We start from the raw sequence: 55,829 nt of genomic DNA, 5'->3' as shown, positions 1-55,829 counted from the left end.
GAACAGCGACACCCGCAGCTCTTCCAGGTCCCAGCGCAGTGCCTGCCATTGCGGGCGATCGCGCAGGCCCTGCTGCTCTGCCGTTTCCAGCGCTTCCAGGAACGGATGCAGTTCCAGCATGCGTGCCTGGTCACGTGGCGGATCACGCTTGGCGCGTTCGGTGCGCAGGATCATCGCCTTCAGGTAACGCGGATACTGCGCCAGCGCGTCGGCCGGCGTATCGCGCAGGAAACCGGGGTGGATCAGCCCGGACAGCTGCGCTTCCATGTCGTCCAGGTTGCCGCGCGCCCAACCCATCAACGGTGCTTCCAGCATCGGCTTCAGTTCCGCCACCAGCGCCAGGATGGTTTCGGCCAGTTTCAGCCGCGACATGGCCTCGCCGAACAGGGCCTTGGCCGCATGCTCACGGCGCTGTTCGAAGGCCGCCGCATCGCGGATGTCTTCCAGGCCCTCCGCCAACACCGCGTTCATTGCCGCATCCACCAGGTCACCACGCAGGCGCTCCTGCGACTCGATCGCCGCATACAACAGGCCGGTCTTGGCGCCCACCGGCAGCTGCTTGCGCGCCTGCTTGACCTTCTCGGCCAGGGCGATCTCCAGCAGCCGGCGCACGCCCAGCGGGTGAGCCTCCTGTGCCTGCTGCCGATCGGCGAAGATGCGCAGCGCCACGCTGTCACCCTCGTCCAGCAACGCCGGATAGGCCGGAACGCCGGCTTCACCGGGTACCTGCAGCGGTATCGGCATGGCCGGGAACGTGCGCAGGCCATCGGCCGCCATCTCGCGGCCAGCGCGTGCAGCGAAGGCATCGCCGGCACGACCGCCGAATTTCGCGCGCAGTGCGTCCAGATCACGCGAAGTGGCCAGCACCTTGCCCTGCTCGTCGCGCAGCCGCAGGTTCATGTGCAGATGCGGCTCGATCGAACCGGGCTCGAAATCGAGCGCGGTCACGGTGGCACCGGTTGCACGTGACAGGAAACGCGCCAGTTCGCCGGTGATGGCATCGGCGCTGGGCTGCGGAAACGCCTCGTAGAACGCGCGGCCGAAGTCCGGCGCCGGCACGTAATTGCGGCGCATTGCCTTGGGCAGGCTGCGGATCAGTGCCGAGGCCTTGTCGGCGACGAAGCCCGGCGCCAGCCAGCCCAGCTGCACCGGGTCCAATGCATTGAGCAGGTGCAGCGGCACGTCCAGGGTCACGCCGTCATCGTCGGCACCCGGCTCGAAGCGGTAGTGCAGCGGCAACCGCGCCTGGCCCAGCGCCAGGTATTTCGGGTAGCGCTCCTGCTCACTGCCCTCTCCGGGCAGCAAGTCTGCGAGCGACCAGTGCAGCGCCTTGCGCTGTTCCGGTGCCAGTCCCTTCCACCAGGTATCCATCCCCGCCGCCGAATGGATCTGCGGCGGTACCCGGTCCAGGTACCAGCGCGCCTGCCAGTCCTCGTCGGCAACAATGCCGGCGCGGCGCAGCTTGGCTTCCTCCTCGCGGGCGACCTCCAGCACTTTCTGGTTGTCGGCCACGAAACTGGCGCGGGTGTTGATCTCGCCGGTCACCAATGCCTGGCGCACGAAGATGTCATGTGCCTCGCCCGGCGAGATGCGGCCGTAATGCACCGGCTTCTTCGGCGCCAGCACCAGGCCGAACAGGCTGATCTGCTCGGACGCCAGCACCTGCCCCTGTGCGCGCGACCAGTGCGGATCGAAGTGCTTGCGCAGCAGCAGGTGCGGCAGCTCGGCAATCACCCAGTCCGGTTCGATCGCGGCCAGGGTCATGCCCCACACCTTCTGCGTATCCAGCAGGTTGGCCACCAGCAGCCACGGCGGCGGCCGCTTGGACAGCGCCGAACCCGGGAACGGCAGGAAGCGACGCTGGCGCGGCGCCTGGAAATCGCCCTTTTCGGTGCGGTGGCCGATCTGCGTCGGCAGGCCCGCCACCAGCGCGCGGTGCAGGGTCTGGTAGGCGGCGGCGCGCATGCGTTCGCTGAAGCCGCCGCCGGCGGGCGCCTGTTCCTTCTGCGCGCGCACGGCCACCGGCGCCGGTGCGGTCTCCGCCTTGCCTTCGCGGGCCAAGCGCGCGGCGCGGTGCAGCTGGCCCCGGGTGGCTTTCACCGCCGCCGCGTCATCACGCGCCGGCGCCGGCGCACTGCTGCCGGCCAGCAACGGCGCCATCGACGCCTCGCTGGCCTCTTCCTTCCAGCCCAGTTCCTCGCACAGCAGCCGCAGCTGGCGATGCAGCTCGCGCCACTCGCGCATGCGCAGGAAGCCGAGGAAATGACGTCCGCACCAGTCGCGCAGCTTGGACTGCGTCAGGTCTTCATGGGCCTGCCGGTAGGCATCCCACAGGCGCAGCACGCCGACGAACTCGGAGCGGCCATCGGCAAACTGCGCGTGCGCGCTGTCGGCCGCACCACGCGCTTCGGGTGGGCGTTCGCGCGGGTCCTGGATGCCCAGGAACGAGGCGATCACCAGCATCGGCCGCAGGCAGCCGGCAGCCTGCGCGGCGACCAGCATGCGTGCCAGCTTCACGTCCACCGGCAGGCGTGCCATCTGCTTGCCGATGGTGGTCATGCGCCGCTCGGCGTCGATCGCGCCCAGTTCGGTCAGCTGCTGCCAGCCATCGGCTACCGCGCGCTCGTCCGGCGCTTCCAGGAACGGGAAATCCTCGATGCGGCCCAGGCCCAGCTGCAGCATGCGCAGGATCACCCCGGCCAGGCTGGAGCGGCGGATTTCCGGATCGGTGAATTCGGGCCGCGCCTGGAAATCGGCTTCGGCGTACAGGCGGTAGCAGATACCTTCGGCGATACGGCCGCAGCGGCCCTTGCGCTGGTTGGCGCTGGCCTGCGAGATCGGCTCGATGTGCAAGCGGTCCAGCTTGTTGCGCGGACTGTAGCGCTTGACGCGGGCGAAGCCCGGATCGACCACGTAACGGATGCGCGGCACCGTCAGCGAGGTTTCCGCCACGTTGGTGGCCAGCACGATGCGCCGGTTCGGCCCGGGGTTGAACACCCGGTCCTGGTCCTGGTTGGACAGGCGCGCGTACAGCGGCAGCACCTCGGTATTACGGTACTTGCGCCGTTCCAGCGACTGGTGCGCATCGCGGATCTCGCGCTCGCCCGGCAGGAAGATCAGCACGTCGCCGCGCGCATCCAGGCGGGTGATCTCGTCGATGGCCGACACGATGGCGTCGTTGACGGTGCGTTCGCCCTGGTCTTCGCCCTCGCCTTCCAGCGCGCGGTAGCGCACTTCCACCGGATAGGTCCGGCCTTCGACGCTGATCACCGGCGCATTGTCGAAATGCTGGGCGAAGCGCTCGGTGTCGATGGTGGCCGAAGTGACGATCAGCTTCAGGTCCGGGCGCTTGCGCAGCAGCTGCTTCAGGTAGCCCAGCAGGAAATCGATGTTGAGGCTGCGTTCGTGCGCCTCGTCGACGATGATCGTGTCGTAGTTCGACAGCCAGCGGTCACTGGCGATCTCCGCCAGCAGGATGCCGTCGGTCATGAACTTGATGCGGCTGTCTTCGCTGACCTTGTCATTGAAGCGCACCTGGTAGCCGACCAGCTGGCCCAGTTCACTCTGCAGTTCCTGTGCCACGCGGCTGGCCACCGCACGTGCGGCAATCCGTCGCGGCTGGGTGCAGCCGATCATGCCGGCCTGGCCACGGCCGGCGGCCAAGCACAGTTTCGGCAGCTGGGTGGTCTTGCCCGAGCCGGTTTCACCGGCGATCACCACCACCTGATGTTCGCGGATCAGCCCGATGATGGCGTCGGCTTCACGCGCAATCGGCAGCTGCGGGTCCAGAGTAATGGACGGCTGCTGTTGCGCCCGCACCTGCCGGCGCTGCACCGACGCCTGCAAGGCCTGCTCGAAGGTGGCGGCCAGTGCCGCATCCTGTGGCTTGGCCTGGCAACGCGAGAGCATCCCCAGCAAACGGCCCCGGTCGCGGCTCATGGCGCCGTCGATGGCGGCACGCTGTTGGCGCAGGCGGGGCGATGGATTTTTATCGATAGAGTTCATCAATCGGTTCGTTCAAAACTTTGAAAGCGACCAGTCATCACGACCGGTTTATTGTGAAGGCCAACGATTCCACAAGGAGGAACCCCATGGCGAAGACCAAGAGCACGACCAAGGCCAAGACCGGCAAGCAGAAGCTTGCTGCGGCGGCACCGTCGGCACCGAACATCGATATCGGGATCACCCAGGGCGACCGCAAGAAGATCGCCGACGGTCTGTCGCGCTTCCAGGCCGATGCGTTCACGCTCTACCTGAAGACGCACAACTTCCATTGGAACGTGACCGGGTCGATGTTCAACTCGCTGCACACCATGTTCGAGACGCAGTACACCGAGCAGTGGGCGGCACTGGACGACGTGGCCGAGCGCATCCGCGCGCTGGGCTTCAATGCCCCGGGCTCCTACCGGGAATTCGCTGCGCTGACCTCGATCGCCGAGGAACCGGGCCTGACCGACAGTGCGGACTGGCGTGAAATGGTACGCCAGTTGGTGGTCGCCAACGAAGCGGTCTGCCGTACGGCACGTGAAGTGCTGGAGGTGGCGGCCAAGGGGGACGACGCCCCGACCGAGGATCTGATGACCCAGCGGCTGCAGACACACGAGAAGTACGCCTGGATGCTGCGTTCCCTGCTCCAGTAAGAGTTGGGGGGCTCGGCAGGGCTGCGCCCTGCACCCGCCGAGGCCTTAAATCAAAGGCCAGAGCCAGAGCAGAAGCTGGTTTCCTGAGGGTTGGCGGGGTGGATCCGGTGGCAGGGGACGCCGTAAACCCGTCCTTGGGGGCTTGGCCGCGGCATCCATGCCGCGGACACCCCTGCCACCGGCCCCACCCCGCCTTCGACAGTTTTCCGCGATCTGCCAGCAAAGCCATTGGGGTCGGATCCGTTTTCCGCAGGAAAACGGATCCGACCCCATTTTGTTTGTCGATATCTGACAGATTTCATCCACGCATGGCGTGGATGGATCCACCGTCACCGGGAAACTGTCGGGGGTGGGGCTGTGTGGGCTTGCAGGACCGTTGGCGCCATGGATGGCGCCATCGAGCCCCCACGGACCGGTTTACGGCGTGTCCTGCAAGCCCACACCGCCCCGCCCAGCCAGAAGACACCCCAGAGCCGGCTGTTGCCTTTGACGTTGCTCTGGCTTGTAGCAGGTGCAGGGCGCAGCCCTCCCGACTCCCCCGCCGGGGTAAACTAGCCGGATGGCTTCCCGTCCCGCGCACGACCTGCTCCAACGCGTCTTTGGTTACGACGATTTCCGTGGTCCGCAGCAGGACATCGTGGAGCATGTGGCTGCCGGTCATGATGCCCTGGTACTGATGCCCACCGGCGGTGGCAAGTCGCTGTGCTACCAGGTCCCGGCCCTGCTGCGTGACGGATGTGGCATCGTCATCTCGCCGCTGATCGCGCTGATGCAGGACCAGGTCGAAGCCCTGCGCCAGCTCGGCGTGCGTGCCGAGTACCTGAATTCAACCCTGGATGCCGAGACCGCCGGCCGCGTCGAGCGCGAACTGCTCGCGGGTGAGCTGGACATGCTCTATGTCGCTCCCGAGCGGCTGCTGACCGGCCGCTTCCTGTCGCTGTTGTCGCGCAGCCAGATCGCCCTGTTCGCCATCGACGAAGCCCACTGCGTGTCGCAGTGGGGCCACGACTTCCGCCCGGAATACCGCCAGCTGACCGTACTGCACGAGCGCTGGCCGCAGATTCCGCGGATCGCGCTCACCGCCACCGCCGACCCGCCGACCCAGCGCGAGATCGCCGAGCGCCTGGATCTGCAGGAAGCACGCCACTTCGTCAGCTCCTTCGACCGCCCCAACATCCGCTACACCGTGGTGCAGAAGGACAACGCGCGCAAGCAGCTGACCGATTTCCTGCGCGGCCACCGTGGCGAGGCCGGCATCGTCTACTGCATGTCGCGGCGCAAGGTCGAGGAGACCGCTGAATTCCTCTGCGGCCAGGGCTTCAACGCCCTGCCCTACCACGCCGGCCTGCCGCCGGAAGTGCGCGCGAACAACCAGCGCCGCTTCCTGCGCGAGGACGGCATCGTCATGTGCGCCACCATCGCCTTCGGCATGGGCATCGACAAGCCGGACGTGCGCTTTGTCGCGCATACCGACCTGCCCAAGTCGATGGAAGGCTACTACCAGGAAACCGGCCGCGCTGGTCGTGATGGCGAAGCTGCCGAGGCCTGGCTGTGCTACGGCCTGGGCGACGTAGTACTGCTCAAGCAGATGATCGAACAATCCGAGGCCGGCGAAGAACGCAAGCAGCTGGAGCGGGGCAAGCTCGATCACCTGCTGGGCTACTGCGAATCCATGCAGTGCCGCCGCCAGGTGCTGCTGGCCGGTTTCGGCGAGACCTATCCCCAGCCGTGCGGCAACTGCGACAACTGCCTGACGCCACCGGCCTCGTGGGACGCGACCATTCCGGCGCAGAAGGCACTGAGCTGTGTCTACCGCACTGGCCAGCGCTTCGGCGTCGGCCACCTGATCGACGTCCTGCGTGGCAGCGAGAACGAGAAGGTGAAGCAGCAGGGCCACGACAAGCTCAGCACCTACGCCATCGGCCGCGATCTGGATGCGCGCAGCTGGCGCAGTGTGTTCCGCCAGCTGGTCGCCGCCAGCCTGCTGGAAGTGGACAGCGAGGGCCACGGTGGCCTGCGCCTGACCGATGCCAGCCGTGACGTGCTGACCGGCCGCCGCCAGATCAGCATGCGCCGCGACCCGGCCAGCAGCACCAGCGGACGCGAGCGCAGTGCGCAGCGCACCGGGTTGTCGGTACTGCCGCAGGACCTGGCACTGTTCAACGCCCTGCGCGGCCTGCGTGCCGAACTGGCGCGCGAACAGAACGTGCCTGCCTTCGTGATCTTCCACGACAGCACCCTGCGCAACATCGCCGAGCAGCGCCCGACCAGCCTGGATGAACTGGCCCGGGTCGGCGGCATCGGCGGCACCAAGCTGAGCCGCTACGGCCCGCGCCTGGTCGAGATCGTGCGCGAAGAAGGGTAACGCCCGGCTCCCTGTAGCACCGAGCCCACGCTCGGCTGCCGTGGCCGCAGAGGCAGCCGAGCGCGGGTTCGGCTCTACATTGGTGCAGGTCCAACCTTGAACCGGCCATTCAGCCGGAAGTGCATCCACGGCCGCTTGCGGCTAGATTAGCGCCATGTCCCTCGCCTCGACCCTGCTTCGTGTCGTGCTCATGCTCAGCCTGCTGCTCAACGGGCTGAACGCGGCCATGGCCAGCGGTCACGAGGAAATGGGCCGGATGGCCCACGCGGCAGCCGCCCTTGAAGGCGGTGATGCCGACTGCCACCACCACGCCGCCATGCACGCCGATCAGGCCCCGCAGGCCAAGGCCCCCGCCCACGACGCCAACTGCCAGATCAAGGACTGCGTGCGCAGCTGCGCCCAGCACCCGCTGCTGGTGGTGCAGGCGTTGCCGTTCATGGCCGGCCCGGCGTTGTCGCTGGCACCACAGCCGATGCCGGCCACCGGCCGCCCGTCGCCGCCGCTGCCGCCGATCTCACGCCCTCCCATCGGCTGATTCCACACGCACTGTGCGCCCTGCGCACCGGAGCCGGCGGCCTGCCGGCGTCTTTCCGTGTCTGGAGTCTCCACCATGAATACCCGCAATCCCCCCGGTCCGGGCGCTGTGCCCATGCCGTCGCGCCGCCTGTTCGTGCAGGGCCTGGCCGCCGGTGGCGTGGTCGCCGGCATCGCCGCTGTCGGCGTGCCGCAGCGCGCGCTCGCCGCCGCCACTGCCGCCCCACGGCTGGCCGGTGCCCCCGCCGTGCTCAGCGATACCCGCATCGAACTGGCCATCGGCGAATCGCTGGCCAATTTCACCGGCCGCACCCGCCCGGCGATCACCGTCAACGGCTCGTTGCCGGCCCCGATCCTGCGCTGGCGCGAAGGCCAGACCGTGGACCTGTTCGTGCGCAACACGCTGGAACGCCACCCGACCTCCATCCACTGGCACGGCATCCTGCTGCCGGCCAACATGGACGGCGTGCCGGGCCTGAGCTTCAACGGCATCGGCCCCGGCGAGACCTACCACTACCACTTCCAGCTGAAGCAGTCGGGCACCTACTGGTACCACAGCCACTCGATGTTCCAGGAACAGGCCGGCCTGTACGGCGCGCTGATCATCGACCCGGCCGAACCGGCGCCGTACCACCACGACCGCGAGCACGTGATCATGCTGTCCGACTGGACCGACATGGATCCGGGCGCGCTGTTCCGGCGCATGAAGAAGCTGGCCGAGCACGACAACTACTACAAGCGCACCCTGCCCGACTTCCTGCGCGACGCGAAACGCGACGGTTGGTCCGCGGCGCTGTCCGACCGTGGCATGTGGGGCCGGATGCGGATGACGCCCACCGATATCTCCGATATCAACGCGCATACCTACACCTACCTGATGAACGGCACCGCCCCGGCCGGCAACTGGACCGGCCTGTTCCGCAGTGGCGAAAAGGTGCTGCTGCGCTTCATCAACGGCGGGTCGATGACCTACTTCGACGTGCGCATCCCCGGTTTGAAGATGACCGTGGTGGCCGCTGACGGCCAGTACATCCACCCGGTCAGCATCGACGAATTCCGCATCGCTCCCGCCGAAACCTACGACGTGCTGGTCGAACCCACCGGCCAGGATGCGTTCACCATTTTCTGCCAGGACATGGGTCGCACCGGCTACGCCGCCGGCACGCTGGCGGTACGCCACGGACTGCAGGCACCGATTCCCGCGCGCGACCCACGCCCGTTGCTGACGATGAGCGACATGGGGCACGACATGGGCAGTGGTGGTCATGGTGGCCACGACATGGCCGCGATGAAGGGCACGGAAGGTAGCTGCGGCGCCAGCATGGGCCACGGTGCGCACGGCGGCGGCGGCGGTACCGCCAGCAAGGTACCGAAGCATCCGGCCAGCGAGCGCAACAACCCGCTGATGGACATGCAGAGTTCGGCCACCGAGCCGAAGCTGGACGACCCTGGCATCGGCCTGCGCGACAACGGCCGCCAGGTGCTGACCTACGGCGCGATGCGCAGCCTGTTCGAAGACCCGGATGGCCGCGAGCCGAGCCGCGAGATCGAGCTGCACCTAACCGGCCACATGGAGAAATTCTCGTGGTCGTTCGATGGCGTCCCGTTCGCCAGCGCCGAGCCGCTGCGGCTGAACTACGGCGAGCGCATGCGCATCGTGCTGGTCAACGACACCATGATGCAGCACCCGATCCACCTGCACGGCGTGTGGAGCGATCTGGAAAACGCGCAAGGTGAGTTCCAGGTCCGCAAGCACACCATCGACATGCCGCCGGGCACCCGCCGCAGCTATCGCGTGCGCGCCGATGCACTCGGCCGCTGGGCCTACCACTGCCATCTGCTGTACCACATGGAAGCGGGCATGATGCGCGAAGTGAGGATCGAAGAATGAGCCGCTCACTGCTTTCCCCCAGCCTGCTGGCCCTGGGCCTCGCCGCCGCGTTGCCGGTGTTCGCGCAGTCGCACGCCGGCCATGACATGGGCGCGATGAACGTGCCTGCGAAGAGCGCGAAGACCCCGGCCGAACCGGTCGATCATTCAAAGATGGATCATTCGGAGATGGACATGGGTGCGGCGGATCAGGCCGGCATGGACCACCCCACGATGGACCACTCGAAGATGGACCATGGCTCGATGCAGCCAGCGGCGATGGACCATTCGCAGATGGACCACGGGGCGATGGGCCACGGCACGCCTGCACCCACCGAACCGCGCGAACCGATCCCGGTCCCGACCGATGCCGACCGCGCCGCCGCCTTCCCGCCGATCGCGCACGGTGCGATGGAACACGCGCCGGAGATCAACAGCCTGCTGCTGATCGACCGGCTTGAGCATTGGGATGGCAAGAGCAGCAACGGCCAGGCATGGGAGGCCACCGGCTGGGTCGGCGGCAACATCAACCGCCTGTGGCTGCGCACCGATGGCGAACGCAGCCGCGGCCGCACCGAATCGTCGTCACTGGAAGCACTGTATGGTCGCAGCGTGTCGCCGTGGTGGGACGTGCTGGTCGGCGTGCGCCAGGACTTCCGCCCGTCCGACTCGCGCACATGGGCGGCCATCGGCATCCAGGGTCTGGCGCCGTACAAGTTCGAAAGCTCGGCCACGCTGTACATGGGCTCCGGCGGCCAGGTGCTGGCCAAGGCCGAGGTCGAGTACGACGTGCTGTTGACCAACCGATTGATCCTGCAGCCGCTGCTGGAAGCTACCGTTGCGGCCAAGGACGAGCAGGAGTACGGCATCGGCCGTGGCCTGAACAAGGTAGAGGCCGGCCTGCGCCTGCGCTACGAGTTCAGCCGTCGCTTCGCGCCGTACATCAGCATCAGCCACGAACGTACGTTTGGCGACACCGCCGACTATGCCGGTGACCACGCGCGCGACACGCGTTGGGTGGCGGGCGTGCGCATGTGGTTCTGAGCAGCGGTTCGTGAGCAATGGCCAGCCCCAGCAGCCGCCGGGGCCGGCTACACTGCGCCACGCTCCATTGCAGGCACCGCCATGTCGTTGCAGATCCGCCGCGCCACCCTTGCCGATGTCGACGCGCTGTCGGCCATCGCAATTGCCACCTACAACGAAACCTGGGGCGATTCCTATCCGCCGCAGGAGCTGCACGATTTCCTGCAGGCGCACTACAGCAGCGAACCGCAGCGCATCGAACTGTCCGACCCACGCAGCGCGATCTGGCTGCTGATGGAAGGTGATGCCGTGGTCGGCTATCTGGCCGCCGGTGCCAACACCTTGCCGCACACGGATGCACGCGAGGGCGACATCGAACTGAAGCGGTTCTACATCCTGGCTGCACACCAGAACGGCGGCCACGGCGCGCGCCTGATGGATGCGTTCATGACCTGGCTGGACCAGCCGCAGCGCCGCACCCTGTGGGTGGGCGTGTGGGAAGAGAATTTCGGCGCGCAGCGCTTCTACGCGCGCTATGGCTGCAGCAAGGTTGGCGAGTACGACTTCATCGTGGGCGATACCCACGACCGCGAGTTCATCCTGCGTCGGCCGTGATCACGCGCCCCATGTAGAGTCAAGCTTGCTCGACTGTTAGCGCCAAACGTCGAGCATGGCTCGACGCTACAAACTAGAAATCGAACAACTCCGACAGGAAGCTGTCCTTCTTCTTTTTCTTGTAGCCGTGTCCCCGGTTGTCCTCGTAGCGCTGGCCGAGGTGGCGGGTATCACGGTGCGTCACCGGTGGCGGCGCGGACGCCGGCTGAGCCTGCACGGGCGCTGGCGGAGGTACTGCAGCACCGGCGCCTGCACGTTCGATGATCTTGTCCAGCTCGCCACGATCCAGCCACACACCGCGGCAACTCGGGCAGTAATCAATCTCGATGCCATGGCGTTCGGCCATCTGCAGCGTCTGGGTCTTGCACACGGGGCACAGCATCGGCATTGCTCCTGTCGGTCTGGTTTCGACTGTACCTGCACCGCGATGACTGTGCGGCAACGCGTGACCGATGGCACAGGGACTTCCGGCGCGTGTCCACATGCATACCGCGTGGCACGCTGCGTCCTTGTTCCGCAGGGAATGCGTACATGACCGTGTTGTCCCGCCTGCCCACCACCGCACGCCTGTTGCTGGTGCTGCTGGGCGTCGGCCTTGGCCTGAACCTGCGCGATATCGCCACGGCCATCGGCACACCGATTCCCGCACTGCCCATCCCCTATGGCGGCAGCTTGTTGGACAACGCGCTGGCGGTACTGGTGGCACTGCTGCTGGCCGCGCTGCTGCGGCACCGTGGCATGAGCCTGCTGGCCAGCCTCGGGCTGCGCACAAACGGCTGGAACGGTCCAATGTGGGTGTTGCTGGCCAGCCTGCCCTGCTGGCTCGGCTTGGCGCTGCTCGGCACGCCGAACACCGCGCTGACCGTCTTGGATGCCACGATGCTGGCGGTGCTGTTCCCGCTGGCCGAGGAAGTGCTCTTCCGCGGCCTGGGCTTCGTGCTGCTGGTGAAGATCGTGCGCGGCCCCTGGCCATGGCTTGCACTGCCGCAGGCGCTGTTGTTCGGCATGGTGCACTGGCTCGGCTTCGGCGGGTTCGACGGCGGCGGCATCGCGCTGTTCGTCGGCGCGGTGATCGCCGTGGGCGGCTTCATCTTCGCCTGGCTCGACCACCTTGACGGCAACACGCTCTGGTGCGGCCTGGTCCTGCATGTTTCGATGAACCTGGCCTGGAATGTGTTCAGCCTCGATGACGCCCTCGCATTGGGCTGGCAGGCCACCAGCCTGCGCATCGGCACCGCCCTGCTCGCGGTCGCGGTGCTGGCCTGGCACGTGCGGCTTCGGCGCCAAAGAAGCCTGTAACGCCCGCTTAGCTTGCCGTGCACGTCGGGATCACTACCGGCTTGCGCATACTTGCGCGCCTTTTCACCGTTGCTGTCCGGAGTTGTCGCGTCATGTTGCTGTCCAAGCGCCACGTTGAACCCCGCGTCCTGCTTATCGAGGACGCCGAGGAAACCCGCGAACTGAGCCGGCTGGCGCTGGAAAGCCAAGCGTGCCACGTAGTGGGCGTGAGCTCTGCCGAAGCGGCGCTGGGCCTGCTGGCCGCCGGTGAGCGTTTCGACCTGCTGTTCACCGACGTGAATCTGGGCGCGATCAGTGGCATTGAAGCCGCCAACCGGGTCCGCGGCCTGTATCCCCAGCTGCCGATCCTGGTGACGTCGGGCATGGACCAGCACCAGGTGCTGCCGCAGCTGCGCGACGGCATCCATTTCCTGCCCAAGCCGTACAACATGAGCGAGCTGCTCGATGCCATCCGGCTGTGCTTCCGGCACGCCGATGTGGGCGTGTTGACCGGGCCGGATGCAGAGGCGGCCTGAGGCATTCATCAACCGCTGCTGTACGGTCCGGTACCCGGGAACACCTTCAGCAGTGCGCGGGTGATCATGTCCGGGTAGACGGTGAAGTGATCCTCGTCATCGATCACCATGTTCTCCACCTTCAACGATCGCCCGCTGCTGCGCAGCTGCTCGGCGAATTCGGCGTTGTGGCGCAGCATGTCGTTGCGGGTGAAGTAACGCGGTTCGGGCTTGACCGTTTCAAAGCTGCCCACCGACAGCACCACCGTGGTCGACTGCGCCGGCGCCTTGGCTTCGGCCTGCATGCGCGGCACCCGATGGTCGTCGAACCACAGCGATGGGCTGGACAGGATGTCGGTGCGGAACATGTCCGGGCGCGTGGTCAGCACATAGGCGCCGAACAGGCCACCATAGGAATGACCCGCATAGGCACGCCGCGCCGGATCGGTGCGGTAGCGCGCATCGATCATCGGCAGTACCTGCCCAGCGAGGAAATCGCGGTAGTGCGCCGCGCCGCCGTAGCTGACGTCATCGCTGTAATCACGCGGATCGGTACGCGCCGGGTCGCTGGGCGTGTAATCGCGCGAGCGGCTCTGCTTGGAGGTCAGGCCTTCCTGCGGCGGCAGCCCGACCAGGATGAAATCCTCGATGTTGACGCCCCTCTGCCCGACCATGTTGCGCACGCTGCGCACCAGCGGGAAGCTGTACAGCGCATCGGTCACGTACAGCACCGGGTAGTGCTTTTCCGGATGCGCCGCATAGTCGGCCGGCAGCGCCACCCAGACCGGATAGTCGCGGCCGACCGGGTCGTGCACGCGCAGCGCTTCGGTGTCCGGCAGCACCACACCCGGCGTGGCAGTCGGCGCACTGTCCTTCGCTTCACTCTGCATTGCGGGCGGCGCCACCGACATCGCACAGCCACTCATGGCCAGGCAGGCCGCCACACTCCATCCACGCACACGCTGCATCCACACGCTCCCGTTGCGGGCGGCGCACCCGATGGCGCCGCTGCCGCATCGTTGCATGGTGTACAGGCGGGTACCAGTGCGGTCAGGGCGAGGCCGGCGGCGGCGCCGGGAACAGCGTGCGCAGCGCCTGCAACGCGGCCGGATGATAGATGGTGGCGTGGGTTTCCTCCGGCAGCGGCAGGTACTTCACCAGCGGCGACGGCGACGCCTGCTGCAGCAGCGTGGCCAACTGTGCGGCAGAGGCCGCCAGCTCCGGCTGACCACTGCTGGCCAGGAACACGCGCGGCTGCGCACGCGTCACCGCCGGCAGCTGTCTGGCCGCCCCGGCCAGCATTGCACCACGGTTCCACCACAGGCTGGGGTCCAGCGCGATATAGCTGTTGAACAGCGTAGGCTCCTGCAGCAGCGTCTCGACCACGAACAGGCCGGCCAGCGACTCGCCGATCAGCGCGCGCTCCTCGGTGGTCGGGTAACGCTGACGCACCTGCGGCATCAGTTCATCGCGCAGGAAGGTACGGTAGGCCGCCGAGCCGCCGATGCGCGGCGCGATCTTCTGGTCCTGAGGGTCCTTGCTGGGGCCGGTCATGTCGCGGCGGCGCTCGGTGTTCTCGATGCCAACCAGCAGGAACGGACGCATGCTGCCGTTGCCGCTGAGCACCTGCACCAGCCCGGCCACATGCAGGAAGTCTTCGCCGATGCCGCCGTCGGGCATGTAGAGCACCGGTAGCGGTGCCTTCGGGTCCAGCCCCCACGGCTGCGGGCGATAGACGTTGATACGACGGGTCTCGCCCAGCGCCTTCGACTCGATGGTGAAGGTCTCGCCGATGACCAGCGGCGTGGCGGCGGCGGGCGACGCGGATTCGGCGGCCATCAGCGGCGCGGCGGAGACGACGGACAACAACAGCGACAGCATGATCAGACGCATGGGACGGCCCATCCTGGAAAAGATGCCGAGCATAGACCGCCGGAGGCACTGTCGTTCGCGGCACTTTGCCGATCTGCCGGAACTGGAGCACCATGGAGCCGGTGATGGCCATGCAACGGGCACCTTGGCTCAAAGACTGGTCGCCGCCACGCTCATATCCACAAGGAGGTTCCCATGTTGAGTGTATTGATCGCCACCACCCTTGCCGCCGCCTCACCGCAGTCCAGCAGCACTCCGCCAGCATCCGCAGCGTATGCGGACTGCCTGCTCGCCCACCTCCAACCGGGATTGTCCGACCACGCGATCCCGCTGCTGCAGCAGGCCTGCGTCGCGAAGCATCCGGAGAGCTACGTCGCATATTCAGAACTGGAACGCCGGATCAGCGCGCAGCGCCGGGCTGACTTTGACGCGGCTCAAGCGGAAGCCGTGCGTTCCGCGAATGCGGCAGCGACGGCCGCACAGCAAGCTGCCGACGCGGCGGCCGCAAAAGCCAAGGGAGTGCGGGCGAAGTAGAGGCCACGGACCAGGGCAACAAAAAAGGCACCGCATTACGGTGCCTTTCTGAATGACATGGGTCATTGGATGCAATGGTGGGCCGTGAAGGATTCGAACCTTCGACCAAAAGATTAAAAGTCTTCTGCTCTACCGACTGAGCTAACGGCCCATTGCACTGCCCCAGCCTTTCGGCGGGGTGGGCATTCTACCCTACTTTACCGGGCCGAGTGAAACCCTGGTGCGTCGAGGTTGCCGGCCAGCGGCCGGCACTACCCGATCTGGTGAGCCCGCTTAAACCTTATGGGCCTCACGCGCATCCCAGCTGTGATTCCTGCCCGGAGCCACGGATGCGCCTGCCCTTCTGCCTCATTGCCGCCCTGTTGCTGCCCTGTACGGCACTGGCCGCCCCATCCCAGGTCGTCACCGACGACATCGGCCGCTTCTGGGCCACCTATGACGCTGTGCGCGCCGAGCCCGACGTTGAACGCCAGGTCGCACTGGTGCAGGAGCGCTACATCGATCCAGGCAGCCCCGGCCTGCATGCGCTGATGCAGGTCCGTAACTACACCGCCCGCGAATACGCCGAGGCCATGCGTGCGTGGCCGCGCTTCTGGACGTCGGTACGCCCATTGACCGCCAACGCGCAGCAGGCCAGCGCCACACTGGAACGGGACCTGGCCGCCTTCCGCACGCTCTACCCCGCCCTGCGCCCGGCCACCATCACCTATGCCGTGGGCGTGCTGCGTACTGGCGGGACCACGCTGGGTGACAAGGTACTGATCGGTGCGGAGATGGCGCTGGGCGATGAGCGCGTGGACGTGAGCGAGTTGCCGGCGAAAATGCGCGATCGCCTGCGGATCTTCTATGACAGCCGTCCGGGGGCGAACAACGCGCAGAACAACCTGCACGAGTACGTGCATACCCAGCAGCGCGAGACTACCGGCAGCCTGGCGCAGTACGCGGTGCGCGAAGGCGTGGCGGAGTATGTGGCCGAACGGCTGAGCGGGCGTCGGCCGGCGTTGCCGCTGTACAGCTACGGGCCCGCGCACGAAGCGGAAATCCGCACGCGTTTCGTCGCTGAAATGGACGGCGGGGATCTGGACAACTGGCTGTACAACAGCGCCCGTAATCCGTTCGGGGTGGGTGATGTGGGGTACTACGCCGGCTACCGCATCGCGCAGGAGTACATGCGCCAGCAAGCCGACGAGAAAGCCGGTGTCGCGCGGATGATCGAGCTGGACTATGCCGATCCGAAGGCGGTGCGGATGTTTATTGAAGCGTCGGGGTGGCTGCGGCAGCGGTAGCGCCGGGCCATGCCTGGCGGGACAGGGAGTGCGAACCAACGGTTCGCACCCACCAGAGTCAGACCTACCCGGCGGGTCGGGGAGTGCGAACCAAGGTTCGCACCCACCGAGGAGCAGTTCGCACCCACCATCTGGGAATTCACACCCATCAGGGAAGCCGGCCAGCGGCCGGCACTACCAGAGGCGATCAGGCGTACAGCGTCGGGTCCGGCACGCCGGCTTCGGCGAAGCCCTGCGCGCGCAGGCGGCAGGCATCACAGTGGCCGCAGGCGGCGCCGTTGGCGTCGGCGTTGTAGCAGGACACGGTCAGGCCGAAGTCCACGCCCAGGCGCACGCCTTCGCTGACGATCTGGCCCTTGCTGAGGAACTGCAGCGGCGCGTGTACCTTGATGCCCGCACCTTCCACGCCTGACTTGGTGGCCAGGTTGGCCAGCGCCTGGAACGCGGCCACGAACTCGGGGCGGCAGTCCGGATAGCCGGAATAATCCACGGCGTTGACGCCGCAGAAGATGTCGTTGGCACCGAGCACTTCGGCCCAGCCGAGGGCCAGCGACAGCATGATGGTGTTGCGCGCCGGTACGTAGGTGACCGGAATGCCGGCACCGCCGGCCTCGGGCACGTCGATGTCGTCGGTCAGTGCCGAGCCGCCGATGCTGCGCAGGTCCACGTCCACGATCTTGTGCGCGACCACGCCCTGGGCCTTGGCCACGCGGGCGGCAGCATCCAGTTCGGAGGTATGGCGCTGGCCGTAGCGCACGCTCAGGGCATGCACGGCGAAGCCCTGTTCCTGGGCCATGGCGATGACGGCGGCTGAATCCATGCCGCCGGAGAGAAGCACGACTGCCTTCTTCATGGGTAAAACATCCGGTTGGGAGGGGAAAGCCAGCACGCTGTCCCGCGCCGGAGCTACATCAGGGAACGCCGCGCGGGCTCATCGGCCCGGCTCGTCGTTCCACAGGATTTTATGCAACTGCATCTGGAAGCGCACCGGCAGGCGGTCTTCGACGATCCAGTCGGCCAGCTGCCGCGCGGTGATCTCGCCCTTGCTGGGCGAGAAGAACACGGTGCAGCGCTTCACCAGCTCGTGCTCGGCGACCAGAGCCTTGGCCCAGTCGTAGTCCCCGCGGCTGCAGATGACGAACTTGATCTGGTCGCGTGCGGTCAGCAGCGGCAGGTTTTCCCAGCGGTTGCGCGCCGCTTCGGCCGACCCCGGGGTCTTGATGTCGACCACGCGCGATACACGCGGGTCCACCGCGCTGACGTCCAGCGCGCCGGAGGTTTCCAGCGAGACGTCCATGCCGGCGTCGCACAGCTTCTGCAGCAGCACCAGGCAGCGTTTCTGCGCCAGCGGCTCGCCGCCGGTCACGCAGACGTGGCGCACGCCCTGGGCCAGCACCTCGGCCACGATGTCGTCGATGTCCCTCCAGGTGCCGCCATGGAAGGCATAGGCCGTATCGCAGTACTGGCAGCGCAGCGGGCAGCCGGTCAGGCGCACGAACACGGTCGGCCAGCCGGCGGTATCGGCTTCGCCCTGCAGCGAGGTGAAGATCTCGGTGATCTTCAGGCGCGGCAGCGGCGACTGCACGATGTCGCTGGGGGTGGCGACGGCGTTGGACGGGGTAACGGCGGTCATGGCAAACAATTCTTCATGGGACAGGCGACCGATTTATCGGCGCCGGAAACGAAAGCAGCCGAGCATGGGCTCGGCTCTACAGGAGGCTGCCGGAAATCAGCCCGGCGCCAGGGTACGCATTGTACGCCCGGTCAGCGGATCAACGGATCTGCTTGCCGAGGCGGATGGACTGCAGCCGATCCTGGGCGGTGCGCGCGGCGTCCGAGCCCGGGTACTGCGCCACGACGCTCTCCAGCGTCTGCTGGGCCTGGTCGACCTTGCCCTCGCCATACTGCGAGAGGCCAACCTTGAGCAGGCCGCCAGCGGCCTTGTCGTGGGTCGGATAGCGCGCGAGCAGTTCACGGAACTGGGTCTCGGCCATCGGGAAATTGCGGGTGGCGTAGTAGCTCTCGCCCAACCAGTACAGCGCGTTCGGCGCGTAGACGCCGTTCGGGTACAGCTGCAGGAAGCTCAGGAACAGCTGCGCCGAATCATCGTACTTGCCGGCCTTCAGCGAATCGAAGGCGACGTTGTAGGAGGTGCGCTCGTCGCCAGTGGCGGCAAGGCTGCCGGCATCACCATGGACGGAAGGCGGCCGCTCGGAAGTGGCCGCCGCTGCGGGTTTTGCCGGGGCCGGTGCGGCCTTCGGCGCGCTCGCCGGAACGGGCGGCAGGGCCGGGGCGGCATTGCCCCCTTCCAACCGGTTCAGGCGGCTGTCCAGATCCAGGTACTGGTCCTGGGCGGACTGCTTGAGCTGGGCGTTGTCGTGCTGCAACTGCTCGATCGAGGCCTGCAGGCTGGTGACCTGCTGCCGCAGCTGGTTGATCTGGTTCAACAGGTCCTGGTTGGCACTGTTGTTGTACATCTGCTGCTCGAGCGCGCCGACACGGTCAGCCAGGCTCTGTCGCTGTGCATGCGCCGGTGCGGCAGCCACGAGGGCTGCCGCAACGACCAGCATCAGTTTGATGCCAATGCGCATGGATTACTGCGCGGTGTAGACGATTTCGACGCGACGGTTCTGCGACCAGCAGGACTCGTTCGACTCGGTGCAGACCGGACGCTCTTCACCGTAGGAAACGACGGTCAGCTGCGAAGCCGAGCCACCGTTGGCCTGCAGGGCCGAGTTGACGCCGTTGCCACGACGCTCACCCAGGGCCTGGTTGTACGCGCGCGAACCGCGCTCGTCGGTGTGGCCCTGCAGGGTGATGCGCGAGGACGGACGGTCACGCAGGTACTTGGCGTGGCACGCCATGATGGCCTGGAATTCCGGCTTCACGTCTTCCTTGTCCAGGTCGAAGTAGACAACGCGCTGGCGCAGGCAAGCGTCGGTATCCAGGTCGCCCGGGCCGTACAGGCCCGAGGTCGACGGACCGGTCGGGGTGGTGGTCGAGGTGCCGGTGTCGACCGGGGCTGCCGGCTCTTCCTTCACCTTCTTCGAGCAACCGGCCAGGACGGCCACAGACAGCAGGGAAACAAGCAGAACGCGGGTGGACTTGTTCATGGCGATACCTTTGTGGCTCCTAGGCCGATGAGGGGTTCAAGACAACGAAAATATTAACACTCTTTTAGCGCTGGGTACGGTATGGGGACCATGCCGGCTCGCGCACATCACCATCGGCCAGGACCAGGCGCTGGCGAACCCGCGCATCGGCCGAGACGGCATACAACACACCACGGCCACCTTCGCGGGCGGCGTACAACACCATGCTCGCGTTGGGCGCAAAGCTCGGCGATTCATCCAGCGAGCCCGGGGACAGCGTGCTCCAGCGCGGCGAACCCAGCGAGCTGTCCATCACCGCGATCTTGTAGCTGTTGCCCGAGCCCTGGGCGACGGCGATCTTCTTGCCGTCGTAGGACACCGAGGGCTTGGCATTGTAGTTGCCCTGGAAGGTCACGCGCTCGGCGCTGCCGCCGCCCGCGCCGACCTTGTAGACCTGCGGACGGCCGCCGCGGTCGGAGGTGAAGTACACCGCGCTGCCGTCCGGCGCCCAGGTCGGCTCGGTATCGATGGCGAAGTGGTTGGTCAGCTGGGTCAGCTGCTTGCTGCCCAGGTCCATCACGTAGATTTCCGGGTTGCCCGAACGCGACAGGGTCAGGGCCAGCTTGCGGCCGTCCGGCGAGAACGCCGGGGCGCTGTTGATGCCGCGGAAGCTGGTGACGAGCTCACGCGCGCCGGTACCGATGTTCTGGATGTAGATGGCCGAATTGCCACGCTCGAAGCTGACGTAGGCCAGCTTGCTGCCATCCGGGCTCCACGACGGCGACAGCAGCGGCTCGGCCGAACGCACGATGGTCTGCGGATTGAAGCCATCGGAGTCGGCCACCATCAGCGCGTAGCGCATGGCGTCGCCCTTGCCGCTGGCGGTCACGTAGGCGATGCGGGTCCAGAAGGCGCCGCGCACACCGGTGATCTTTTCGTAGATGGCGTCGGCCATCTGGTGGGCAACATCGCGCATGGCGTTGCCACGGGCGGTCATCGCCAGGCCCAGCAGGCGCTCGCCCTTGGGTACGTCGAACAGTTCGTACTCGACGCGGTAGGCGCCGGCACCGGCGTCGAGCACGCGGCCGACCACGATGTAGTTCTGCTTCAGCGCGCGCCAGGTGGCGAACTGGATGTCGCCGCCGCGCACCGGCTTCTCGACGATCTGCGCTTCGGGCAGCGTACGGAACTGGCCCGAGCGCTCCAGGTCGGCACGGACCACGCCGGCGACGTCGGTCTGCGGTGCAGCCGACGACCCCTGGTAAGGCATCGGCACGATGGTGATCGGCAGCGCGGAAGCATTGCCGCCGATGATGTCGATATCCAGCCCCTTCTGCTGCGCGACGGCAGCAAAGGGCAGCAACAGGGCCGCAAACACGGCAAGCCAGCGAGGCATCTTTTTCATGGAGCGCTCAATAGGGGGAAACCGGAACGAGGGATAACAAAGCGGCAGTGAACCGCTTCGCAATCATGAACCAAGGGTACGTGAATTCCGGGTCAGTTCCAGCCCGTCCTCTCACGCACCGTTAACGTCGTGGCTAACATCGCGCCCATGTGCCCCGTCACGCCGCCCTGCGGGGCGGTGTCCGACAGCAGCCCACAGCCTGCCCGGCCGAGACCTGGCCTGCCAGAGGCAAGCGCGACATCCGTGGACGCGGGCAGCGGAGAGCCACCCTGCCCTGCCCGCCTCAGCGATCCTGGGCGGTGAAGGTGAAGTTGAGCGTGCGTGCGAACACCGACTCGAAGCCGCGGTACGGCAGCGGCTGCGCGTTGAGCACGGCGGCCTCGATCGAGCGCTTGCCGGCCTCGTCGTACGGGCAGTTCGGGCTGACCTTGGCCTGCATCACCGTACCACCCGGAATCTGGGTGATGGTGATCTGGCAGCGCTGGCCCAACGGCACCGTATCCGGGCGCACCCACTGCGACAGCACCTTGGCCTGGATGGCGGCTGCGTACTTGGCCGAAAGGTCGTCGCTGTTGCCACCGCCACCGGCGGCCGGCTGCGAGGCACCACTGGAACCGGCAGCGGCACTGCCGGCGGCATTGCGCGCGGCGGCCACCTGGCGCAGCTTCTGCTCGGCCAGCTTGGCTTCCTTCTCGGCCTGCTCGCGGCGGGCACGGATCTCGGCGATCTTCTTCTGCTTCTCGGCCTCGGCCTTGTCAGCGGCCACGCGCTCCTGCTCGGCCTGCTTCTTCTTCTCGTCCGCTTCCTGCTGCTTGGCCAGGCGCAGCTTCTGCTCGGCTTCTTCCTGGCGCTTGCGTTCGGTCAGGTCGATCTGTTCCTGTCGGCGCTTGGCTTCCTGTTCCTGCTTGGCCTTCTCCTGGGAGATGGCCAGCGCACTCACCGCTTCCTGGTCCTTGGTATCCGGCTGCGCGACACGCTCCTGCGCCTGTTGCTGCTGCGGCGTGGGCGCGTCCTGCGGGCGCGGTTCCGGGATCGGCTGCGGCGGCGGAATGGTGTCTTCCGGCACCGGGATGGGCTCGGCCACCGGCGGCGGCAGGTCTTCCAGCTTTTCCGACTGGCGCAGGGCCTGGCGCGCAGCGGAAGCCTCCGACGCGGACAGCGCCAGGCTGGCCTCGACCGACGGATCACCGGCGGCGGCGTCGGTGTTGCGCTCGGGCGACCAGAACCAGGCCACGATGAAGACCAGCGCGACCAGCAGGTGCACCAGCAACGCCAATGCCAGGGGCAGGCCCCAGCCGGGTTCGCGCTGATGCGGGGGTGGCAGGGCGTCAGCGTGCATCGGTGGCCAGGCCTACCTTGTCTACCTTGGCGCGCTTGATCACATCCATCGCGGCGATGACCTTTTCATAGGCCACGGCACGGTCGGCGGCGACGATCACGCGCACGCCCTTGTCCTGGGCGGCGATGCCGGCCAGGCGGCCTTCCAGTTCCTCGGCCGACACGGCGGTCGGTTCCTTGGCATCGGGCAGCTTCAGGCTGAGCTGGCCGTCCTGCCGCACCGAGACGATCACCGGGTCCTGCTTGCTCTCCAGCGCCTTGGCGTTGGACTGCGGCAGGTCGACGTCGAAGCTCAGGGTTAGCAGCGGCGCGGTGACCATGAAGATGATCAGCAGCACCAGCATGACGTCGATGTAGGGAACGACGTTGATTTCCGATTTCAGCTTGCGGCGCTTGCGGCGACCGATGGCAGCGGACATGGCTTGGACTCCCGGGTCAGGCGCTTACTCGTCGCCAGCGCTCTGGCGCTGCAGGATGGAGCTGAACTCTTCGGCAAAGGTCTCGAACCGCACCGACATGCGCTCAACGCGCGTGGTGAAGCGGTTGTAGGCCCACACCGCCGGGATCGCCACGAACAGGCCGATGGCGGTAGCGAACAGTGCCTCGGAGATGCCCGGCGCGACGGCGGCGATGCCAGCCTGCGCACCACTGCTGATCATGTCGTGCATGGTCACCATGATGCCGAACACGGTGCCGACCAGGCCCACGTACGGCGCGGTCGAACCGATGTTGGCCAGCAGTTCCAGGTTGCGCTCGAGCTGGTCCACTTCGCGGGTATAGGTGGTGCGCATCGCACGCTGCGCGCCTTCCAGCTGGGCGCGGCCATCCAGGCGGCGCTTGTCACGCAGGCGGGTGTATTCGCGGAACCCTGCTTCGAAGATGGCTTCCAGGCCGGTCACGCTGCGGCTGCGGTCGGTGGCCGCGCTGTACAGCTTGCCCAGGTCCGCGCCGGACCAGAAGCGGTTCTCGAACTCGTCGGCTTCGCGGGTGGCCTGCTTGAACACGCGGGCCTTGCGGAAAATGATCACCCAGCTGACGAACGAGCCGACCAGCAGCAGCAGCACGATGATCTTCACCGGCAGGCTGGCCTTGGCCATCAGTTCGAGGTAGTTGATGCCGCCGCCGGTGGTGGCCTGGGCAAGGGTCTGTGTCGCGGCGTTGCTGACGTCGGCCGGCAGTGCCTCGGTGACCGTGGCCTGCAGGGCCAGGAGCGTTGCGATCATCCGTTGTTCCTCAGTGTTCGGATTCGGGGTGGAGGTGGGGTTGCAGCACGGCAAGGACGGCCTCGTCCATGCCACGCGGGCGGAAACTGGCCGCGTCCAGTGCGGCGATGCGGACCTGGGCCGACAGCAGCAATTCGCCGTCGCGCAGGATCTGCTGGTCGAAGACCATGCTGGCCTTCTTCAGCTGGACCAAACGGGCGCTCACCTGCAGGGTGTCATCCAGCCGTGCCGGCCTGATGAAATCCATCTGCATCGAGCGCACCGCGAAGACCATCCCGTGCTCGGCGCGCATGCGCTCCTGGCCGTAGCCGAGCGAACGCATCCATTCGGTCCGGGCCCGTTCCATGAAGGCCACGTAGCGGGCGTGGTAGACCACGCCGCCAGCGTCGGTATCTTCCCAGTAAATGCGTGTCGGCCAACTGAATAGTGGCTCAACCGACATCGGGAACCTCCGCGAACAGGTCCTGCGGCGGGTTCTTCGGCTTCAGACCCATGTGCCGGTAGGCCTTGTGGGTGGCCATGCGGCCACGCGCGGTACGCACCAGGAAGCCCTGCTGGATCAGGTACGGCTCGACCACGTCTTCCAGGGTGCCACGCTCTTCGGACAGCGCCGCGGCCAGCGATTCGATGCCGACCGGGCCTCCGTCGAAGTAGTCCACCATCGTTTTCAGCAGGCGCCGGTCAAGCTCGTCGAAGCCTTCCGGGTCGACCTTGAGCATCTTCATCGCGGCCTGGGCCACGGGCTCGTCGATGTGGCCACCGGCCTTGACCTGCGCATAGTCGCGCACGCGTCGGAGCAGGCGGTTGGCGATACGCGGGGTACCACGCGCGCGGCGCGCGATCTCCCCTGCCCCATCGGCGGTGCAGTCGATGCCGAGGATGCTGGCGGAGCGGCGCACGATACGGGTCAGTTCCTCGACGCTGTAGAACTCCAGGCGCTGGACGATGCCGAAGCGGTCGCGCAGCGGCGCGGTCAGCAGGCCGGCGCGGGTGGTGGCGCCGATCAGGGTGAACGGCGGCAGGTCGATCTTGATCGAGCGGGCGGCGGGGCCCTCGCCGATCATGATGTCGATCTGGAAATCTTCCATCGCCGGGTACAGCACTTCCTCGACCACCGGCGACAGGCGATGGATCTCGTCGATGAACAGCACGTCGTGCGGCTGCAGGTTGGTCAGCAGCGCAGCCAGGTCGCCGGCCTTTTCGATCACCGGGCCGGAGGTCACGCGCAGGGCCACGCCCAGTTCGTTGGCAATGACATGGCTGAGGGTGGTCTTGCCCAGGCCCGGCGGCCCGAAGATCAGTACGTGGTCGAGCGCGTCGCCACGCCCCTTGGCCGCCTGGATGTAGATTTCCATCTGCTCGCGCACCGGCACCTGGCCGAGGTAGTCGGCAAGGCGCTTTGGGCGGATGCTGGCGTCGGCGGCGTCATCCTCGCGGGTGGCGCCGGCGCCGATGATGCGGTCGTCGGTCATGTGCTGATTATGCGGCAAAAGTGCGCGTTTCGGCCGGGCTGCGCCCGGCACCCGCAGAGGCAACGTCAACGTCAACGTCAACGTCAACGTCAATTGCGAATCTACTGGGGATGGCGGGGTGGGTCCGGTCGCGGGGGACGCCGTGAACCCGTCCTTGGGGGCTTGGCCGCGGCATCCATGCCGCGGACACCCCCGCAACCGGACCCACCCCGCCTTCGACAGTTTTCTGCGGCCTGTCGGAACGACGTTCTGCTTTGGTGGGTGCCGACCGTTGGTCGGCACGGGGTCGGATCTGGTAGGTGTCGACCTTGGTCGACACGGTAGATCCGCGCCATGCGTGGATGGAACGGTGCAGCCGAGCGATGCCCAGCTGCTGGCGCGGAACACTTCGGGAAGCCAAACCCCCTTGTTGTTCAAGGGGGCGCGCCGACTGGCGGGGGGATAAGGTGGAATGCGCGGAACGCCGGCGCCAACGGCGCCTGCGTTTCAAGGAGGCGCGCCGATAGGCGGGGAGTAAGGTGGAATGCGTGTGGGACGTAGCGCAGGCGGAGATTAAATCTCCACCTGCGCGCCGAGTTCCACCAGGCGGTTGCCCGGAATCCGGAAGAAGCCGGTCGCGGGCGCGGCATTCCGATGCATCAGCGCGAACAGCTTGTCGCGCCAGATCGGCATGCCGCGGTTGGCGGTGGCCACAATGGTTTCGCGGCTGGCGAAGAAGGTGGTGTCCATCGGGTCGAAGTAGATGCCACCGTGGTCACACGAGCGCATCAGCGCCAGCGGTACGTCCGGGGTTTCCATGAAACCGAAGCGCACATAGACCCGGTAGAACTCGTCGCCCACCGACTCGATCTTCAGCCGCTGCCCTTCCATCGCATAGGGAATGGGCAGGGTTTCCACGTGCAGGAACACGTTGCGCTCGTGCAGCACCTTGTTGTGCTTGAGGTTGTGCATCAGCGCGTGCGGGGCCACGGTCGGGTCGGCGGTGAGGAACACCGCGGTGCCCGGTACGCGTACCGGCGGTGCCAGCATCAGGCCCGGCAGGAAGGTGTCCAGGCGGATGCCGTCCTTTCGGATCTCGTCGCGCAGCAGCTCGCGGCCACGGCGCCAGGTGCGCATCATGGTGAACAGGAAGATGCCCAGCACCACCGGGAACCAGGCGCCCTGCAGCAGCTTGGCGCCGTTGGCGATGACGAAGCCGAGGTCGATGATGAAAAACACCACGCACAGCGGCAGTATCCACTTGCGGGCCTTCGGCCACAGCGAACGCGCGACCAGGGCCAGCAGCAGGGTGTCGATCAGCATGGTGGCCGACACCGAGATGCCGTAGGCCACGGCCAGGTTCGACGAGCTGCGGAAGGCCAGCACCAGGCCGATCACCATCACCGCGATACCCCAGTTGATGCCCGGGATGTAGATCTGGCCGATGGTGTCGTGCGAGGTGTGCTTGATGCGCATGCGCGGGATGTAACCCAGCTGCATGGCCTGGCGCGAGACCGAGAACGCACCGGTGATGACCGACTGCGACGCGATCACCGCCGCCATCGTGGCCAGGATGATCATCGGGTACAGCGCCCACGGCGGCACCGCCTCGAAGAACGGGTTCTTCAGCGCCTCGGGGTGGTTGAGCACCAGTGCGCCCTGCCCCAGGTAGTTCAGCACCAGGCACGGCAGCACGAAGAAATACCAGGCGTGGCGGATGGGTTTGGCGCCGAAGTGACCCATGTCGGCGTACAGCGCCTCGCCACCGGTCACCGCCAGCACCACCGCGCCAAGGATGAAGATGCCGTGCCAGCTGTGTTCCATGAAGAAGCGGATCGCCCACCACGGGTTGAAGGCTTTCAGCACTTCCGGTGCGTCGACGATGTTGTAGATGCCGATCGCCGCCAGCGAGATGAACCAGACCGAGGTGATCGGGCCGAATGCCTTGCCGATTTTTTCGGTACCGAAGCGCTGCGCGGCAAACACCATCAGCAGCACCACCACCGTGATCGGCACGATGAAGGCATGCAGGCCGGGCGCGGCCACCTCCAGGCCCTCGACCGCGCCAAGCACGGAGATCGCCGGGGTGATCACGCCATCACCGAAGAACAGCGAGGCACCGAAGATGCCGAGGATGCCGACCACATAGGCCGAGCGCGACCCGTTGCGCAGCGTGCGCTGGGTCAGCGCCATCAGCGCCATGATGCCGCCCTCGCCGTCGTTGTCGGCGCGCATGATGATGGTCACGTACTTCAACGTGACCACGATGTTCAGCGCCCAGAATGCCAGCGACAGCACGCCCAGCACGGTGTCGTGGTCACTGTTGAGCCCGTAGTGCGGCGAGAACGCCTCCTTCAGGGTGTACAGCGGGCTGGTACCGATATCGCCGAAGACCACGCCGATCGCACCGATGATCAGCGCGAGGCCTCCGGCTGGAGGGGCGTGACCATGACCGCCTGGGGCGGCCGCGTGCGGGGTTTGACTGCTGGACATGGGACTCCTGGCGAAGCTCAGGCGGTGGGTTGGGGAAAGGAAGGCGGGTCAGCGCAGTGCCGACTGCAGCGCCTTGCGGATCACGGTGGCCACTTCGTCACCTTCGTTGAAGGCATCGCGGGCCATGCGCGCCGCTTCGGCCGGCTTGTAGCCCAGCTGCTGCAGGGCCACGGTGGCATCGGACAGCGGATCGGCCGGGGCCGGGCCGCTGCCGGTCGGCAGCGCGCCGCCGGCACCGAACTGCGCCGCGCGGTCACGCAGCTCCAGCACCATGCGCTCGGCGGTCTTCTTGCCGATGCCCGGAATGCGGGTCAGCGCGGTGATGTCACCGGCCTGGACCATGCGCGCGAATTCCTCGACGGTGACGCCGGACAGCACGGCCAGCGCGATCTTCGCGCCGATGCCACTGACCTTCTGCACGTCGCGGAACAGGCGCCGCTCACCTTCGCGCAGGAAGCCGTACAGCGAGACGCTGTCTTCCTTCTGCGAGTAATGGGTGTACAGGGTGACCTCGCGGCCGAGCTCGGGCAGGTCGTAGAAGGTGCTCATCGGCGCCTCCAGCTCGTAGCCCACTCCGTTCACGTCCACCACCAGCCACGGCGGCGCCTTGTAGGCGACGATGCCGCGCAGTCGACCGATCATTGCGTGCAGCTCCTCATTTGCGGCCCCACGCCTGGCGGGCACTGAGCCCCAGGCGGTTGGCCGTTGCCCTTACGTGGGCATGGGTGATCGCCACTGCCAACGCGTCGGCCGCGTCGGCCTGCAGCTTGGTTTTCAGGTTGAGCATGAGCCCGACCATGTGTTGAACCTGTTGCTTTTCGGCGCCACCGCGTCCGACCACCGCCAGCTTGATCTCGCTGGCGGCGTATTCGTGCACCGGCAGGTCACGCAGCACCACGGCGGAAATCGCCGCGCCACGGGCCTGGCCCAGCTTCAGCGCCGAATCGGGGTTGCGCGCCATGAACACGCGTTCGATGGCCACTTCCTGCGGCTCATACTCGCGGCACAGGTCGGCCAGGCCCAGCACCAGCAGCTTCATGCGCTGCGGGAAGTCGTCAGCGCCCAGCAGCACCAGCGGCTGGTGGTGCACGTAGCTGACGCGGCCGGTGGCATCGACATCAATGATGCCGACCCCGGTCCGCTGCGAACCGGGGTCGATGCCGAGGATGCGGGTCATGCTGCACTCCTGGCGGGGCGGAACGGAATGCGCTGGCAGGCGTATGGGCTCATGACTGTCCGCGGTGACCGTTCAACGGCCCGCGCCCAGGCCGTCGAAGACGGCTCAGGCGTAGGCGTCGGCGCCGAGTTCGGCGTTGGAATACACGTCCTGCACGTCGTCCAGGTCTTCCAGCATGTCCAGCAGCTTCTTGACCTGCAGGGCGACCTCGCCCTCGACCTTGATGTCGTTGTCGGCGCGGAAGGTGATCTCGGCGTGGTCGGCGACATGGCCAGCGGCGGCCATCGCGTCCTTGACTGCGCTGAACGCGTCAGGGCTGGTGACCACATCGATCGAGCCATCGTCCGGATAGACCACGATGTCATCAGCGCCGGCCTCGATTGCCGCCTCGGTGATGGCTTCCTCGTCGGCACCCGGGGCGAAGCTGAGCACGCCCAGGCGCTTGAACATGAAGGCCACCGAGCCTTCGGTGCCCATGTTGCCGCCGCACTTGCTGAACGCATGGCGGACATCGGCCACGGTGCGCACGCGGTTGTCGGTCAGGCAGTCGACGATCACGGCCACGCCACCCGGGGCGTAGCCTTCGTAGCGGATTTCCTCGTAGTCGACGCCTTCCAGTTCACCGGTGGCCTTCTTGATGGCGCGCTCGATCACGTCCTTGGACATGTTCACGGCCAGGCCCTTGTCCACCGCCACGCGCAGGCGCGGGTTGTTGTTGGGGTCGCCTCCACCGCCGCGCGCGGCAACGCCGATCTCGCGGATGATCTTGGTGAAAATCTTGCCGCGCTTCGCGTCGGACGCGTTCTTGCGGGCTTCGATGGAGGGGCCTCTACCCATGGGTGCTACCGTCTGGCTGCTTCAGGATCAAGGCGCGGATTCTACCTGATCGGGGGCGGCAACCGTGTCTAGGGCGGAGAGATGCCGTCGGGCATGGCCCGGCGAAGCGCGTGCGAACCAACGGTTCGCACCCACTAGGGCAGGACGGTTCGCACCCACCGAGCCAGGGCGGTCGCCCCTACCAGATTACGCGGCGGCGGCGTCGCGGCTGTGGTCGAACTGGCCGTGGCGCAGGAAATGCGCGGTCTGCCGCGCGGCATCCGGCGACACGACCAGGCCGCTGTGGCTGGTGCGCACCACGCAATGATCGGTCAGGCCCGGCAGGCGGGTTTCGGCCAGGGCCACAGTGCCATCGGAGGCGTCGTCCATCGCGCCCAGCAGGCTGCCCAGACCATGCGGCACCGAACCGGCGATCAGCCCGACCTCGGCCTTGCCATGCCAGTCCGGCAGGCCGTCCAGCAGCAGCTCGCTGCTGCGCCCCAGCGCCAGGCCCCAGCCATGATCGGACAACGAGCGCGCGGTGCCACTGCCGCGCAGCGGCGAGCCCAGGCAGACCACGCGCTGCACCGGCAGCTGCGGATTGCGCCGCAGCGCTTCCAGCGCCAGCAGCCCGCCCAGGCTGTGGCCGACCAAACTCAGCGGGCCGGCGTCGGCCAGCCGCTCCAGCAGCTGCGGTACGGCCACGTCCGGGCCACCGAACACCGAGGAATAACCAAACGCGTGCACCTGGAAGCCGCGCGCGCGCAGGCGCCAGGCCAGCGGCCCGACCCAGGCGCGGGCATTCCAGATGCCATGCAGCAGCAATACGGGGGGAATCATGCAAACAGCCTGGCGGTCAGCGGGGCAGGAACGTACGGTGATTGAACACGCGCGCGCAGCAAGCGGCAGTGAACATCAGGCCGCGCGCGGTGCGCGGCGCAGGATGAATTCGAGATCGTTCGTGTCGCCCACCGGGAACAGGTATTCGCCGGCCTTCTCGAAACCGTAGCGGGCGTAGAAGCGCTGTGCGCCGAAGTTCTCCGACCACACGCCCAACCACAGGGTGCGCGGGCCCTCGTGTTCCAGCCAGGCCAGCGCGGTTTCCAGCAGGCGGCTGCCCCAGCCGCAGCTTTGCTGCGTCTTGATCAGGTACAGGCGCTTGAGTTCGCCGTCACCGGGCTTCACGTCCGGGTGCGGCAGGCCACAGGGACCGGCGGCGGCATGGCCGACCGCCTCCCCGTCCAGCTCCAGTAGCCACACCGCGTAATCCGGGTGGGCCAGGATCACGCGCTGGCGCTCGACCGTGTAGGCCTCCTCAAGGAAGGCCTGCAGGTCCTGCGGCGGATACAGATGGCCGAAGGTTTCGGTGAACGTGCGGGCGGCCAGCGCCGACAGGGTCGGCGCGTCGTCCACGGTGGCGCGGCGGATGGAATACATGCAGCAAGTTGACGTCAGCGCGGAGGGGCGGTCAAGCCTTTTCCGACGATTCCGCTTCTTCGTCTTCCTCGTCCTCTTCCTCGTATTCCTCTTCGTCCTCGTCTTCTTCGCCTTCCTCGTCCTCGTCGTACTCTTCCTCTTCGTCGTCCTCGTAATCCTCGACGCCGAAGTCTTCTCCATCCCAACGGCCTTCGCCGTCGGCGACGAAGGTCAGGGCCATCGCGGCCGGGTTGGTACCGACGCGGACCAGCCAACCGCCGAACACGCGTGCACGCTCGGTGACCAGGTTGGCCTCGGAGCCTTCATTGCCCAGCTTTTCCCACTCCAGCGAAAACGCAAACTCGGTCATTGCCTGGATCTCCTGATCAGTTGGTCTTGGGGCGAACCTGGATGTGCACTTCGGCCAGCTGCGCGTCGACGATCGGCGACGGCGCGTCGGTCATCAGATCCTGTGCACCAGTGGTCTTCGGGAACGGGATGACGTCGCGGATCGACTCGGTGCCGGCCATCAGCGCGGCGATGCGGTCGATGCCGAAGGCGATGCCACCGTGCGGCGGCGCGCCGTAGTTCAGCGCGTCGAGCAGGAAGCCGAACTTGGCACGGGCTTCTTCGGCACCGATGCCCAGCAGCTCGAACACCGCGCTCTGCATGTCCGGACGGTGGATACGGATCGAACCGCCGCCGATCTCATTGCCGTTGAGCACCATGTCGTAGCCGCGCGAAACGGCGGTACGGGCATTGGCGCGCAGGTCGGCGATGTCGTCCACGGCCGGTGCGGTGAAGGGGTGATGCAGGGCGACGTAGCGCTGTTCTTCCTCGTCCCACTCGAACATCGGGAAGTCGGTGACCCACAGCGGCGCCCAGCCGTCGGCGACCATGCCGAAGTCCTTGCCGGCCTTCAGGCGCAGCGCGCCCATGAAGTCGGAGACCTTGTTGTAGCCGCCGGCACCGAAGAACACGATGTCGCCGTTGCCGGCGCCGACGTGGGCGACCAGCGCGGCGAACGACGCTTCGCTGAAGAACTTCTGGATCGGCGAGCTGATTTCGCCGTTGTCGGCGATCTTGATGTAGGCCAGGCCCTTGGCGCCGTACTTGGCGGCATGCGCGGCGTATTCGTCGATCTGCTTGCGCGACAGCGACGCACCGCCCGGGATGCGCAGCGCGGCAACGCGGCCCTCGGCATCATTGGCCGGGCCGGTGAACACCGGGAACTCGCTGTCCTTGACCAGTTCGGCCACGTCCACCAGCTCCAGCGCGATGCGCAGGTCCGGCTTGTCCGAGCCGTAGCGGCGCATGGCCTCGGCCCAGGTCATGCGCGGGAAGCTGGCGTCCAGCTGCACGTCCACCACTTCCTTGAAGATGGCGCGGATCATGTCCTCGACGAAATCCTGCACGTCGCGCTCGCGGACGAAGGCGAATTCCATGTCCAGCTGGGTGAACTCCAGCTGGCGATCGGCACGCAGGGCCTCGTCGCGGAAGCAGCGCGCGATCTGGTAGTAGCGGTCGAAGCCGGCCACCATCAGGATCTGCTTGAACAGCTGCGGGCTCTGCGGCAGTGCGTAGAACTCGCCTGGGTGCATGCGCGCCGGCACCAGGAAGTCGCGTGCGCCTTCCGGGGTGGCCTTGGTCAGGATCGGGGTTTCGATGTCCTGGAAGCCCTTTTCGTCCAGGTGGCGGCGCAGCGCCTGCACCAGCTTGATGCGGGTGCGCTGCATGCGCTGCATTTCCGGGCGGCGCAGGTCCAGGTAGCGGTACTTCAGGCGGGTTTCCTCGCCCGGGTTCTCGTGGGCGTGGAACGGCAGCGGCGCAGCCTTGTTCAGCACGGTGATGGCGGTGGCGATCACTTCCACCTTGCCGGTGCGCATCTTGTCGTTCACCGCGTGGCGGGCACGCACGACGCCTTCCACCTGCAGCACATCCTCGTAGCCCAACGACGCGGCCACCGCGAACACTTCGGCATTGTCGACCTCCACCGTCACCTGCACGATGCCTTCATGATCGCGGAGATCGATGAAGCAGACGCCGCCCTGGTTACGGGCCACGTCGGTCCAGCCGGCGAGGGTGACAGTCTGGCCAATCAGGGTCTCGTCGACCAGGCCGCAGAAGTGGGTACGCATGGGGGGAAGCTCCGCTGGAGAACGCCGGCACCGGATGGGGGCCGGAAAGCCTCGTATTCTGCGGCCGAGGCCCCGGCTGGGGCAAATCCGGCCAGTCACACCGGCTTGATCGTCCCCCTCCCTATAGTCGGGCACCTGCCACCGTATGGGATGCCGACATGAAACCGCTGTCCCTGGCCAGCCTGGCCGTGACCCTCAGCCTGGGTGCGCTGGGCACCCTTGCCCTGCCCGCCCCGTCCGCCTCTGCGCAGAACGGGGTGATCCGCTGCGAAAGCCAGAGCAACCGCGAACGGGTCTGCAACACCGGCTGGCGCGGCGCGCAGCTGGTCCGTCAGTTGTCTGGCAGCCCCTGCGAGGAAGGGCGCTCCTGGGGCAGCCGCAATGGCAGCATCTGGGTCACCAATGGTTGCCGCGCCGAGTTCGTCGAGGCCCGTGGTGGCTGGGGCGGCGGCAATGGCGGTGGCTGGGGAGGCAACAACGGTCGGCCCGGCGAGACCATCCGCTGCGAAAGCCAGAACAACCGCGAGCGCAGCTGCCCGGTCGGCTGGCGCAATGCCCGCCTGGTCCGCCAGTTGTCCGGCAGCCCTTGCGACGAAGGCCGCACCTGGGGCGTGCGCAACGGCGCGGTGTGGGTCAGCAGCGGCTGCCGCGCGGAGTTCGCCGAAGCCCGCGGCTGGGGCGGTGGTGGCGGTGGCTGGGGAGGCGGCAACAGCAACTATTCGATCACCTGCAGCAGCAACAACAACCGCTCGCAGACCTGCGACTGGGACGAGCGCCAGGGCCGGCCGGTGCTGCAGCAGCAGCTGTCGGGCAGCGCCTGCCAGGAAGGCCGCAGCTGGGGCTATTCGCGTGGCCAGGTGTGGGTGAGCAACGGCTGCCGGGCGCGCTTCGGCACGCGATGAGTGCAGGGTTGGGGTCAGAGCCCTCCGCAGGAGGGATCCGACCCCGGGATCACGGCGCGGGTGCTGTGTCGTCGCCCCACGGTGCAGGCGGCAGGTCGACCGGCTTGCTCAGGTCGAACTGCACGCGGAAGCGGCGGCCATCCGGGCGCGTCAGTTCGTAGACGAACGTCTGGTCCGGATCGATCTCCATCGCCCAGGTGTTGTGCGTGGAAGCCAGCATGTCGGCACGGCGGAACATCGCCACCGAATCGGCATCGGCCGGGAACTGCTGGCGCTCGGCGGTGCCCGGCGGCGTGCTGTCGCCACCGTACAGGGTGATCGCGTCGGGGCTGCCGTCTTCGTGGCGATGGTCGTGCTTCAGCCGCAGCCCGTTCGGCGTGCGGGTCAGCACCCAGGTCCGCGAGTGGTCATCACCGACATGGAACGGGATGCGCAGCTCGTGCGCCGGGTCGGCGCAGCCGCGCACATGCATGACCAGGCGCTGCCCGGCGAACGGATCCTTGGAGGTCGGTGCAGGCGTGTCCTCCACCACCTTGCCGACGTAGGCCTGGCCGCAATGTGCGGCGACGGCGGCCATGAACGCATCGGCCGGTGCGGTCGCCAGGTCATGAGCGACTGTATCGGAGCGCTGCGTGCACGCAGCGAGGCTGAGCAGGAGGGCGGCGGTAGTGGCAACGGCAATCGGTCTCATGCCCCAACCCTAACGGCCATGGACGATGGGCGCAAACCGCGCGCCAGTCCCGCTCAGCGCTCGGCAGACGGTGCTGCCGGCAGTGCTTCGGTCGCCGCCACCGGTGCGGCCTCGCCCTCGCCGGCCGGCTCCTGCTCCACCGGATCAACGTCAAACGGTGTACGGAACACCAGCGACGGCAGCAGCGTGGTCAGCGCCGCGTACAGCAGCAGCGCACCGAACAGCACCGCCGGAATCTGGAAGCGCTCACGCATGATCGCCGCCAGCACCAGGGTGAAGATCAGCGTCGGTGCCAGCGCCAGCGAGACCCGCAAGCTGCTGCGGAAGCTCTCGCCGAACATCACCCGGCGCTGCAGCCAGACCACGCCGATGCGCAGCGGCAGCACCACCAGGGTGATCACGATGCCCAGCCCCAGCGCCTCGAAGCTCAGCGCTTCGGCGGGCACCTTGGTGCCGGCGTTGAAGAAGTAGAACGGCACGAAGAACGAGGCGAACAGGCGCAGCGCGTGCAGGTTCTCGTGCGAGGCCAGCAGCGGCATGCGCTGGTGCAGCAGGCGCGCGACCAGGCCGGCGATGAACGCGCCAACCAGGTAGTACACGCCCAGCAGGTAGGTGATGTAGGCCGCCACCATGCCGACCATCACCAGCAGCGAGAATTCCGAGCCCGGCGCGTGCGGTGCCACCCAGCGGCCCAGCGCGATGAACAGCAGCGGCAGGCCGATCATCATCGCCAGCAGTGCCAGGCTGGACAACGCCATGTGCCCTGGATCACCGGCCTGCAGCACGATGAACAACGCCGCCAGCGCCAGCAGTTCACCGGCGATGGCCTTGCTGGTCACCCAGAACCGCTCGTCTTCGCTGAGGCCCAGCCGCGACAGCGAGTCCATGATGAAGCCCGTGGACGGCGTCAGCAGCGCCAGCGCCAGCAGGCCGGCGGCCTGCCACGGCAGCCCCGCATAACGCCAGGCCAGCCAGCCCACGCCGAACAGCGTGCCGGTACGGATCACCAGGTGCGCCAGCAGCGGCCACATGCCACGGCGCAGCGCCTGCAGGTCCACTTCCAGGCCGGCGAACAGGAACAGCGAGGAAATGCCCAGCGTGGCCAGCAGGCCGATCACCGCATCATGGGCCTGGTCGCCCAGCCAGAGCATGCCGATGATGCCGAACAGCAGGCAGGTCAGCGGCGCGGGCAGGCTGAAACGCTGCAGCGCGCGCGGGATCACCAGCAGCGCGAAGATCAGCAGCAGGTAGATCAGTTCATGGCTCATGGGGGACTTCCGTGTGGTTCGAACGCGCGCAGGATGCGCGCGCCGAACCGATCCGGCAAGCCACGTTTGAATGACCCCGGTTACCTCATCCGATCAACCGGTCGGCAATCCGCCCCACCTGTGCCAGCACGCTAGCGCGTTGCTCGTAGCTGATCGCACCTGCCTGCAGATAAGCCGTCAACACCCACGGGGCGCCCCCGGCTACGGGCCACAGCACGGCGATGTCGTTGCGCGCGTCTTCACCATTGCTGCCGGTCTTGTCACCCACGCGCCAGCGCTTGCCCAGGCCCGCGCGCAGGCAGGCGTCGCCGGTTTCGTTGTCGATCAGCCAGTCGGCCAGCTGCTGCCGCGAAGCCGGTTGCAGTACCTCGCCCAACACCACGCGCTGCAGGGTCGCGGCCATCGCCGCCGGCGTGGTGGTGTCGCGCGGGTCGCCCTTGGCAAAGCTGTTCAGCTCCGGCTCCAGGCGGTCACTGCGGCTCACCGTGTCGCCGCTGGCGCGCAGGAACGCGGTCACTGCGGGCGGGCCACCGACCACGCCGAACAGCAGGTTGGCGGCGGTGTTGTCGCTGGTGATGATCGTGGCACGGCACAGATCGCGCACGGTCATGTCCTTGCCGGCGTGGCGGCGGGTGACCGGTGCATGCGAGAGCAGATCGGCCTCGCCCACCGGCACGCGCCTGTCCAGCAATGCCGGCATGCGTTCGGCCTGGCTGAGCACGGTGGCCGCCAGCATGCTCTTGAAGGTGCTGCACATCGGGAAGCGCTCGTCCTGGCGATGACCGATGCGGCGACCGCTGGCAGTGTCCAGCAGGGTCACGCCGAGGCGTCCGGCGCAGGCCTTTTCCAGCGCGGCGAAATCACTGGCGGCGGTGATGGCGGCATCGGTGGGTGCGTTGGCGGTGGCCTTGCCCGCTGCACGTGCCAGCAGCGGCAAGGCAAGCGAGGAAGCCACGGCGGCAGCACTGAACTGCAGGAATCGGCGACGGGCGAGCATGCGGGTTCTCCTGGGGGACTGCTCGATTATTGAAGCCTTGATCGGGGGCGACCAGCGCAAAAAATCTGCGAGAGACATTAGTTCAATTAATGCCTGACGCATTCAACCCCTTAATTTTCCGAAATGTCTCGTTGAAGCGTTAGGATCATCCATCACTCCAGCTCACGACTGCGCGATGTTGCACCCTACCCTGCCACTGAACGCGCTGCGCGCCTTCGAGGCCGCCGCCCGCCACCAGAACTTCACCCGTGCCGCGCTGGAGCTGTGTGTCAGCCAGGCCGCACTGAGCCACCAGATCCGTGGGCTGGAGGACCGGCTCGGCATCCGCCTGTTCCATCGCCTCCCGCGCGGCGTGGCGCTCACCGATGAAGGCGCGGCCCTGTATCCGGTGCTCAACGAATCGTTCGAGCGCATCTCCGCCAGCATCGCGCGTTACACCGGCGGACCTGCGCGTGAAGTGCTGACCCTGGGCGTGGTCGGCACCTTCGCCACCGGCTGGCTGCTGCCACGGTTGGCCGCGTTCGAGGCAGCGCACCCGGACATCGAGCTGCGCCTGCAGACCCACAACAACCGCATCGACCTGGCCGGAGAAGGGCTGGACCTGGCGATCCGCTTTGGTGATGGCGACTGGCAGGGCCAGGCGTGCACGGCGATCCTCGACGCGCCGTTTGCACCGCTGTGCGCACCGGCGCTGGCGCGGCGCCTGAAACAGCCACGCGACCTGGGCACGCTGCCGCTGCTTCGTTCCTACCGCAGCGACGAATGGCCGCGCTGGCTGCAGGCGGCCGGGGTCAGCGGCGTGGAAGCGCGCGGGCCGGTATTCGATTCCTCGTTGACGGTCGCGATGGCGGCCGCCGGTGGCGCCGGTGTGGCCTTGCTGCCGCTGCGCATGTTCGAGCAGGAACTGGCCGAGGGTCGCCTGCTGCAGCCGTTCAGCACCACGCTGGAGCTGGGGCGCTACTGGCTGACGCGGCTGCGATCGCGTGCCGAACGTGAGCCGGCCAGGCGCTTTCGCGAATGGCTGCAGGCACAGGGCGGGTAGGCAGTGCCGGCCGCTGGCCGGCAATCCCTTGATCGTTGTGGGCGCATCGCGCTGCCGGCCAGCGGCCGGCACTACCGGTCAGGACTCGAGCAGTTCCATCCAGGCGGCTTCGGCCTTTTCCAGCTGCGCGGCGGCGGTTTCGCGATCGCGGCCAAGCACGGCCATGCGCGTGGCATCGGCGTAGTTGGCCGGGTCGGCCAGCTGGCGGTCCAGCTCGGCCAGGGCACCTTCCAGCTCGGCCACCTTGGCTTCAGCGGCGGCCAGCTTGTGCGGGTTCACCGGCTTCTTCTGCACCACCTGCGCCACCGGGGCGGTCTTGACCACCACCGGCTCTTCCACCTGTTCCATGCGCGCCTTGGTGCCCTGCGCCTGCGGGCGGGTACGCAGCCACGCGGCGTAGGCATCCAGGTCGCCATCGAACGGCTCGACCACGCCATCGGCCACGCGCCAGTAGGTATCGCAGACCAGGCCGATCAGATGGCGGTCGTGCGAGACCATCACGATCGCGCCTTCGAAGGTGGCCAATGCTTCGGCCAGCGCTTCGCGCATTTCCAGGTCAAGGTGGTTGGTCGGTTCGTCCAGCAGCAGCACGTTCGGCTGCTGCCAGGCGATCAGCGCCAGCGCCAGGCGTGCGCGCTCGCCACCGGAGAAGCCATCGACCGGCTCGAACGCGCGGTCACCCGGGAAGTTCCACTTGCCGAGGAAGTCGCGGAACGACTGGTTCGGTGCGTCCGGGGCGATCTCGCGGAAGTGCTCCATCGGCGACTGGCCTTCGTGCAGCGACTCCACCGTGTGCTGGGCGAAGTAGCCGATCTTCAGGTCCGGGTGCGCCATGCGCTCGCCGACGATCGGCGCCAGCTCGCCCACCAGGGTCTTCACCAGGGTGGTCTTGCCGGCACCGTTCGGGCCGAGCAGGCCAATGCGCTGGCCCGCTTCCAGACCAAAGCCGACGTTGTGCAGGATCACTGCATCCTTGCCGTAGCCGGCCTCGACATGGTTCAGGCGGATCAGCGAGAACGGCAGCTTGGCCGGCGGCGCGAACTCGATGCGGAACTCGCGCTCGGCGCGCACTGCTTCGGTGCCGGCCAGCTTGGCCAGGCGCTTCATGCGGCTCTGCGCCTGCGCGGCCTTGCTGGCCTGTGCCTTGAAGCGGTCGATGAAGCTCTGCAGGTGGGCGCGCTCGGCCTGTTCCTTCTCGTGCGCGATCTGCTGCTGGCGCAGCTGTTCGGCGCGCTGGCGCTCGAAATCGGTATAACCGCCCGGGTAGAGCTTGGCGCCGCCGCCGTGCAGGTGCAGGGTGTGGGTGGCCACGTTGTCGAGGAACTCGCGGTCATGCGAGATCAACAGCAGGGTGCCGGGGTACTTCAGCAGCCACTGCTCCAGCCAGTACACCGCGTCCAGGTCCAGGTGGTTGGTCGGTTCGTCCAGCAGCAACAGGTCGCTGGGCATCATCAGCGCGCGGGCCAGGTTCAGGCGTACGCGCCAGCCGCCGGAGAACGAGGACACCGCGCGGTGGTGGGTCTCGGCCGGGAAACCGAGGCCGTGCAGCAGCTTGCCGGCGCGCGCTTCGGCGTCGTAGGCCCCCATCTCGGCCATCTTCGTGTGCGCGTTGGCCACCGCCTCCCAATCTTCGCGCGCGGTTGCTTCAGCCTCTTCAGCCAGCACCGCAGCCACATCGGTATCCCCGCCCAGCACAAAGCTCAGCGCCGGGTCCGGCAGCGACGGGGTTTCCTGGGCCACGCTGGCGATACGGACCTTGCCGGGCAGGTCGACGTCACCCTTGTCGGCCTCCAGCTCGCCCTTCACCGCCGCGAACAGGCTGGACTTGCCAGCACCGTTGCGGCCGACCACGCCCACCCGGTAACCGGCGTGCAGGGTCAGGTCGACATTGGACAACAGCAGCCGCTCGCCGCGGCGCAAGGCGAAATTACGAAGGGAGATCATCGGGGGAGGGGTCCATATAACCGGATGGAATGTGCTGGTGAGCACTGTTCCTGCGACGTAATTCTAGCGTTAACGAATACTTGACGCGCCCCGGGATGCGCGGCGGCAGGCCAACTCTCTCCCTCGTCGGCCCCGCGCAGCCCCCGGGCCCCACCTCCCGCCGCTGCCCTCTGCCGCTAAATGGTTGCTGCTGCAACGTTTTTTCCTGTTGCAACCATTTGACAGGCACTGAATATCCCGTTAATTCCTGCCTTGCGCACCGCAACAACCGCCGTCCGCCTCACCCCCGTGATGTCGATTCCGGTGCCACCCCCGCCAACCGGAGCCCCATCCCGATGACCCGCAAGACCAGCCTGATCGCCGCCGCCGTCGCTGTCGCACTCGGTGGCTCTCCGTTCGTTGCCGCTGCCCAGCAGGCCGGCACCGCCGCCAACACCCTGGACACGGTGATCGTCACCGGCACCCGCGTGGCCGACCGCACCGTCGCCGAATCGCAGTCGCCGATCGACATCATCACCCCTGAAGTGCTGCAGTCCACCGGCACCGGTGAACTGGCCACCGCACTGTCACGCGCCCTGCCCTCGCTGAACTTCCCGCGCCCGGCCTTGACCGACGGCACCAGTGGCGTGCGCCCGGCGCAGCTGCGCGGCCTGTCGCCGGACCAGGTGCTGGTGCTGGTCAACGGCAAGCGCCGCCATACCTCGGCGATGATCAACGTCAACGGCAGCATCGGCCGTGGCTCGTCGGCGGTGGACATCAATGCGATCCCGATCGCCGCCATCGAGCGCGTGGAAGTGCTGCGCGACGGTGCGTCGGCACAGTACGGCTCGGACGCCATTGCAGGCGTCATCAACATCGTGCTCAAGGGCAGCGGCCGTGGCGGCAGCCTGGCCGTGGACTACGGCCAGTACTCGGCCGGTGACGGCAACAAGTACCAGCTCTCCGGCGATACCGGCGTCGAGTTCGGCAACGGCCGTGGTCGCGTGCACGTGGCTGGCCAGATCAGCCAGCAGGACGAGAGCAACCGCGCCGGCCCGTACCGCGGCACCACCCCGAACACCGGCAACTTCCCCAGCATCGGCCAGAAGACCTTCATCGTCGGCGACCCGCGCGTGGATGCCACCGCCGCGTCGGCCAACGCCAGCTTCGACTTCAGCGACCACGTGACCGGCTACGCCAGCGCGCTGCTCAGCAACCGCGACATCACCTCGTTCGCGTTCTACCGTTCGCGCAACCACAGCGGACAGAGCGCGCTGCTGGCACAGACCTACCCCGACGGCTTCGTGCCGGAGATCAACCAGTATTCGAAGGACCGCTCGCTGGTGGCCGGGGTCAAGGGCAACACCGACAACGGCTGGACCTGGGACCTGAGCCTGAACCACGGTGAGAACACCCTCGACTTCCACACCCGCAACAGCATCAACTACAGCCTCGGCGCAACCAGCCCGCGCTCGTTCTATGACGGCACGCTGAAGTACCAGCAGGACATCTTCAATGCCGACCTGACCAAGTCGCTGGACTGGGGCCTGGCCTACCCGGTCACGCTGTCCTTCGGTGGTGAGTACCGCAAGGAAAAGTGGGACCAGAACCCGGGCGAACTGAACTCGTACACCGGCAGCGGCGCGCAGGGCTTCGCGGGCTTCACCCCGACCAATGAAGTGCATGCCGACCGCCACAACTACGCGGTCTATGCTGGCCTGGAAGCGGACCTGACCGAGAAGTTCTCGGCCGGCATCACCGGCCGCTACGAGGACTACTCGGACTTCGGCGACCGCTTCTCCGGCAAGCTGTCGGCGCGCTATGCATTCACCGACAAGGTCGCGCTGCGGGCCACCGCCTCCAGTGGCTTCCGTGCACCGTCGCTGGCGCAGCAGGGCTACCAGGCGGTCACCAGCCAGTTCCTCAATGGCGTGTTCGTCGAGCGCGGTACCTTCCCGACCACCAGCCCGGCCGCACAGGCGCTGGGCGCCTCGCCGCTGAAGGCCGAAACCTCCACCTCCTACAGCCTGGGCCTGGTGCTGCAGCCGGTCGACCGCCTGTACATCACCGTCGACGCCTACCAGATCGACATCGATGACCGCATCGCATTGTCGTCCAGCATCACCACCAACGCGGCCACCAGCGCGCTGCTGGGCACCCTGGGCCTGCCGCAGGTGACCGCGTTCTCCTACTTCACCAACGGCCTGGATACGCGCACCCGTGGCGTCGACTTCGTGTCCAGCTATACGGTGCCGTTCAACGCCAGCAGCCTGGAGCTGACCGCTGCATACAGCTACAACGACACCGAAGTGCGCCGCGTTGGCGGCACCCCGGCGGTGTTCGGAACGCTGGGCCTGACCCAGTCGCTGATCGGTCGCGACGAAATTGGCCGCATCGAGGACAGCTACCCGCGCGACAAGGCGATCCTGAGCGGCACCTGGCGTTCGGACCACTGGGAACTGGGCCTGGCCGCCACCCGCTACGGCAAATTCACCGTGCGCAACTCGGCCACCGCGCTGCGTGACCAGACCTACGGCGACGCCTGGGTGGTGGATGCCTCGGCCAGCTACAAGCCGAGCAGCAACTGGACCCTGACCGTGGGCGCCGACAACCTGCTGGACAAGTACCCGGACCGCACCGAAGACCTGCAGAACTCGACCTTCGGCATGCTGCCGTACAGCAACTACTCGCCGTTCGGCTTCAACGGCGCGTATGTGTACGGGCGGATCAAGTACACCTGGTAAGCGGTAACGGGCGTGCCGGGCCCTGCCCGGCGCCGCTCTGGTAGTGCCGGCCGCTGGCCGGCATCCCCTCGCCGCATCTGGAGGAGAGCCCCTTCTTGTTGAAGGGGCGCTCCGAAGGCGGGGGTAGAAGAGAAATGCGTGGGCAAACCCTCCGGCCACGGCACGTGGACGGCGGGTTTGCCGTATCTGGCCGCTTCGGTGAAAATCGGGGTATCCCCCTGCTTTCTGCGAGTGCCGATGCACCATGACACCGACCTGATCAACATCGTGGCCGTTGGCCTGGGGCTCGCCTTCATCTTCGGCGCGCTGGCCAACAAGCTCCGCTTGTCTCCCCTGGTCGGTTACCTGGTTGCTGGCATCTGCGTAGGTCCGTTCACCCCCGGCTTCGTCGCCGACCAGGCGCTGGCCAACCAGCTGGCCGAACTGGGCGTGATGCTGCTGATGTTCGGTGTCGGCCTGCACTTCTCGCTGAAGGACCTGATGGCGGTCAAGGCCATCGCCATTCCCGGTGCCATTGGGCAGATCGCAGTGGCCACCCTGCTCGGCTGGGGCGTGGCCTCGCTGATGGGCTGGCCGGCCATCCATGGCGTCATCTTCGGTTTCTCGCTGGCCACCGCCAGCACCGTGGTGCTGCTACGGGCGATGGAAGAACGCCGCCTGCTGGAGACGATGCGCGGCAAGATCGCGGTCGGCTGGCTGATCGTCGAAGACCTGGCCTGCGTGCTGGCACTGGTGATGATGCCGGTGATGGCCGGCGTGTTCGGCCCCGACGCGGCCAAGGAATCGCACTCGCTGGGCAGCGTGCTGGCCGACATCGGCTGGACCTTCGTGCAGCTGGGCCTGTTCGTGGCGGTGATGCTGGTGGTCGGGCGCCGGGTCATCCCGTGGATCCTGGAACGCATCGCCGGTACCGGTTCGCGTGAGCTGTTCACCCTGTCCGTGCTGGCGATCGCGCTGGGCGTGGCGTTCGGCTCGGCGATGCTGTTCGGCGTCTCGTTCGCGCTGGGCGCGTTCTTTGCCGGCATGCTGCTCAACGAATCGGAGCTGAGCCACAAGGCCGCGCATGATTCGCTGCCGCTGCGCGATGCGTTCGCGGTGTTGTTCTTTGTGTCGGTCGGCATGCTGTTCGACCCCAACATCATCGTGCAGCACCCGTGGCAGGTGCTGGCCACGGTGCTGATCATCATGTTCGGCAAGTCGGCCGCCGCGTTCTTCATCGTGCGTGCGTTCGGCCACCCGACCAGCACCGCGCTGACCATCTCGGCCAGCCTGGCGCAGATCGGCGAGTTCGCCTTCATCATCGCCGGCCTCGGCGTGGCGCTGCAGATCCTGCCGAAGGAAGGCCAGTCGCTGGTGCTGGCCGGGGCACTGGTGTCGATCATGCTCAACCCGCTGGTGTTCGGCCTGCTCGACCGTTGGCAGGCCAAGCAGGAGCAGTCTCCGCAGGTACCCGAGCCGCCCGAAGCGATCGGCCCGTCGCGCGACCTGCATGACCACGCCATCGTGATCGGCTATGGCCGGGTGGGCAGCGAACTGGCGCAGGTGCTGCGCGACCGTGGCGTGCCGGTGCTGGTGATCGATGACAACAAGGAACACGTCGAGCAGGCGCACGCCAAGGGCCTGGCGGCGATCCGCGGCAGTGCCGCTGCCGACCGGGTGCTGGCCGAGGCCCATCCTGAGCGGGCCAAGATCGCGGTGCTGGCGATTCCGCAGCCGCTGGAAGCCGGTGAGGCGCTGGCCAAGCTGCGGGCGATCAACCCGGACCTGACCCTGCTGGCGCGTGCGCACAGCGACGCCGAGGTGAAGCATCTGCTGGAACACGGTGCGGATGGCACGGTGATGGCCGAACGTGAGCTGGCGTATTCGCTGGCGGAGATGGTGATGGCCACGCCGCCGTATCGCGGGTTGGGCCAGCACAGTATTCCGGTGGTGTGAGGGGTGTGCGTGCGGCAGGGCTTGCAGCCCTGCACCTGCCGAATCAACGTCAACGGCAACGGCAAAAGCTCACTCTCCGTTGGATGGCGGGGCGCGTCCCGGCTGCTGTTGGTGGGTGTCGACCTTGGTCGACACGGCGGCGCATGGGGTCAGATCCGTTTTCCACAGGAAAACGGATCTGACCCCGGAAACAAAAAAATCCCCGGTCGACCCGCATCGACCGGGGATCTGGATCGCCACGTTGCCACGCCTTGGAGAGGCAGTTCCACCGTAACCCATCGCGGCGCCGGTGGTGATCGCCTGTGGCGATGACGACCAAGCGTGTGGCTATCAGGCGCCGGCCAGGGCCTGCTCCAGGTCGGCACGCAGGTCGCCGATATGTTCGATGCCGATCGACAGCCGCACGGTGTCTTCACTGACGCCGGCCTTGGCCAGCTCCGCCGCATCCAACTGGCGGTGGGTGGTCGAGGCGGGATGGGTGGCCAGTGACTTCGCATCGCCCAGGTTGACCAGGCGGGTGAACAATTTCAGCGCGTCAAGGAAACGTGCGCCTGCCTCGCGCCCGCCCGGCAGGCCGAAGGTCAGCACGCCCGAGCCGTGCCCACCCAGATAGCGCTGCGCGGCGGCGTGCTCGGGATCGTCGGCCAGCCCGGCATAGCGCACCCACGCCACCTTTGCGTGTGACTTCAGGAACTGCGCGACGGCCAGTGCGTTGGCGTTGATGCGTTCCATGCGCAGGGCCAGGGTCTCGATGCCCTGCAGGATCAGGAACGCATTGAACGGCGACAACGCAGCGCCGGTATTGCGCAGCGGCACCACCCGCGCGCGGCCGATGTAGGCCGCTGGCCCCAGGGCTTCGGTATAGACCACGCCGTGGTAGCTGGGGTCGGGCTGGTTGAGCCGCGCGAAGCGTTGGGGCTGTGCGGTCCAGTCGAAGCGGCCGGAATCGATGATCGCGCCGCCGAGGCTGGTGCCGTGGCCGCCCAGGTACTTGGTCAGCGAATGCACCACGATGTCGGCGCCGTGCTCGAATGGGCGCAGCAGGAACGGCGTGGCCACGGTGTTGTCGACGATCAGCGGCACGCCAGCGGCGTGCGCGACCTCCGCAATCGCAGCGATGTCGGTGACGTTGCCGCGCGGGTTGCCGATCGATTCGACGAACACCGCCTTGGTGCGCTCGTCGATCAGCGCGGCGAACGCAGAAGGATCAGCCGGATCAGCAAAGCGCGCTTGGATGCCGTATTGCGGCAGCGTGTGCGCCAGCAGGTTGAGGCTGCCGCCGTACAGCGCGCTGGAGGCAACGATGTTGTCGCCGGCCTCTGCAATGGTCTGGATGGCATAGGTGATCGCGGCCTGCCCCGAGGCCAGCGCCAGCGCACCGATGCCGCCTTCCAGCGCGGCCAGGCGCTGCTCCAGCACGTCGGTGGTGGGGTTCATGATGCGCGTATAGATATTGCCCGGTACCTTCAGGTCGAACAGGTCGGCGCCGTGCTGGGTGTCATCGAAGGCATACGCCACCGTCTGGTAGATCGGCACCGCCACCGCGCGGGTAGTCGGGTCGGGACGGTAGCCGCCGTGTACGGCCAGGGTTTCCAGTTGCCACTGCGGGTCGCTCATTGCGCCAGGCTCCATCCGGGGAAACCGCCACCATAGGCCAGCCGTCGCCGGCCGCTGAAAGCTGCTGGCGATGACGTCCATACCGGGGGTTATCAGGTTGGCCGCGATTCAGGCAGCGGTCACGGGGCGTTGATAGGCTTCGCCGCCGGGCGCTCCTGCCCGGGCACGGAGGCCCCACGCGCATGCAGCCATCCCCTTGGACACCCACCGCCAACGGTACCCCGACCCAGGTCTTGTTGGTGGAGGACGACCGTCGCCTGGCCGAACTGGTCAGCGACTATCTCCACGAACATGGTTTCGCCGTGCAGCATGTGGCGCGCGGTGACCTTGCCGGCGCGGCCTGCCGCCAGCATGCGCCCGAGCTGGTGGTACTGGACCTGATGCTGCCCGGCCTCGGCGGCATCGACGTGTGCCGGCAGATCCGCGGTTTCTCCGACGTGCCGATCCTGATGCTGACCGCCTGCGAAGACGACATCGAGCAGGTGCTGGGCCTGGAATCGGGCGCCGATGACTATGTGCACAAACCGATCGAGCCGCGCCTGCTGCTGGCCCGCCTGCGCGCCCTGCTGCGCCGCCGTCATGGCAGCAGCAACACCGGTACACCCAGCCGTCTGATGCATGGCGAACTGCTGATCGACCGCATGCAGCGCGAAGTGCACCTGCACGGTCAGCCGGTCGAGCTGGGCACCACGGAATTCGAGATCCTGTGGCTGCTGGCCAGCCAGCCGGGGCAGATCCTTTCGCGCGACCAGATCCTGCAGGCGGTGCGCGGCATCGGCTTTGACGGCCTGGACCGCAGTGTCGATGTCAGCATCGGCAAGCTGCGCCGCAAGCTCGGCGATGATGCGCGCGAACCGCGGCGGATCAAGACCGTGTGGGGCCGTGGCTACCAGTTCAATCCGTCGGCCTGGACGGCATGAAGCGGCTGTTCCTGTGGTTGTGGTTTATCACGGGTGCCTGCTTCCTGGTGTCGGTGTTCTTCCTCAACCACATCCTGGACGGCATCTACACGCCCGTGCAGGATCGCGTCTTCGTCCAGCAGGTGCGTGGTCAGGTGTACGCCCTGCGCAGTGGCCTGGCCGGCCTGGATGCCGACCAGCAGCGTGAGCGCCTGCAGCAGTGGCAGCCACACTACGGCATCGCCCTGACCCTGCTCGACAAACCTCCCGCACTCGACGCGCAGGAACAGGTGGCCGTGAAGGCCGATGGTTTCATCGTGCGCGATCAATACCAGCAGGTCCTGCTGCCCATCGAGGGCAGCGATGGCCGCTGGCTGCACCTGCGCCTGCCTGGCGCGGTGCAGATGACGACGTACATGACCATCGCCGCCTACCTCAGCATCCTGCTGCTGGTGGGCGCCAGCCTGTACGCGTGGGTGCGCCTGCTCTGGCGCGACCTGGAAGCGCTGCGCCGGCATGCCGACCGCATCGGTTCGGGCGATCTGCAGGCACGTGCCCAGGTCTCGCCACGCTCGCAGATCCGGGTCATCGTCGACCACTCCAACCGCATGGCGGCACGCGTGGCCGAACTGGTGCAGCGCCAACGCGACCTGACCCATGCGATCTCGCACGAGCTGCGCACGTCGATCGCGCGCGTGGCCTTCGGCCTGGACCTGATGCAGGACAGCGATGACCGCGAACGCCGCGAACGGCTGGCGCGGGGCCTGCACGGCGATCTGGCCGAACTCAACCGGCTGGTCAGCGAACTGCTGGCTTACGAACGGCTGGAGCATCCCAGCGAGGGCGAGCCGATGCAGCGCATCGAAGCCAACGACTGGCTGCAGGCCTGCCTGGCCGATGCGCGCCGCGATGCCGAACGTGCCGGGGTGGTACTGCGCGTGCAGCCCAGTGCGTTGCCGCGGGTGGATGCCGAACCACGCCTGCTGCAGCTGGCACTCAGCAATCTGGTGGGCAATGCGCTGCGCCATGCGCGTTCGCAGGTGGAAGTCTCGCTGGTCGGTGTCAGCGGCCGCGCCTGCCTGCGTGTGGATGACGACGGTCCCGGCATTGCCGAAGCCGATCGCGAGAAGGTGATGCGCCCGTTCACCCGCCTGGATGACAGCCGCAGCCGCGATACGGGGGGCTTCGGCCTGGGCCTGGCCATCGTCAGCCGCATTGCCGTCCGCCACGGCGGCGAGCTTCGCATCAGCCGCGCCACGTTGGGCGGCGCGCGCATGGAAATGCACTGGCCGCTGGCTGCCAGCTGAACGCCCCTGGGCGCGATTACAGTTGATTACAACTCCCGCACAACTGCGGACGGATCGGTCGCCGGCGTATCGCCACGCTAGCGACCCTGCAGCACTCGCCGGATGCGCGTGCTGCCTTCCTCCCATTGTCGAGAGTTTCCATGTCCCAGCTTCGCCGTTCCCCCGCCCTGCTCTGCCTGGCCCTGTTGCCGCTGTTCGCCGCACCGATCGCCCACGCCAAGGATGACCACTGGACCTTCGAGGTCGCTGCCGGCGGTGGCGTGGCGCCGCGCTACAGCGGCAGCGAGGAGTATCGTGCGACGCCGTCGTTGTCCTTTGATGTCACCTCGCCGGGTGGATGGTTTCTGGGCACCAGTGGCATTGGCTGGGGCACCTCCATCGGCGAGCACACCCGCGTGCGCGCGTATGTCGGCGCCAGCGGCATCCGCAAGGAAAAGGACTCGCTGCTCGGCGGTTCCGACTTCCTGCGCGGCATGGGTGATATCGATACCCGTCCCCTGGTCGGCATCTCGGCTGGTTATACGCTGGGCGAAGCCGTGCTGAGCGGCTCCTGGCAGTTCACCCGCAAGGACGAGGACAAGGCCGAGAACGGCCTGGCCACCCAGCAGATCCATCTGAACCTGAGCATGCCGCTGTTCGACCTGGCCGGCGGCGTGGTCAGCGGCAGCGTGTCCACCGACTACGGCAACCGCGGCTACATGCAGACCTGGTACGGCGTCAGCCCGGAACAGGCGGCGCGTACCGGCTTTGCCGAGCACAAGCCAAAGGCCGGCCTGGTCAGTGCCGGTGTCGGTCTGAAGTGGAGCCACCGCGTGGGCCGCAACGGCAACTGGTACATCTCGGCCGAAGGCACGCGCCTGCTCGGTGATGCCGCCGACAGCCCGATCGTGCAGAAGGCGAACCAGTTCGGCTTGATGAGCGGCTATACGCACCGCTTCTGAGTGAGCGCCGGGCATGGCCCGGCATACTCCGCAGGAAACGGGGCGCTGCGGCCAGGCGGCGCCCCGTGTGAATCACGCTTTGGCGAATACCAGGCGGCCGCCGTCGTTTCCGACTTCGATGGTATCGCCGTTGACGAAAGCACCCGACAGGATCTGCTGTGCCAGCGGATTCTCCAGCTGCGACTGGATTGCACGCTTCAACGGGCGTGCGCCATAGACCGGATCGAAGCCGACGTTGCCGAGCAGGTCGAACGCCGCATCGGAGACCGCCAGCTTCAACCCGCGCTCGGCCAGCCGCTTTTCAAGCCCACGCATCTGGATGCGCGCGATCTGCTTGATCTGTTGCTTGTCCAGCGGGTGGAACACCACGATGTCGTCCAGGCGGTTGATGAACTCCGGACGGAAGTGCGCCTGTACCACGCCCATCACCGCCGCCTTCATCTGCGTGTAGGCCTCCGGACTGTCGTCGGCGCTCATGTCCTGGATCTGGTGCGAGCCCAGGTTCGAGGTCATCACGATGACGGTGTTGCGGAAGTCCACGGTACGGCCCTGTCCATCGGTCAGGCGGCCATCGTCCAGCACCTGCAGCAGGATGTTGAACACATCCGGATGCGCCTTCTCCACTTCGTCCAGCAGGATCAGCGAGTACGGACGGCGACGCACGGCCTCGGTCAGGTAGCCACCTTCCTCGTAGCCCACGTAACCCGGAGGCGCGCCGATCAGGCGGGCCACGCTGTGCTTCTCCATGAATTCGCTCATGTCGATGCGGATCATCGCGTCGGCACTGTCGAACAGGAACTCGGCCAGCGACTTGCACAGCTCGGTCTTGCCGACGCCGGTCGGGCCGAGGAACAGGAACGAGCCGGCCGGGCGATTCGGATCGGACAGGCCCGCACGCGAACGGCGCACGGCATCGGAGACGACCTTGATCGCTTCTTCCTGGCCGACCACGCGGTTGTGCAGCACCTCTTCCATGCGCAACAGCTTGTCGCGCTCGCCTTCGAGCATCTTGTTGACCGGGATGCCGGTCCAGCGCGATACGACCTCGGCGATCTCCTCGTCGGTCACGCGGTCCTGCACCAGCTTGAAGTCCTTGTGCTCGGCCTCCTGGGCCGCGGCCAGCTGCTTTTCCAGCTGCGGCAGCAGCCCGTACTGGATCTCGCTCATCTTGGCGAAATCCTGGCGGCGCTGCGCGGCCTCCAGCTCCAGCTTGGCCTGCTCGACCTGTTCCTTGATCTTGGTCGCGCCCTGCAGCGCGGCCTTCTCCGACTTCCAGATTTCATTGAGGTCGGAGAACTCGCGCTCCAGCCCGTCGATGTCGTTCTCCAGGTCGGCCAGGCGCTGCCGCGAGGCTTCGTCCTTCTCCTTCTTCAGCATCTCGCGCTGGATCTTCAGCTGGATCACCCGGCGCTCAAGGCGGTCCAGCTCTTCCGGCTTGGAGTCGATCTCCATGCGCAGTCGCGAGGCGGCTTCGTCCATCAGGTCGATGGCCTTGTCCGGCAGCTGGCGGTCGGTGATGTAGCGGTTGGACAACGTCGCAGCCGCGACGATGGCCGGATCGGTGATCTCCACGCCGTGGTGCACGGCGTACTTTTCCTTCAGGCCGCGCAGGATCGCGATGGTGTCCTCCACCGACGGCTCGCCCACGAACACCTTCTGGAAGCGACGCTCCAGCGCAGCATCCTTCTCGATGTACTTGCGGTATTCGTCCAGCGTGGTGGCGCCGATGCAGTGCAGCTCGCCGCGTGCCAGCGCTGGCTTCAGCATGTTGCCGGCATCCATCGCGCCATCGGCCTTGCCGGCGCCGACCATGGTGTGCAGTTCGTCGATGAACAGGATGATCTGGCCCTCGTTCTTGGCCAGGTCGTTGAGCACGCCCTTCAGACGCTCCTCGAATTCGCCGCGGAACTTGGCCCCGGCAATCAGCGCGCCCATGTCCAGCGACAGCACGCGCTTGCCGCGCAGGCCTTCGGGCACTTCGTCGTTGATGATGCGCTGGGCCAGCCCTTCCACGATCGCGGTCTTGCCCACGCCGGGTTCGCCGATCAGCACCGGGTTGTTCTTGGTCCGGCGCTGCAGCACCTGGATGGTGCGGCGGATCTCCTCGTCTCGGCCGATCACCGGGTCGAGCTTGCCGCTCTCGGCACGCGCGGTCAGGTCGATGGTGTATTTCTCCAGCGCCTGGCGCTGTTCCTCGGCATTCTCCGACTGCACGTTCTCGCCGCCGCGCAGCTTGTCGATGGCCGCCTGCAGGCGCGTCTTGTCGGCACCGGCGGCGCGCAGCGCCATGCCCAGCGTGCCGCCGTCGTCCAGCGCCGCCAGCACGAACCACTCGCTGGCAATGAAGGCATCCCCGTGCTGCTGGGCCAGCTTGTCGGTCTGGTTCAGCAGGCGCCCCAGGTCGTTGCCCATCGAGACGTTGCCGGCCTGGCCGGACACCTTCGGCAGCGCATCCAGCGCCTCGGTCAGGCGCTCGCGCAGTACCGGCACGTTCACCCCGGCCTGGGCCAGAAGCGGACGCGTGCTGCCGCCCTGCTGGTCCAGCAGCGCGCTGAACAGGTGAACCGGTTCGATGATGCTGTTGTCGCGGCCCACGGCCAGCGACTGTGCGTCTGCCAGCGCCTGCTGGAAACGCGAGGTGAGCTTGTCCATCCGCATTGCGAATCCTCATCGGTCATCAGGGCCGGCCCGCGCCGGCGATGCTGGAAAGATGCGGTTGCCCCACCCGGTTTCAAGGGTGGCTGCGACTGCACCCCGAGGCCAGTCAGGCTTCGGCCAGCATGCCGGAACCGGTGTGGTCGGCGCGTTGATCCCGATCAGTTCCACGCGGTGAACGGGCTCAGCGGGTGATCGCGCTGCGGATCGCCCGCAGCTGCTGCTTGACCGCCCGCGCCTGGGCGGCATCCATCCGCAGCAGCGCCTTCTGCCCGATCGAGCGCGACTGCAGGGTGGGATCGACAAAGCGGTAGCGGCCGCGTTCATCGCGCTGTACCACTGGGGACTGGGCCAGTTCCGGGGTGTCCAGCAGGTGGTCGATCACCGCGACCAGGCGGTGGTTGAAGTACCCGTCGGGCCGGCCCAGGTCCACATAGGCCTGCTGGATCAGCGGATAGAAGCGCTTGTAGGCGGTAGCCGTTGCCGCCGGGTCCAGCGCGGTGAAGGCCTGCACGTAGGGCGCATAGCGCGCCGCGTTGCTGGCGGCGATGCGTTCGCCGCCCTCGGCGGGTTCGACCTGCAGGCTGCCCGGCAGCGGCCGCGCGGCCAGCGCGGTCGGCGGCACGCTGGGCTTGTCCAGGTTGTCGAGCTGGGTAACCAGGCGCTGGATCAGGTGGTCGCGCAGCAGCAGGGTCAGTGGCCCCTCGCCCTGGAACAGCTGGCTCAATGCACCCCAGGCGGCCGTATCGCTGTCAGCCAGCTTGGGCAGCGCCGGATCGGCGGCGGCCTCGGTATCCAGCGGATGCTTGATCGCGGGCGGTGCTGGCGCGGGTTCCGCGGCCGCCTGCGGTTGTGGCGGCGCGCTGGTACTGGCGGGGGTTGATTGCACCGGCACCGAAACACCGTCTGCCAGGCGCTTCAGCTGATCGCGGAACAGCCAACCACCGGCACCACCGATCACCACCACGCCCAACACCCAGGGCCATACCGCCTTTCCACTCTGCATGATGCAGCACCTCGTTCCATACGCATGGTGAAGGTGTGACCCCACCGATTGCAGCCGGTTCCCCGCCTGTTCCGCTGCCGTTCGGGTTGAGGCCTGCAGCAAGGCCGTGCTCACACTTGCTTTGCATGCAGCGCGCGAGGCTGTGAGCCTTGTTCTGTGGAGGCACTGCCATGCAGTACGCGCTGTATTACTGGACCGGCATCCAGGGCCGTGGCGAGTTCGTGCGGCTTGCGCTGGAGGACGCCGGTGCCGACTACATCGACATGGCGCGGGTGCACGGCGATGCGGTGATGCAGCCGTTTCTCGATGGCGGCAGTGAAGGTGCGCAGCCCTTCGCACCGCCATTCCTGAAGGCGGGCCGCCAGGTCATTGCACAGGTCGCCGCGATCCTGGATTTCCTCGGCCCGACGCTGGACCTGGTGCCGCAGGCGGCCTCGCGGCGGGTGCAGGCACTGCAGTTGCAGCTGACCATCGCCGACCTGGTAGCCGAGGTGCACGACACCCACCATCCAATTGCCGCATCGAAGTACTACGAAGAGCAAAAGACCGAAGCCAAGGCACGGGCCGCCTCACTGCGCAGCGAACGGCTGCCGAAGTTCCTCGGCTACTTCGAGCAGGTGCTGGCCGCCAATGGTGGCCGCCACGCACTGCGCGAGCATTCCTATGTTGATCTGTCGCTGTTCCAGCTGCTGAGCGGACTGGACTACATGTTCCCGCGCCGCATGCAGGCACTGGCGCCGACCCTGCCCCTGCTGCGTGCGCTGCAGGAGCGGGTGGCAAAGCGGCCGAACATCGCCGCCTATCTGGCCTCGGAGCGGCGGTTGCCGTTCAACACCAACGGCATCTTCCGCCACTACCCGGAACTGGACGCCGAACGGTAGTGCCGGCCGCTGGCCGGCAGCTGCACGATCCGGCCGAAGCCCATGAGGATGCCGGCCAGCGGCCGGCACTACCGTTGGGTCAGTTGTTTTCACCCAGCGGCTGCACCGGCTGCTTCTGCAGCGAAAGCAACCCCAGCAGCAACGCCAGTGCCACGTAGGCACCAGCGAACTGCCAGCTGATGATGCGCGCCAGGCCGTCCAGCTCCCACGGCAGGTAGATGCCACCACGCGGATCCACCGAGTGGATCAGGCCGAACAGGGTCAGCACCGCAGCCACCAGCAGGAAGCCGCAGGCACGGCGCAGGCGGCCATCGACCATCGCCACCACCGCCGAAATCCACAGCATCGAGGTGATGATGAAGCCGTTGCCGAGGGTGAAGATCACCGCCAGCTCGGGCAGGCCATGGCCGTCGAGCTTGGTCAGCAGCTGCGGCAGCTGGTCCGGCGCGATCCAGCCGGGTGCCTTGATCGCCAGCAGGTACGCCACCGACGGCAGGAAACCGAACACCATCGCACCGGTGTGGTGACGCGGCGTGGCCTGGAAGGCCTGGGTGGTGATATCGATGGCCACGTACACGATGATCGGTGCCAGCACCGCCAGCGGCAGCCACTGCACCAGCCCGGAGATGATGCCGAGCATGCCGCCGATGCCGACGAACAGGCCGGTCAGCAGCGTGTAGCCGCTGCGCGCACCCATGTGCTTGTAGGCCGGCTGGCCGATGTAGGGCGTGGTCTGCGCCACGCCGCCACAGACGCCGGCCACCAGCGTGGCCACCGCTTCCACCAGCAGGATGTCGCGGGTGCGGTAGTCGTCGCCGGCTGCGCGCGCGCTTTCAGACACGTTGATGCCGCCGACCACCATCAGCAGGCCGAACGGCAGCAGCAGCGGCAGGTAGGTCATCGCGGTGGGCAGGCCGTCGAGGAAGCCCAGTGTCGGCAGCGGCAGCACCACCTGCGGCGGCACCCACTCCGGTACATGGAAGCCGGGTGCGCCCAGCCCGGCCAGGCCGAGGCCGTAATACAGCACGGTGCCGAACACGAAGGCCAGCAGCACGCCCGGGCCACGCACCGGCAGCTTGCCCTTGGCGATCAGCACGTACAGCAGCAAACCGAGCGTGGTGAAGCCGACCAGCGGCGAGCGCAGCGTTTCCAGCAGCGGCAGCAGGCCCATCAGCACCAGCGCGATGCCGGCGATGGAACCCAGCAGCGCGGCTCGCGGCAGCGCGCGGGTGACCGCTTCGCCGAAGAACGACAGCACGAACTTGAGCACGCCCATGATGACCAGCGCGGCCATGCCCAGCTGCCAAGTGGCGATGCCCGCAGCGTGCGGGTCCATGCCCTGCTGCTTGAACGCGATGAAGGCCGGGCCGAGCACCAGCAGCGCCATGCCGATGCTGGTCGGTGCATCCAGACCGAGCGGCATGGCCGTGACACCGTCGCGGCCGGTACGCGCGGCCAGCCGGAGCGCCATCAGGGTGTACAGCAGGTTACCGACCAGCACGCCGAAGGCGGTGCCGGGGAACATGCGGCCGAACACCACGTCGGCGGGAAACTGGAAGATCCCGACCAGGGCCATGGCGATGAAGCCGAGGATGGAGAGGTTGTCGACGACCAGGCCGAAGAAGCCGTTGAAGTCGCCGGCGACGAACCAGCGACGCGGTGCGGCGGAAGCGGGAGCGGACATGGAAGGGGCGGTGGGGGTGGGGACCGCCGATGGTAGGCCCAGCGGGGCCAGCGCGCCAATTCCGTCGTGGAATGATGGGTTCCAGCCAACGGCGGAGCCCCTCGTGGCTGGGCGCGGGTAGAGTCGACTGTTAGTTGTGTAAACCCACCACGTTGTTCAGCAGGACTCTGGAAATAGGTGGCTGGCCACCGATCCCCATGTGAGGGCGGTGCCAGTTGTAGTGGTGCAGCCATTGGGTCAGCACGGAATTGCGCTGG

General features: G+C 67.1%; 49 protein-coding genes and 1 tRNA gene (1 of these 50 running past the window's edge). 18 read left to right on the top strand and 32 right to left on the bottom strand.

Annotated elements, in window-relative coordinates:
- On the bottom strand, positions 1–4,005 hold the 5' portion of the coding sequence (hrpA, locus tag AC5P9F_RS14770) for an ATP-dependent RNA helicase HrpA (RefSeq protein ID WP_495231990.1). The gene continues 81 nt to the left of window position 1, outside the view; only the first 4,005 of its 4,086 coding nucleotides appear in the window; it begins with the start codon at positions 4,003–4,005; the stop codon falls past the left edge of the window.
- Between the two features lie 86 nt (positions 4,006–4,091).
- Between hrpA and AC5P9F_RS14765 the strand changes: the two genes are divergently transcribed.
- The 6 genes from AC5P9F_RS14765 to AC5P9F_RS14740 all read left to right on the top strand — a co-directional run bounded on the left by AC5P9F_RS14765 (position 4,092) and on the right by AC5P9F_RS14740 (position 11,046).
- Positions 4,092–4,640: a Dps family protein gene (locus tag AC5P9F_RS14765; RefSeq protein WP_005410730.1), complete on the top strand. Its 549-nt coding sequence runs from the start codon at positions 4,092–4,094 to the stop codon at positions 4,638–4,640.
- Positions 4,641–5,199: 559 nt separating this feature from the next.
- Positions 5,200–7,005, top strand: coding sequence for a DNA helicase RecQ (gene recQ, locus AC5P9F_RS14760; protein ID WP_012481057.1), 1,806 nt, complete (start codon positions 5,200–5,202; stop codon positions 7,003–7,005).
- A 154-nt stretch (positions 7,006–7,159) separates the two neighbouring features.
- Positions 7,160–7,540 carry a CopL family metal-binding regulatory protein gene (locus tag AC5P9F_RS14755; RefSeq protein ID WP_414491602.1) on the top strand — a complete coding sequence of 127 codons (381 nt, stop codon included), beginning with the start codon at positions 7,160–7,162 and terminating at the stop codon, positions 7,538–7,540.
- A 75-nt stretch (positions 7,541–7,615) separates the two neighbouring features.
- Positions 7,616–9,430: a copper resistance system multicopper oxidase gene (locus tag AC5P9F_RS14750; protein WP_414491601.1), complete on the top strand. Its 1,815-nt coding sequence runs from the start codon at positions 7,616–7,618 to the stop codon at positions 9,428–9,430.
- Complete coding sequence (locus tag AC5P9F_RS14745) at positions 9,427–10,452, top strand: copper resistance protein B (protein ID WP_495221915.1); 1,026 nt, start codon at positions 9,427–9,429, stop codon at positions 10,450–10,452. The genes AC5P9F_RS14750 and AC5P9F_RS14745 overlap by 4 nt, the downstream gene beginning before the upstream one ends.
- 81 nt (positions 10,453–10,533) lie before the next feature.
- Positions 10,534–11,046: a GNAT family N-acetyltransferase gene (locus AC5P9F_RS14740; protein WP_012481061.1), complete on the top strand. Its 513-nt coding sequence runs from the start codon at positions 10,534–10,536 to the stop codon at positions 11,044–11,046.
- Positions 11,047–11,119: 73 nt separating this feature from the next.
- Here the strand turns inward: AC5P9F_RS14740 and AC5P9F_RS14735 are convergent, their stop codons facing one another.
- Positions 11,120–11,428 (bottom strand): TFIIB-type zinc ribbon-containing protein, encoded by a 309-nt coding sequence (locus AC5P9F_RS14735; RefSeq protein WP_044570743.1) that lies wholly within the window; start codon positions 11,426–11,428, stop codon positions 11,120–11,122.
- A 149-nt stretch (positions 11,429–11,577) separates the two neighbouring features.
- Between AC5P9F_RS14735 and AC5P9F_RS14730 the strand changes: the two genes are divergently transcribed.
- Positions 11,578–12,345, top strand: coding sequence for a CPBP family glutamic-type intramembrane protease (locus tag AC5P9F_RS14730; protein ID WP_495221916.1), 768 nt, complete (start codon positions 11,578–11,580; stop codon positions 12,343–12,345).
- Between the two features lie 92 nt (positions 12,346–12,437).
- A complete protein-coding gene (locus AC5P9F_RS14725) occupies positions 12,438–12,860 on the top strand; it encodes a response regulator (protein WP_005410740.1) in 423 nt (140 codons plus the stop codon).
- An 8-nt stretch (positions 12,861–12,868) separates the two neighbouring features.
- Here AC5P9F_RS14725 and AC5P9F_RS14720 read toward each other — a convergent pair whose 3' ends face one another.
- Both AC5P9F_RS14720 and AC5P9F_RS14715 read right to left on the bottom strand, forming a co-directional pair.
- Positions 12,869–13,807 carry an alpha/beta hydrolase gene (locus AC5P9F_RS14720; RefSeq protein ID WP_308310276.1) on the bottom strand — a complete coding sequence of 313 codons (939 nt, stop codon included), beginning with the start codon at positions 13,805–13,807 and terminating at the stop codon, positions 12,869–12,871.
- 82 nt (positions 13,808–13,889) lie between these two features.
- Positions 13,890–14,732 carry an alpha/beta hydrolase gene (locus tag AC5P9F_RS14715; protein WP_024958173.1) on the bottom strand — a complete coding sequence of 281 codons (843 nt, stop codon included), beginning with the start codon at positions 14,730–14,732 and terminating at the stop codon, positions 13,890–13,892.
- Between the two features lie 174 nt (positions 14,733–14,906).
- Between AC5P9F_RS14715 and AC5P9F_RS14710 the strand changes: the two genes are divergently transcribed.
- Positions 14,907–15,245 (top strand): hypothetical protein, encoded by a 339-nt coding sequence (locus tag AC5P9F_RS14710; RefSeq protein WP_043035103.1) that lies wholly within the window; start codon positions 14,907–14,909, stop codon positions 15,243–15,245.
- A 75-nt stretch (positions 15,246–15,320) separates the two neighbouring features.
- Here AC5P9F_RS14710 and AC5P9F_RS14705 read toward each other — a convergent pair.
- Positions 15,321–15,396, bottom strand: a tRNA-Lys gene (locus tag AC5P9F_RS14705).
- Positions 15,397–15,574: 178 nt separating this feature from the next.
- Here AC5P9F_RS14705 and AC5P9F_RS14700 point away from each other — a divergent pair.
- Positions 15,575–16,531, top strand: a complete 957-nt coding sequence (locus AC5P9F_RS14700; protein WP_099484107.1) for a DUF2268 domain-containing putative Zn-dependent protease — start codon at positions 15,575–15,577, stop codon at positions 16,529–16,531.
- Positions 16,532–16,718: 187 nt separating this feature from the next.
- Here AC5P9F_RS14700 and queC read toward each other — a convergent pair whose 3' ends face one another.
- The 18 genes from queC to aspS all read right to left on the bottom strand — a co-directional run bounded on the left by queC (position 16,719) and on the right by aspS (position 33,080).
- The gene (gene queC, locus AC5P9F_RS14695) at positions 16,719–17,384 is read right to left on the bottom strand and encodes a 7-cyano-7-deazaguanine synthase QueC (protein ID WP_012481067.1); all 666 of its coding nucleotides are present in this window, start codon (positions 17,382–17,384) and stop codon (positions 16,719–16,721) included.
- A gap of 78 nt (positions 17,385–17,462) precedes the next feature.
- Positions 17,463–18,164, bottom strand: coding sequence for a 7-carboxy-7-deazaguanine synthase QueE (gene queE / locus AC5P9F_RS14690; RefSeq protein WP_099524742.1), 702 nt, complete (start codon positions 18,162–18,164; stop codon positions 17,463–17,465).
- Between the two features lie 139 nt (positions 18,165–18,303).
- Complete coding sequence (gene ybgF, locus AC5P9F_RS14685; RefSeq protein ID WP_005414274.1) at positions 18,304–19,122, bottom strand: tol-pal system protein YbgF; 819 nt, start codon at positions 19,120–19,122, stop codon at positions 18,304–18,306.
- Between the two features lie 3 nt (positions 19,123–19,125).
- Positions 19,126–19,644 (bottom strand): peptidoglycan-associated lipoprotein Pal, encoded by a 519-nt coding sequence (pal, locus tag AC5P9F_RS14680; protein WP_005410748.1) that lies wholly within the window; start codon positions 19,642–19,644, stop codon positions 19,126–19,128.
- Positions 19,645–19,708: 64 nt separating this feature from the next.
- Positions 19,709–21,028: a Tol-Pal system beta propeller repeat protein TolB gene (tolB, locus tag AC5P9F_RS14675; RefSeq protein ID WP_005410749.1), complete on the bottom strand. Its 1,320-nt coding sequence runs from the start codon at positions 21,026–21,028 to the stop codon at positions 19,709–19,711.
- Positions 21,029–21,311: 283 nt separating this feature from the next.
- Positions 21,312–22,367: a cell envelope integrity protein TolA gene (gene tolA, locus AC5P9F_RS14670; protein WP_005410750.1), complete on the bottom strand. Its 1,056-nt coding sequence runs from the start codon at positions 22,365–22,367 to the stop codon at positions 21,312–21,314.
- On the bottom strand, positions 22,357–22,785 hold the full coding sequence (tolR, locus tag AC5P9F_RS14665; protein ID WP_005410751.1) for a protein TolR: 429 nt from the start codon (positions 22,783–22,785) through the stop codon (positions 22,357–22,359). Before tolR ends, tolA begins: the two co-directional genes overlap by 11 nt.
- Positions 22,786–22,809: 24 nt before the next feature.
- Entirely contained in the window at positions 22,810–23,589 is a 780-nt protein-coding gene (gene tolQ / locus AC5P9F_RS14660) for a protein TolQ (RefSeq protein WP_005410752.1), read from the bottom strand.
- A gap of 10 nt (positions 23,590–23,599) precedes the next feature.
- Entirely contained in the window at positions 23,600–24,031 is a 432-nt protein-coding gene (gene ybgC / locus AC5P9F_RS14655; RefSeq protein ID WP_062605806.1) for a tol-pal system-associated acyl-CoA thioesterase, read from the bottom strand.
- A complete protein-coding gene (gene ruvB / locus AC5P9F_RS14650; protein ID WP_005410754.1) occupies positions 24,021–25,061 on the bottom strand; it encodes a Holliday junction branch migration DNA helicase RuvB in 1,041 nt (346 codons plus the stop codon). Before ruvB ends, ybgC begins: the two co-directional genes overlap by 11 nt.
- Before the next feature lie 552 nt (positions 25,062–25,613).
- On the bottom strand, positions 25,614–27,533 hold the full coding sequence (locus AC5P9F_RS14645; RefSeq protein ID WP_019337542.1) for a potassium transporter Kup: 1,920 nt from the start codon (positions 27,531–27,533) through the stop codon (positions 25,614–25,616).
- 48 nt (positions 27,534–27,581) lie between these two features.
- Entirely contained in the window at positions 27,582–28,175 is a 594-nt protein-coding gene (ruvA, locus tag AC5P9F_RS14640) for a Holliday junction branch migration protein RuvA (protein ID WP_005410756.1), read from the bottom strand.
- A gap of 13 nt (positions 28,176–28,188) precedes the next feature.
- On the bottom strand, positions 28,189–28,710 hold the full coding sequence (gene ruvC, locus AC5P9F_RS14635) for a crossover junction endodeoxyribonuclease RuvC (protein ID WP_099524744.1): 522 nt from the start codon (positions 28,708–28,710) through the stop codon (positions 28,189–28,191).
- A gap of 105 nt (positions 28,711–28,815) precedes the next feature.
- The gene (locus AC5P9F_RS14630) at positions 28,816–29,547 is read right to left on the bottom strand and encodes a YebC/PmpR family DNA-binding transcriptional regulator (protein ID WP_005410758.1); all 732 of its coding nucleotides are present in this window, start codon (positions 29,545–29,547) and stop codon (positions 28,816–28,818) included.
- Between the two features lie 186 nt (positions 29,548–29,733).
- A complete protein-coding gene (locus AC5P9F_RS14625) occupies positions 29,734–30,366 on the bottom strand; it encodes an esterase/lipase family protein (protein WP_099524746.1) in 633 nt (210 codons plus the stop codon).
- A gap of 75 nt (positions 30,367–30,441) precedes the next feature.
- Entirely contained in the window at positions 30,442–30,963 is a 522-nt protein-coding gene (locus AC5P9F_RS14620) for a GNAT family N-acetyltransferase (RefSeq protein ID WP_005410760.1), read from the bottom strand.
- A gap of 31 nt (positions 30,964–30,994) precedes the next feature.
- A complete protein-coding gene (locus AC5P9F_RS14615) occupies positions 30,995–31,312 on the bottom strand; it encodes a hypothetical protein (protein WP_005410761.1) in 318 nt (105 codons plus the stop codon).
- A 16-nt stretch (positions 31,313–31,328) separates the two neighbouring features.
- Positions 31,329–33,080, bottom strand: coding sequence for an aspartate--tRNA ligase (gene aspS / locus AC5P9F_RS14610; protein ID WP_043035111.1), 1,752 nt, complete (start codon positions 33,078–33,080; stop codon positions 31,329–31,331).
- A 158-nt stretch (positions 33,081–33,238) separates the two neighbouring features.
- Here aspS and AC5P9F_RS14605 point away from each other — a divergent pair, with 158 nt between their 5' ends.
- The gene (locus AC5P9F_RS14605; protein ID WP_043035112.1) at positions 33,239–33,982 is read left to right on the top strand and encodes a DUF3011 domain-containing protein; all 744 of its coding nucleotides are present in this window, start codon (positions 33,239–33,241) and stop codon (positions 33,980–33,982) included.
- A 49-nt stretch (positions 33,983–34,031) separates the two neighbouring features.
- On the opposite strand, the gene AC5P9F_RS14600 is transcribed toward AC5P9F_RS14605, so the two are convergent.
- The 3 genes from AC5P9F_RS14600 to blaL2 all read right to left on the bottom strand — a co-directional run bounded on the left by AC5P9F_RS14600 (position 34,032) and on the right by blaL2 (position 36,938).
- On the bottom strand, positions 34,032–34,673 hold the full coding sequence (locus AC5P9F_RS14600; RefSeq protein ID WP_043035113.1) for a hypothetical protein: 642 nt from the start codon (positions 34,671–34,673) through the stop codon (positions 34,032–34,034).
- Between the two features lie 53 nt (positions 34,674–34,726).
- Complete coding sequence (locus AC5P9F_RS14595; RefSeq protein WP_005410765.1) at positions 34,727–35,941, bottom strand: cation:proton antiporter; 1,215 nt, start codon at positions 35,939–35,941, stop codon at positions 34,727–34,729.
- A gap of 85 nt (positions 35,942–36,026) precedes the next feature.
- Positions 36,027–36,938 carry a L2 family extended-spectrum class A beta-lactamase gene (gene blaL2, locus AC5P9F_RS14590; RefSeq protein WP_012481073.1) on the bottom strand — a complete coding sequence of 304 codons (912 nt, stop codon included), beginning with the start codon at positions 36,936–36,938 and terminating at the stop codon, positions 36,027–36,029.
- Between the two features lie 175 nt (positions 36,939–37,113).
- On the opposite strand from blaL2, the gene ampR reads away from it, so the two are divergent.
- The gene (gene ampR, locus AC5P9F_RS14585; RefSeq protein WP_005410767.1) at positions 37,114–37,980 is read left to right on the top strand and encodes a LysR family transcriptional regulator AmpR; all 867 of its coding nucleotides are present in this window, start codon (positions 37,114–37,116) and stop codon (positions 37,978–37,980) included.
- A 78-nt stretch (positions 37,981–38,058) separates the two neighbouring features.
- On the opposite strand, the gene AC5P9F_RS14580 is transcribed toward ampR, so the two are convergent.
- On the bottom strand, positions 38,059–39,924 hold the full coding sequence (locus tag AC5P9F_RS14580) for an ABC-F family ATP-binding cassette domain-containing protein (protein ID WP_005414284.1): 1,866 nt from the start codon (positions 39,922–39,924) through the stop codon (positions 38,059–38,061).
- A 335-nt stretch (positions 39,925–40,259) separates the two neighbouring features.
- Between AC5P9F_RS14580 and AC5P9F_RS14575 the strand changes: the two genes are divergently transcribed.
- Positions 40,260–42,647 (top strand): TonB-dependent receptor plug domain-containing protein, encoded by a 2,388-nt coding sequence (locus tag AC5P9F_RS14575; protein ID WP_043035114.1) that lies wholly within the window; start codon positions 40,260–40,262, stop codon positions 42,645–42,647.
- 237 nt (positions 42,648–42,884) lie between these two features.
- The gene (ybaL, locus tag AC5P9F_RS14570) at positions 42,885–44,582 is read left to right on the top strand and encodes a YbaL family putative K(+) efflux transporter (RefSeq protein WP_005414286.1); all 1,698 of its coding nucleotides are present in this window, start codon (positions 42,885–42,887) and stop codon (positions 44,580–44,582) included.
- Between the two features lie 330 nt (positions 44,583–44,912).
- Here ybaL and AC5P9F_RS14565 read toward each other — a convergent pair whose 3' ends face one another.
- Positions 44,913–46,199: an O-acetylhomoserine aminocarboxypropyltransferase/cysteine synthase family protein gene (locus tag AC5P9F_RS14565; RefSeq protein ID WP_005410771.1), complete on the bottom strand. Its 1,287-nt coding sequence runs from the start codon at positions 46,197–46,199 to the stop codon at positions 44,913–44,915.
- A gap of 182 nt (positions 46,200–46,381) precedes the next feature.
- Between AC5P9F_RS14565 and AC5P9F_RS14560 the strand changes: the two genes are divergently transcribed.
- From AC5P9F_RS14560 to AC5P9F_RS14550, 3 genes are all read left to right on the top strand, one after another.
- Positions 46,382–47,119, top strand: coding sequence for a winged helix-turn-helix domain-containing protein (locus AC5P9F_RS14560; protein WP_043035115.1), 738 nt, complete (start codon positions 46,382–46,384; stop codon positions 47,117–47,119).
- On the top strand, positions 47,116–48,405 hold the full coding sequence (locus tag AC5P9F_RS14555; protein WP_164225626.1) for an ATP-binding protein: 1,290 nt from the start codon (positions 47,116–47,118) through the stop codon (positions 48,403–48,405). The genes AC5P9F_RS14560 and AC5P9F_RS14555 overlap by 4 nt, the downstream gene beginning before the upstream one ends.
- Positions 48,406–48,545: 140 nt before the next feature.
- Positions 48,546–49,346 carry a MipA/OmpV family protein gene (locus AC5P9F_RS14550; RefSeq protein WP_005414289.1) on the top strand — a complete coding sequence of 267 codons (801 nt, stop codon included), beginning with the start codon at positions 48,546–48,548 and terminating at the stop codon, positions 49,344–49,346.
- A 72-nt stretch (positions 49,347–49,418) separates the two neighbouring features.
- On the opposite strand, the gene clpB is transcribed toward AC5P9F_RS14550, so the two are convergent.
- Positions 49,419–52,004 (bottom strand): ATP-dependent chaperone ClpB, encoded by a 2,586-nt coding sequence (clpB, locus tag AC5P9F_RS14545; protein ID WP_012481080.1) that lies wholly within the window; start codon positions 52,002–52,004, stop codon positions 49,419–49,421.
- 181 nt (positions 52,005–52,185) lie between these two features.
- Positions 52,186–53,007, bottom strand: coding sequence for a DUF3014 domain-containing protein (locus AC5P9F_RS14540; protein ID WP_005414291.1), 822 nt, complete (start codon positions 53,005–53,007; stop codon positions 52,186–52,188).
- 170 nt (positions 53,008–53,177) lie between these two features.
- Here AC5P9F_RS14540 and AC5P9F_RS14535 point away from each other — a divergent pair, with 170 nt between their 5' ends.
- Positions 53,178–53,888, top strand: coding sequence for a glutathione S-transferase (locus AC5P9F_RS14535; RefSeq protein ID WP_005414292.1), 711 nt, complete (start codon positions 53,178–53,180; stop codon positions 53,886–53,888).
- 79 nt (positions 53,889–53,967) lie between these two features.
- On the opposite strand, the gene AC5P9F_RS14530 is transcribed toward AC5P9F_RS14535, so the two are convergent.
- Positions 53,968–55,572 carry a SulP family inorganic anion transporter gene (locus AC5P9F_RS14530; protein ID WP_005414293.1) on the bottom strand — a complete coding sequence of 535 codons (1,605 nt, stop codon included), beginning with the start codon at positions 55,570–55,572 and terminating at the stop codon, positions 53,968–53,970.
- A 130-nt stretch (positions 55,573–55,702) separates the two neighbouring features.
- Positions 55,703–55,829: integrase core domain-containing protein (locus AC5P9F_RS14525; RefSeq protein WP_146257439.1), on the bottom strand; the 127-nt coding region annotated here is incomplete at its 5' end.

The organism is Stenotrophomonas sp. YJH_SMC_4 (assembly GCF_059371575.1).
The sequence above is the reverse complement of the archived record's forward strand: the minus strand, read 5'-3'. Positions and strand labels throughout refer to the sequence as shown.

What these genes read in the sequence shown, in the direction of transcription:
- AC5P9F_RS14625 (WP_099524746.1), bottom strand. Translation starts at nt 30,366, where the DNA reads ATGATTCCCCCCGTATTGCTGCTGCATGGCATCTGGAATGCCCGCGCC.
- ybgF (WP_005414274.1), bottom strand. Translation starts at nt 19,122, where the DNA reads ATGCGCATTGGCATCAAACTGATGCTGGTCGTTGCGGCAGCCCTCGTG.
- ruvA (WP_005410756.1), bottom strand. Translation starts at nt 28,175, where the DNA reads ATGATCGGTCGACTGCGCGGCATCGTCGCCTACAAGGCGCCGCCGTGG.
- AC5P9F_RS14645 (WP_019337542.1), bottom strand. Translation starts at nt 27,533, where the DNA reads ATGTCCAGCAGTCAAACCCCGCACGCGGCCGCCCCAGGCGGTCATGGT.
- AC5P9F_RS14605 (WP_043035112.1), top strand. Translation starts at nt 33,239, where the DNA reads ATGAAACCGCTGTCCCTGGCCAGCCTGGCCGTGACCCTCAGCCTGGGT.
- AC5P9F_RS14560 (WP_043035115.1), top strand. Translation starts at nt 46,382, where the DNA reads ATGCAGCCATCCCCTTGGACACCCACCGCCAACGGTACCCCGACCCAG.
- AC5P9F_RS14740 (WP_012481061.1), top strand. Translation starts at nt 10,534, where the DNA reads ATGTCGTTGCAGATCCGCCGCGCCACCCTTGCCGATGTCGACGCGCTG.
- AC5P9F_RS14735 (WP_044570743.1), bottom strand. Translation starts at nt 11,428, where the DNA reads ATGCTGTGCCCCGTGTGCAAGACCCAGACGCTGCAGATGGCCGAACGC.
- AC5P9F_RS14700 (WP_099484107.1), top strand. Translation starts at nt 15,575, where the DNA reads ATGCGCCTGCCCTTCTGCCTCATTGCCGCCCTGTTGCTGCCCTGTACG.
- AC5P9F_RS14615 (WP_005410761.1), bottom strand. Translation starts at nt 31,312, where the DNA reads ATGACCGAGTTTGCGTTTTCGCTGGAGTGGGAAAAGCTGGGCAATGAA.
- AC5P9F_RS14595 (WP_005410765.1), bottom strand. Translation starts at nt 35,941, where the DNA reads ATGAGCCATGAACTGATCTACCTGCTGCTGATCTTCGCGCTGCTGGTG.
- AC5P9F_RS14565 (WP_005410771.1), bottom strand. Translation starts at nt 46,199, where the DNA reads ATGAGCGACCCGCAGTGGCAACTGGAAACCCTGGCCGTACACGGCGGC.
- tolB (WP_005410749.1), bottom strand. Translation starts at nt 21,028, where the DNA reads ATGAAAAAGATGCCTCGCTGGCTTGCCGTGTTTGCGGCCCTGTTGCTG.
- ruvB (WP_005410754.1), bottom strand. Translation starts at nt 25,061, where the DNA reads ATGACCGACGACCGCATCATCGGCGCCGGCGCCACCCGCGAGGATGAC.
- AC5P9F_RS14630 (WP_005410758.1), bottom strand. Translation starts at nt 29,547, where the DNA reads ATGGGTAGAGGCCCCTCCATCGAAGCCCGCAAGAACGCGTCCGACGCG.
- AC5P9F_RS14730 (WP_495221916.1), top strand. Translation starts at nt 11,578, where the DNA reads ATGACCGTGTTGTCCCGCCTGCCCACCACCGCACGCCTGTTGCTGGTG.
- tolQ (WP_005410752.1), bottom strand. Translation starts at nt 23,589, where the DNA reads ATGATCGCAACGCTCCTGGCCCTGCAGGCCACGGTCACCGAGGCACTG.
- AC5P9F_RS14710 (WP_043035103.1), top strand. Translation starts at nt 14,907, where the DNA reads ATGTTGAGTGTATTGATCGCCACCACCCTTGCCGCCGCCTCACCGCAG.
- AC5P9F_RS14750 (WP_414491601.1), top strand. Translation starts at nt 7,616, where the DNA reads ATGAATACCCGCAATCCCCCCGGTCCGGGCGCTGTGCCCATGCCGTCG.
- AC5P9F_RS14725 (WP_005410740.1), top strand. Translation starts at nt 12,438, where the DNA reads ATGTTGCTGTCCAAGCGCCACGTTGAACCCCGCGTCCTGCTTATCGAG.
- AC5P9F_RS14600 (WP_043035113.1), bottom strand. Translation starts at nt 34,673, where the DNA reads ATGAGACCGATTGCCGTTGCCACTACCGCCGCCCTCCTGCTCAGCCTC.
- AC5P9F_RS14535 (WP_005414292.1), top strand. Translation starts at nt 53,178, where the DNA reads ATGCAGTACGCGCTGTATTACTGGACCGGCATCCAGGGCCGTGGCGAG.
- queE (WP_099524742.1), bottom strand. Translation starts at nt 18,164, where the DNA reads ATGACCGCCGTTACCCCGTCCAACGCCGTCGCCACCCCCAGCGACATC.
- blaL2 (WP_012481073.1), bottom strand. Translation starts at nt 36,938, where the DNA reads ATGCTCGCCCGTCGCCGATTCCTGCAGTTCAGTGCTGCCGCCGTGGCT.
- AC5P9F_RS14745 (WP_495221915.1), top strand. Translation starts at nt 9,427, where the DNA reads ATGAGCCGCTCACTGCTTTCCCCCAGCCTGCTGGCCCTGGGCCTCGCC.
- tolA (WP_005410750.1), bottom strand. Translation starts at nt 22,367, where the DNA reads ATGCACGCTGACGCCCTGCCACCCCCGCATCAGCGCGAACCCGGCTGG.
- queC (WP_012481067.1), bottom strand. Translation starts at nt 17,384, where the DNA reads ATGAAGAAGGCAGTCGTGCTTCTCTCCGGCGGCATGGATTCAGCCGCC.
- ybaL (WP_005414286.1), top strand. Translation starts at nt 42,885, where the DNA reads ATGCACCATGACACCGACCTGATCAACATCGTGGCCGTTGGCCTGGGG.
- AC5P9F_RS14540 (WP_005414291.1), bottom strand. Translation starts at nt 53,007, where the DNA reads ATGCAGAGTGGAAAGGCGGTATGGCCCTGGGTGTTGGGCGTGGTGGTG.
- AC5P9F_RS14555 (WP_164225626.1), top strand. Translation starts at nt 47,116, where the DNA reads ATGAAGCGGCTGTTCCTGTGGTTGTGGTTTATCACGGGTGCCTGCTTC.
- AC5P9F_RS14720 (WP_308310276.1), bottom strand. Translation starts at nt 13,807, where the DNA reads ATGCAGCGTGTGCGTGGATGGAGTGTGGCGGCCTGCCTGGCCATGAGT.
- tolR (WP_005410751.1), bottom strand. Translation starts at nt 22,785, where the DNA reads ATGTCCGCTGCCATCGGTCGCCGCAAGCGCCGCAAGCTGAAATCGGAA.
- ruvC (WP_099524744.1), bottom strand. Translation starts at nt 28,710, where the DNA reads ATGACCCGCATCCTCGGCATCGACCCCGGTTCGCAGCGGACCGGGGTC.
- ybgC (WP_062605806.1), bottom strand. Translation starts at nt 24,031, where the DNA reads ATGTCGGTTGAGCCACTATTCAGTTGGCCGACACGCATTTACTGGGAA.
- aspS (WP_043035111.1), bottom strand. Translation starts at nt 33,080, where the DNA reads ATGCGTACCCACTTCTGCGGCCTGGTCGACGAGACCCTGATTGGCCAG.
- AC5P9F_RS14575 (WP_043035114.1), top strand. Translation starts at nt 40,260, where the DNA reads ATGACCCGCAAGACCAGCCTGATCGCCGCCGCCGTCGCTGTCGCACTC.
- AC5P9F_RS14755 (WP_414491602.1), top strand. Translation starts at nt 7,160, where the DNA reads ATGTCCCTCGCCTCGACCCTGCTTCGTGTCGTGCTCATGCTCAGCCTG.
- recQ (WP_012481057.1), top strand. Translation starts at nt 5,200, where the DNA reads ATGGCTTCCCGTCCCGCGCACGACCTGCTCCAACGCGTCTTTGGTTAC.
- AC5P9F_RS14550 (WP_005414289.1), top strand. Translation starts at nt 48,546, where the DNA reads ATGTCCCAGCTTCGCCGTTCCCCCGCCCTGCTCTGCCTGGCCCTGTTG.
- clpB (WP_012481080.1), bottom strand. Translation starts at nt 52,004, where the DNA reads ATGCGGATGGACAAGCTCACCTCGCGTTTCCAGCAGGCGCTGGCAGAC.
- AC5P9F_RS14715 (WP_024958173.1), bottom strand. Translation starts at nt 14,732, where the DNA reads ATGCGTCTGATCATGCTGTCGCTGTTGTTGTCCGTCGTCTCCGCCGCG.
- AC5P9F_RS14765 (WP_005410730.1), top strand. Translation starts at nt 4,092, where the DNA reads ATGGCGAAGACCAAGAGCACGACCAAGGCCAAGACCGGCAAGCAGAAG.
- AC5P9F_RS14620 (WP_005410760.1), bottom strand. Translation starts at nt 30,963, where the DNA reads ATGTATTCCATCCGCCGCGCCACCGTGGACGACGCGCCGACCCTGTCG.
- pal (WP_005410748.1), bottom strand. Translation starts at nt 19,644, where the DNA reads ATGAACAAGTCCACCCGCGTTCTGCTTGTTTCCCTGCTGTCTGTGGCC.
- AC5P9F_RS14580 (WP_005414284.1), bottom strand. Translation starts at nt 39,924, where the DNA reads ATGATCTCCCTTCGTAATTTCGCCTTGCGCCGCGGCGAGCGGCTGCTG.
- ampR (WP_005410767.1), top strand. Translation starts at nt 37,114, where the DNA reads ATGTTGCACCCTACCCTGCCACTGAACGCGCTGCGCGCCTTCGAGGCC.
- AC5P9F_RS14530 (WP_005414293.1), bottom strand. Translation starts at nt 55,572, where the DNA reads ATGTCCGCTCCCGCTTCCGCCGCACCGCGTCGCTGGTTCGTCGCCGGC.